The organism is Mesorhizobium sp. WSM1343, from assembly GCF_055901535.1.
Window position 1 is genome coordinate 1,512,829 of record NZ_CM148370.1, and the last position, 56,240, is coordinate 1,569,068.

The 56,240-nt window shown below is 63.5% G+C and carries 50 protein-coding genes and 1 pseudogene (1 of these 51 running past the window's edge); 34 read left to right on the forward strand and 17 right to left on the reverse strand.

The features are described from left to right. From AC0NIL_RS07330 to AC0NIL_RS07345, 4 genes are all read left to right on the forward strand, one after another. Positions 1 to 83, forward strand: the final stretch of a protein-coding gene (locus tag AC0NIL_RS07330) for a GNAT family N-acetyltransferase (protein ID WP_013529296.1). The gene continues 217 nt to the left of window position 1, outside the view; 83 of the gene's 300 nt are visible here — the last part of the coding sequence; its start codon lies beyond the left edge, outside the window; its stop codon occupies positions 81 to 83. A gap of 140 nt (positions 84 to 223) precedes the next feature. After that, positions 224 to 1,282, forward strand: coding sequence for a dipeptidase (locus AC0NIL_RS07335; protein WP_473573000.1), 1,059 nt, complete (start codon positions 224 to 226; stop codon positions 1,280 to 1,282). Between the two features lie 98 nt (positions 1,283 to 1,380). Then, a complete protein-coding gene (locus AC0NIL_RS07340; RefSeq protein WP_473573002.1) occupies positions 1,381 to 2,691 on the forward strand; it encodes a flavin monoamine oxidase family protein in 1,311 nt (436 codons plus the stop codon). Positions 2,692 to 2,902: 211 nt separating this feature from the next. After that, a complete protein-coding gene (locus AC0NIL_RS07345) occupies positions 2,903 to 3,313 on the forward strand; it encodes a hypothetical protein (protein WP_024503021.1) in 411 nt (136 codons plus the stop codon). 113 nt (positions 3,314 to 3,426) lie between these two features. On the opposite strand, the gene AC0NIL_RS07350 is transcribed toward AC0NIL_RS07345, so the two are convergent. Both AC0NIL_RS07350 and AC0NIL_RS07355 read right to left on the reverse strand, forming a co-directional pair. Beyond that, on the reverse strand, positions 3,427 to 5,514 hold the full coding sequence (locus AC0NIL_RS07350) for an ATP-binding protein (protein WP_027163147.1): 2,088 nt from the start codon (positions 5,512 to 5,514) through the stop codon (positions 3,427 to 3,429). A 67-nt stretch (positions 5,515 to 5,581) separates the two neighbouring features. Beyond that, positions 5,582 to 6,355 carry a response regulator gene (locus tag AC0NIL_RS07355; RefSeq protein WP_275954423.1) on the reverse strand — a complete coding sequence of 258 codons (774 nt, stop codon included), beginning with the start codon at positions 6,353 to 6,355 and terminating at the stop codon, positions 5,582 to 5,584. Positions 6,356 to 6,401: 46 nt separating this feature from the next. Here AC0NIL_RS07355 and AC0NIL_RS07360 point away from each other — a divergent pair, with 46 nt between their 5' ends. Beyond that, on the forward strand, positions 6,402 to 7,103 hold the full coding sequence (locus AC0NIL_RS07360) for a response regulator transcription factor (protein ID WP_275954317.1): 702 nt from the start codon (positions 6,402 to 6,404) through the stop codon (positions 7,101 to 7,103). A gap of 72 nt (positions 7,104 to 7,175) precedes the next feature. Here AC0NIL_RS07360 and AC0NIL_RS07365 read toward each other — a convergent pair whose 3' ends face one another. Together AC0NIL_RS07365 and AC0NIL_RS07370 are read right to left on the reverse strand one after the other, a co-directional pair. Continuing rightward, positions 7,176 to 7,343, reverse strand: coding sequence for a hypothetical protein (locus AC0NIL_RS07365; RefSeq protein WP_013529303.1), 168 nt, complete (start codon positions 7,341 to 7,343; stop codon positions 7,176 to 7,178). 37 nt (positions 7,344 to 7,380) lie between these two features. After that, on the reverse strand, positions 7,381 to 7,713 hold the full coding sequence (locus AC0NIL_RS07370) for a hypothetical protein (RefSeq protein ID WP_473573005.1): 333 nt from the start codon (positions 7,711 to 7,713) through the stop codon (positions 7,381 to 7,383). Positions 7,714 to 8,066: 353 nt separating this feature from the next. Here AC0NIL_RS07370 and AC0NIL_RS07375 point away from each other — a divergent pair, with 353 nt between their 5' ends. Beyond that, the gene (locus AC0NIL_RS07375; RefSeq protein WP_013529305.1) at positions 8,067 to 8,522 is read left to right on the forward strand and encodes a L,D-transpeptidase; all 456 of its coding nucleotides are present in this window, start codon (positions 8,067 to 8,069) and stop codon (positions 8,520 to 8,522) included. A gap of 199 nt (positions 8,523 to 8,721) precedes the next feature. On the opposite strand, the gene AC0NIL_RS07380 is transcribed toward AC0NIL_RS07375, so the two are convergent. Both AC0NIL_RS07380 and AC0NIL_RS07385 read right to left on the reverse strand, forming a co-directional pair. Next, complete coding sequence (locus tag AC0NIL_RS07380) at positions 8,722 to 11,805, reverse strand: efflux RND transporter permease subunit (protein ID WP_013529306.1); 3,084 nt, start codon at positions 11,803 to 11,805, stop codon at positions 8,722 to 8,724. Further along, the gene (locus AC0NIL_RS07385) at positions 11,802 to 13,133 is read right to left on the reverse strand and encodes an efflux RND transporter periplasmic adaptor subunit (RefSeq protein ID WP_027163144.1); all 1,332 of its coding nucleotides are present in this window, start codon (positions 13,131 to 13,133) and stop codon (positions 11,802 to 11,804) included. Before AC0NIL_RS07385 ends, AC0NIL_RS07380 begins: the two co-directional genes overlap by 4 nt. A gap of 145 nt (positions 13,134 to 13,278) precedes the next feature. On the opposite strand from AC0NIL_RS07385, the gene AC0NIL_RS07390 reads away from it, so the two are divergent. Both AC0NIL_RS07390 and AC0NIL_RS07395 read left to right on the forward strand, forming a co-directional pair. Further along, complete coding sequence (locus tag AC0NIL_RS07390) at positions 13,279 to 13,812, forward strand: TetR/AcrR family transcriptional regulator (protein WP_024503025.1); 534 nt, start codon at positions 13,279 to 13,281, stop codon at positions 13,810 to 13,812. Between the two features lie 124 nt (positions 13,813 to 13,936). Further along, positions 13,937 to 15,538, forward strand: coding sequence for an inorganic phosphate transporter (locus AC0NIL_RS07395; protein ID WP_473573007.1), 1,602 nt, complete (start codon positions 13,937 to 13,939; stop codon positions 15,536 to 15,538). Between the two features lie 426 nt (positions 15,539 to 15,964). Here the strand turns inward: AC0NIL_RS07395 and AC0NIL_RS07400 are convergent, their stop codons facing one another. Together AC0NIL_RS07400 and AC0NIL_RS07405 are read right to left on the reverse strand one after the other, a co-directional pair. Further along, positions 15,965 to 17,125: a patatin-like phospholipase family protein gene (locus tag AC0NIL_RS07400; RefSeq protein ID WP_024503027.1), complete on the reverse strand. Its 1,161-nt coding sequence runs from the start codon at positions 17,123 to 17,125 to the stop codon at positions 15,965 to 15,967. A 47-nt stretch (positions 17,126 to 17,172) separates the two neighbouring features. Next, the gene (locus tag AC0NIL_RS07405) at positions 17,173 to 17,919 is read right to left on the reverse strand and encodes an acetoacetate decarboxylase (RefSeq protein WP_027163143.1); all 747 of its coding nucleotides are present in this window, start codon (positions 17,917 to 17,919) and stop codon (positions 17,173 to 17,175) included. Between the two features lie 223 nt (positions 17,920 to 18,142). Here AC0NIL_RS07405 and AC0NIL_RS07410 point away from each other — a divergent pair, with 223 nt between their 5' ends. Further along, positions 18,143 to 18,931 carry a 3-hydroxybutyrate dehydrogenase gene (locus tag AC0NIL_RS07410; RefSeq protein ID WP_473573008.1) on the forward strand — a complete coding sequence of 263 codons (789 nt, stop codon included), beginning with the start codon at positions 18,143 to 18,145 and terminating at the stop codon, positions 18,929 to 18,931. Between the two features lie 36 nt (positions 18,932 to 18,967). Here the strand turns inward: AC0NIL_RS07410 and AC0NIL_RS07415 are convergent, their stop codons facing one another. Continuing rightward, the gene (locus AC0NIL_RS07415) at positions 18,968 to 19,867 is read right to left on the reverse strand and encodes a hypothetical protein (protein WP_024503030.1); all 900 of its coding nucleotides are present in this window, start codon (positions 19,865 to 19,867) and stop codon (positions 18,968 to 18,970) included. 365 nt (positions 19,868 to 20,232) lie between these two features. Here AC0NIL_RS07415 and AC0NIL_RS07420 point away from each other — a divergent pair, with 365 nt between their 5' ends. From AC0NIL_RS07420 to AC0NIL_RS07440, 5 genes and pseudogenes are all read left to right on the forward strand, one after another. Then, on the forward strand, positions 20,233 to 21,561 hold the full coding sequence (locus AC0NIL_RS07420) for an NAD(P)H-dependent oxidoreductase (protein WP_473573010.1): 1,329 nt from the start codon (positions 20,233 to 20,235) through the stop codon (positions 21,559 to 21,561). A gap of 2 nt (positions 21,562 to 21,563) precedes the next feature. Further along, a complete protein-coding gene (locus AC0NIL_RS07425) occupies positions 21,564 to 22,592 on the forward strand; it encodes a thiamine pyrophosphate-dependent dehydrogenase E1 component subunit alpha (RefSeq protein WP_063169131.1) in 1,029 nt (342 codons plus the stop codon). Then, positions 22,592 to 23,590 (forward strand): alpha-ketoacid dehydrogenase subunit beta, encoded by a 999-nt coding sequence (locus tag AC0NIL_RS07430; protein ID WP_275954422.1) that lies wholly within the window; start codon positions 22,592 to 22,594, stop codon positions 23,588 to 23,590. The genes AC0NIL_RS07425 and AC0NIL_RS07430 overlap by 1 nt, the downstream gene beginning before the upstream one ends. Before the next feature lie 3 nt (positions 23,591 to 23,593). Continuing rightward, positions 23,594 to 24,987, forward strand: a pseudogene (locus tag AC0NIL_RS07435) (pyruvate dehydrogenase complex dihydrolipoamide acetyltransferase). Between the two features lie 114 nt (positions 24,988 to 25,101). Beyond that, entirely contained in the window at positions 25,102 to 25,470 is a 369-nt protein-coding gene (locus AC0NIL_RS07440) for a hypothetical protein (protein ID WP_013529317.1), read from the forward strand. On the opposite strand, the gene AC0NIL_RS07445 is transcribed toward AC0NIL_RS07440, so the two are convergent. After that, entirely contained in the window at positions 25,467 to 26,438 is a 972-nt protein-coding gene (locus tag AC0NIL_RS07445) for a sugar-binding transcriptional regulator (RefSeq protein ID WP_275954313.1), read from the reverse strand. The genes AC0NIL_RS07440 and AC0NIL_RS07445 overlap by 4 nt on opposite strands. A 258-nt stretch (positions 26,439 to 26,696) precedes the next feature. Here AC0NIL_RS07445 and AC0NIL_RS07450 point away from each other — a divergent pair, with 258 nt between their 5' ends. The 6 genes from AC0NIL_RS07450 (at position 26,697) to AC0NIL_RS07475 (ending at position 33,739) form a co-directional block, all read left to right on the forward strand. Further along, complete coding sequence (locus AC0NIL_RS07450) at positions 26,697 to 27,683, forward strand: ABC transporter substrate-binding protein (RefSeq protein ID WP_024503709.1); 987 nt, start codon at positions 26,697 to 26,699, stop codon at positions 27,681 to 27,683. A gap of 92 nt (positions 27,684 to 27,775) precedes the next feature. Next, positions 27,776 to 29,479, forward strand: coding sequence for an ABC transporter permease (locus AC0NIL_RS07455; protein ID WP_275954312.1), 1,704 nt, complete (start codon positions 27,776 to 27,778; stop codon positions 29,477 to 29,479). Then, positions 29,467 to 30,546: an ABC transporter ATP-binding protein gene (locus tag AC0NIL_RS07460; RefSeq protein WP_275954311.1), complete on the forward strand. Its 1,080-nt coding sequence runs from the start codon at positions 29,467 to 29,469 to the stop codon at positions 30,544 to 30,546. The genes AC0NIL_RS07455 and AC0NIL_RS07460 overlap by 13 nt, the downstream gene beginning before the upstream one ends. Further along, positions 30,546 to 31,712, forward strand: a complete 1,167-nt coding sequence (locus AC0NIL_RS07465; protein ID WP_275954421.1) for an MBL fold metallo-hydrolase — start codon at positions 30,546 to 30,548, stop codon at positions 31,710 to 31,712. Before AC0NIL_RS07460 ends, AC0NIL_RS07465 begins: the two co-directional genes overlap by 1 nt. Continuing rightward, the gene (locus AC0NIL_RS07470; protein ID WP_275954310.1) at positions 31,709 to 32,467 is read left to right on the forward strand and encodes a 5'/3'-nucleotidase SurE; all 759 of its coding nucleotides are present in this window, start codon (positions 31,709 to 31,711) and stop codon (positions 32,465 to 32,467) included. Before AC0NIL_RS07465 ends, AC0NIL_RS07470 begins: the two co-directional genes overlap by 4 nt. Before the next feature lie 108 nt (positions 32,468 to 32,575). Then, positions 32,576 to 33,739, forward strand: a complete 1,164-nt coding sequence (locus AC0NIL_RS07475; protein ID WP_275954309.1) for a DUF930 domain-containing protein — start codon at positions 32,576 to 32,578, stop codon at positions 33,737 to 33,739. Here the strand turns inward: AC0NIL_RS07475 and AC0NIL_RS07480 are convergent. Then, positions 33,736 to 34,410, reverse strand: a complete 675-nt coding sequence (locus tag AC0NIL_RS07480) for an HAD family hydrolase (RefSeq protein WP_275954308.1) — start codon at positions 34,408 to 34,410, stop codon at positions 33,736 to 33,738. The two genes, AC0NIL_RS07475 and AC0NIL_RS07480, sit on opposite strands and share 4 nt — an antisense overlap. A 94-nt stretch (positions 34,411 to 34,504) precedes the next feature. Next, the gene (locus tag AC0NIL_RS07485) at positions 34,505 to 35,146 is read right to left on the reverse strand and encodes a hypothetical protein (protein ID WP_027162939.1); all 642 of its coding nucleotides are present in this window, start codon (positions 35,144 to 35,146) and stop codon (positions 34,505 to 34,507) included. A gap of 196 nt (positions 35,147 to 35,342) precedes the next feature. On the opposite strand from AC0NIL_RS07485, the gene AC0NIL_RS07490 reads away from it, so the two are divergent. From AC0NIL_RS07490 to ptsP, 5 genes are all read left to right on the forward strand, one after another. Then, positions 35,343 to 35,780 carry a transcriptional regulator GutM gene (locus tag AC0NIL_RS07490; RefSeq protein WP_013529327.1) on the forward strand — a complete coding sequence of 146 codons (438 nt, stop codon included), beginning with the start codon at positions 35,343 to 35,345 and terminating at the stop codon, positions 35,778 to 35,780. Positions 35,781 to 35,868: 88 nt separating this feature from the next. Then, on the forward strand, positions 35,869 to 36,630 hold the full coding sequence (srlA, locus tag AC0NIL_RS07495) for a PTS glucitol/sorbitol transporter subunit IIC (RefSeq protein WP_013529328.1): 762 nt from the start codon (positions 35,869 to 35,871) through the stop codon (positions 36,628 to 36,630). A 16-nt stretch (positions 36,631 to 36,646) separates the two neighbouring features. Next, a complete protein-coding gene (gene srlE, locus AC0NIL_RS07500; protein ID WP_024503717.1) occupies positions 36,647 to 37,648 on the forward strand; it encodes a PTS glucitol/sorbitol transporter subunit IIB in 1,002 nt (333 codons plus the stop codon). Between the two features lie 108 nt (positions 37,649 to 37,756). Next, positions 37,757 to 38,137: a PTS glucitol/sorbitol transporter subunit IIA gene (locus AC0NIL_RS07505; protein ID WP_013529330.1), complete on the forward strand. Its 381-nt coding sequence runs from the start codon at positions 37,757 to 37,759 to the stop codon at positions 38,135 to 38,137. 56 nt (positions 38,138 to 38,193) lie between these two features. After that, positions 38,194 to 40,173, forward strand: a complete 1,980-nt coding sequence (gene ptsP / locus AC0NIL_RS07510; protein ID WP_473572670.1) for a phosphoenolpyruvate--protein phosphotransferase — start codon at positions 38,194 to 38,196, stop codon at positions 40,171 to 40,173. Between the two features lie 14 nt (positions 40,174 to 40,187). Here ptsP and AC0NIL_RS07515 read toward each other — a convergent pair whose 3' ends face one another. Next, the gene (locus AC0NIL_RS07515) at positions 40,188 to 40,985 is read right to left on the reverse strand and encodes a hypothetical protein (protein WP_275954304.1); all 798 of its coding nucleotides are present in this window, start codon (positions 40,983 to 40,985) and stop codon (positions 40,188 to 40,190) included. Positions 40,986 to 41,141: 156 nt separating this feature from the next. On the opposite strand from AC0NIL_RS07515, the gene AC0NIL_RS07520 reads away from it, so the two are divergent. After that, entirely contained in the window at positions 41,142 to 42,152 is a 1,011-nt protein-coding gene (locus tag AC0NIL_RS07520; protein ID WP_013529333.1) for a sugar-binding transcriptional regulator, read from the forward strand. Here the strand turns inward: AC0NIL_RS07520 and AC0NIL_RS07525 are convergent. The 3 genes from AC0NIL_RS07525 to AC0NIL_RS07535 are packed head-to-tail and all read right to left on the reverse strand — an operon-like array spanning position 42,139 to position 45,312. Beyond that, the gene (locus tag AC0NIL_RS07525; RefSeq protein WP_275954303.1) at positions 42,139 to 42,990 is read right to left on the reverse strand and encodes a TIGR01459 family HAD-type hydrolase; all 852 of its coding nucleotides are present in this window, start codon (positions 42,988 to 42,990) and stop codon (positions 42,139 to 42,141) included. The two genes, AC0NIL_RS07520 and AC0NIL_RS07525, sit on opposite strands and share 14 nt — an antisense overlap. Then, positions 42,987 to 44,261 (reverse strand): FGGY-family carbohydrate kinase, encoded by a 1,275-nt coding sequence (locus AC0NIL_RS07530; protein ID WP_473572673.1) that lies wholly within the window; start codon positions 44,259 to 44,261, stop codon positions 42,987 to 42,989. The genes AC0NIL_RS07525 and AC0NIL_RS07530 overlap by 4 nt, the downstream gene beginning before the upstream one ends. Before the next feature lie 7 nt (positions 44,262 to 44,268). Then, on the reverse strand, positions 44,269 to 45,312 hold the full coding sequence (locus AC0NIL_RS07535; protein ID WP_275954302.1) for a class II aldolase/adducin family protein: 1,044 nt from the start codon (positions 45,310 to 45,312) through the stop codon (positions 44,269 to 44,271). A 192-nt stretch (positions 45,313 to 45,504) separates the two neighbouring features. Here AC0NIL_RS07535 and AC0NIL_RS07540 point away from each other — a divergent pair, with 192 nt between their 5' ends. The 8 genes from AC0NIL_RS07540 to AC0NIL_RS07575 all read left to right on the forward strand — a co-directional run bounded on the left by AC0NIL_RS07540 (position 45,505) and on the right by AC0NIL_RS07575 (position 53,962). Then, entirely contained in the window at positions 45,505 to 46,281 is a 777-nt protein-coding gene (locus AC0NIL_RS07540; protein ID WP_013529337.1) for a DeoR/GlpR family DNA-binding transcription regulator, read from the forward strand. Continuing rightward, positions 46,278 to 47,657: an acetate and sugar kinases/Hsc70/actin family protein gene (locus tag AC0NIL_RS07545; RefSeq protein ID WP_064993090.1), complete on the forward strand. Its 1,380-nt coding sequence runs from the start codon at positions 46,278 to 46,280 to the stop codon at positions 47,655 to 47,657. The genes AC0NIL_RS07540 and AC0NIL_RS07545 overlap by 4 nt, the downstream gene beginning before the upstream one ends. After that, on the forward strand, positions 47,654 to 49,198 hold the full coding sequence (locus tag AC0NIL_RS07550; protein ID WP_275954301.1) for a sugar ABC transporter ATP-binding protein: 1,545 nt from the start codon (positions 47,654 to 47,656) through the stop codon (positions 49,196 to 49,198). Before AC0NIL_RS07545 ends, AC0NIL_RS07550 begins: the two co-directional genes overlap by 4 nt. Next, positions 49,195 to 50,193, forward strand: a complete 999-nt coding sequence (locus tag AC0NIL_RS07555) for an ABC transporter permease subunit (RefSeq protein ID WP_064993089.1) — start codon at positions 49,195 to 49,197, stop codon at positions 50,191 to 50,193. The genes AC0NIL_RS07550 and AC0NIL_RS07555 overlap by 4 nt, the downstream gene beginning before the upstream one ends. A 76-nt stretch (positions 50,194 to 50,269) precedes the next feature. After that, positions 50,270 to 51,208, forward strand: a complete 939-nt coding sequence (locus tag AC0NIL_RS07560; protein WP_013529341.1) for an ABC transporter substrate-binding protein — start codon at positions 50,270 to 50,272, stop codon at positions 51,206 to 51,208. A gap of 64 nt (positions 51,209 to 51,272) precedes the next feature. Then, positions 51,273 to 52,166, forward strand: coding sequence for a sugar phosphate isomerase/epimerase family protein (locus AC0NIL_RS07565; RefSeq protein ID WP_275954300.1), 894 nt, complete (start codon positions 51,273 to 51,275; stop codon positions 52,164 to 52,166). Positions 52,167 to 52,503: 337 nt separating this feature from the next. After that, positions 52,504 to 52,857, forward strand: a complete 354-nt coding sequence (locus AC0NIL_RS07570; RefSeq protein WP_024503728.1) for a cupin domain-containing protein — start codon at positions 52,504 to 52,506, stop codon at positions 52,855 to 52,857. A gap of 940 nt (positions 52,858 to 53,797) precedes the next feature. Beyond that, positions 53,798 to 53,962, forward strand: coding sequence for a hypothetical protein (locus AC0NIL_RS07575; RefSeq protein ID WP_164745797.1), 165 nt, complete (start codon positions 53,798 to 53,800; stop codon positions 53,960 to 53,962). Positions 53,963 to 54,113: 151 nt separating this feature from the next. Here AC0NIL_RS07575 and AC0NIL_RS07580 read toward each other — a convergent pair whose 3' ends face one another. Continuing rightward, positions 54,114 to 56,042 (reverse strand): hypothetical protein, encoded by a 1,929-nt coding sequence (locus tag AC0NIL_RS07580; RefSeq protein ID WP_473572669.1) that lies wholly within the window; start codon positions 56,040 to 56,042, stop codon positions 54,114 to 54,116. Positions 56,043 to 56,240 lie beyond the last annotated feature (198 nt).

Consider the following 56,240-nt stretch of genomic DNA (forward strand, 5'->3'; position numbering starts at 1 on the left):
GCAAGAAGATCATCCCACTCTGCCCGTTCGCCAACGCCCAGTTCCGCCGCCATCAGGAATGGGCCGACGTGCTGAAGCGGTAGGGATTCGTTGCTTGGAAACGGCGCGGCAAGCGGCTGCCATCCCACCGGGGCGGCTTTGGCATTTGCGCGGGTGGCGCATCCTGCCTAAGTAGATAGGATATATCTTAGCCGCGCCGACAAACGAACCGAATGATCCCCCAATGACCGAAACCGATCTCGTTCCCGTCTTCGACGGCCACAACGATACGTTGCTCAGACTCCATCAGTCGAAAGACACGGACGTCGAAAAACTGTTCATCGAGGGGAAATCGGGCGGCCATATCGACCTGCCACGCGCGAAAGCCTGCGGCTTCGCCGGGGGCATGTTCGCCATCTTTCCGCCGCCTGTCGAGAAATCCAGGCGCGGCGCCGTGCCCCTGGCGCCGGGCGCCGCCGAACCGCTGCCGCCCGAGGTTCCGCGCAATGAGGCGCTGACCTCGACCATCGCGATGGCCTCGATCCTGTTCAGGCTGGAACGGGCCGGAGCGCTCACCGTCTGCCGCAGCGCCGGCGATGTGCGCAACGCCATGGCGCAAGGGTCGATCGCGGCGGTGTTCCACATCGAAGGGGTCGAGGCGATCGATCCCGAGCTCACCATGCTCGACGTGCTGCATGAAGCCGGCCTGCGCTCGCTCGGCATCGTTTGGAGCCGTCCGAACGCCTTTGGCCACGGCGTGCCGTTCCGCTTCCCGTCTTCGCCCGACACCGGCCCTGGCCTGACCGATGCCGGCAAGGCGCTGGTCAAGGCCTGCAACCAGTTGAAGATCATGATCGACCTGTCGCATCTCAACGAGAAGGGCTTTCGCGATGTCGCCGCACTCAGCGATGCGCCGCTGGTGGCGACCCATTCCAACGTGCACGCGATCTGCGGCCATTCGCGTAACTTGACGGACTGGCAGCTCGGCGCGATCCGCGAAACCGGCGGCATGGTCGGGCTGAACTTCGCAACCGGCTTCCTGCGCGAGGACGGTCGCATGAATGCCGACACCAGCCTCGATATCATGGTGCGCCATATCGATTCGCTGCTGCAGGCGCTGGGTGAGGATGGCGTTGGTCTTGGCTCTGATTTCGACGGCGCCATGATCCCGGCCGTCATCAGCGATGTCGCCGGCCTCCCGAAGCTGATCGATGCATTGGCGGCACGCGGTTTCGGCCGCGCGCTGATCGAAAAAATCGCCTATCGCAACTGGCTCAATATGCTCGAGAAAACGATAGGTTAGAGACAGCCTGCGGCATGGTGTGTTCGGCCCGCCGGCATATGTCGACAAGGACATAGTTCCTCGGTGGAAGCCGGATGCGATTGGGTGGATAGCCGGCAATGCTGAAGACCTTCACGGATGAGGGCGGCGAATTCGAGCGAACCGATGTCGTCATCGTCGGTGCGGGTTTCACCGGCCTGTCGGCGGCGCTTGAGATGAAGAAGGCCGGCATCGATTTCATCCTGCTCGAAGCACGCGACCGCGTGGGCGGACGCGTCGAGTCCCGACTGAACGGACTTGGCGAACGCATCGATAGTGGCGGCCAGTTCCTGTGCGAGGACATGCCGGAATTGATGGCCATGGTCGAGGCGCGCGGCAAGACGCTGGTTGAAACCCATGTCGATGGCGACTTCATCACCCAGCCGACGATGTCCGCACAACGAGCAGAGCGGACCTATCATGCCGCGATGGCGATCCGCGAGCGCATGAACGGGATCGATCCGGACGATGCCTCGATTGCCGGACTGACCGTCGCCGACTGGCTTGCCTGCCAGCACGATTCGGCCGATGCAAGGATGGCTTTCCGTTCGATGATCGAAGGTCTCTGGTGCATGGCGCTGGACCAGATTCCTCTCTGGTATTTGATCGGCAATGACCGGCGGGTCACCAACGAGGTGACGGAACTGCAATATTCTGTGCGCGAAACCATGCATTCGCTGGCCGACGATCTGGCCCGCGACCTTGGCGATCGGTTGCGGCTAAGCGAGCCGGTCACGCGCATCGAGCACAGTTCGCAAGGTGTTCTTGTCGTTTCGGCCGGGGATACCGTCGAGGCGCGCACGGTTCTGGTTGCCGTCCCGCCGGCGACGGTGACGGAGCTCGCCTTTGCCCCCGCTTTGCCGGCCGGACTGGGGCGGGCACTCGGCGCCTGGGAAAGCGGCGCGGCTATCAAGATCCTGGTGCGCTATGCCAAACCGTTTTGGCGGGCGCGGGATTTGAGCGGCATGGTGATGTGGCTCGAGCCGCCGGGGCTGTTTGCCTGCGACGCCGGCAAGGATGCGGAGCATGCGGCGCTCGTCGTGTTCGTCGGCGGCTCGCTCGCGCTGCGTTGGCGCGACCTCGGCGAGGCGGAACTGCGTGCGGAGGTGACCGGCCGGCTGGAGGCAGCCCTTGGTCCGGATGCCGGTGACGTCATCGATTTCAGTTTGCGTGACTGGATAGGAGATCGCTGGAGCGGCGGCGCGTACAGCGATCTTATTGTCGATGTTACAGCGACAGACGCCGAGCGAACGATCCTTGCCGCCGCACCGCCGGTGTATCTCGCCTCTTCAGAACTCTCGCCATCGTTTCCGGGGTATGTCGAGGGCGCCATCATTGCCGGGCGCATCGCCGCGCACAAGATCATTGCCGAGCTTCAGGCTCCGGGCTGAGCCTGATCTTTTCGAAAGACTGTTTGGCAAGATCGGTCAAGTTGCGCCTCGAGCCCTCGGCGCCGTCAAAGCCATGCCCGATTTTGCCCGACTTCGCCCGAAATGCTGTTTCGAATTCGTTACAGTGCCAACCCTTCGCCACCCCATCACCGTTACAAAGCGCGGATAAGTTCATTTCACCGCCAAAAGAAACTCAGCGAAGGGGAAGGTAATGCATGCGAAAATCCAGACGATCCGCGGCGAGAGCCGCCTTCAGGCTCCAGAGCGCAATGACCGCCGTCCGAAACTGGCGCTGCGCCAGCGGGCCAGCGACCACCCCATGGCGATGTTCATGGTGCTGGCTGCTTGCGCCTTCGTCGGCATGGCGTTCACGCCGACAATCGGGCCGGCCTTCGCTTCGTTGAATCCGCCGGCCAATCTCATCGACGGCGCGCAGACGACGACCAGGACCGCGCGTCTGCCGGTGCCGGTGACCGACTTCGCCTGCAAGGGCCAGGCCTGGGGTGCCGAGAGCATGGATTGCCTGCGCGCCATCGCCGAACAGTCCGGAACACACAAAAGCCGGGCGATCCGCATGATCGCCAATGCCGCGCCGTTGACCGGCACGCCGAATATTTTCTGATTTCCGTCGAAGCATGGTCCCGAAAACCGTTCCCGTTTTGTGGATCATGCTCTGACCTCCCCGAGCGCCCTCCAGTGCGCTCCTTTTGGCTCCCGCCCCCGGGAGCCTCTTTTTTATCCTTTCAAGGCCGCCTGTTCGGCGATGGCGGAGAGCACGCTGCGCACATCCAGCGTGCTGAACGGCTTTTCCAGAATCTGTGGTCGCTGGTGCGCCGGCAAGGCTTCGATTTCGGCTTTGGCACCGATCAGGTCTCCGGTGACCAGCACGAAACGCCGCGCCAAATCGGGCTTTTCGGCGAGCAGCTCACGATAGATCGATATGCCGCTGACGCCGGGCATGCGCAGGTCCGAAAAAACGATGTCCGGCGGCATATGGCCGCTCAAGGTGGCGGCGGCCGATTCCCAGACCGGCACGATCCGCGACTTGATGCCCATCAGTTCGAGGATGTCGGAGAGTGACCCGGCGACATCCGGCTCGTCGTCGATGATCAAGGCATGGCGCAGGCCGCTCGATCGCGGCTGGTTGTCGCCGGCGGTGGCGAGGCCGGCCACGATGGCCGGCAGCTGGACGACGAAACGCGCGCCTCTCGGGAGCACTTCCTCGAACCAGACATTGCCATTGTGCCGCTCGATGATCGATTTCGAGATCGACAGGCCGATGCCGGTGCCGACGCCGACCGGCTTGGTGGTGAAATAGGATTCGAAGATGCGGCCGCGGATCGCTTCCGGCACGCCGGGCCCATTGTCCTCGACCGAGAAGCAGGGATGATCCCGGTCGCTGCGGAACGTCCGCACCTTGATCAGCCGGTCGCCGGCAATGCCAGCCAAAGCGTGCTGGCTGTTGATGAGGAAATTGGCCGCCACCTGCGTCACATGGTCGGCGTCGGCCATGGCCAGCAGCGGGCCTGCGGCGAAATCGGTGTCGATGATGATGCCGCTTGAGCGCGCGCCATAGGCGGTCACTTCAAGTGCCGCCCGGATCACCTGGTTGAGGTCGGTCTCGGCTTGTGCCGCGGGATGGAGGCGGACCATCGACAGGAAGCTCTTGACGATGCGGCCGCAGCGCTCGGCGGCCGCGCGGACCTTTTCGGCGCGCACCTTGGTTTGCGGATCGGAGGCGAATTCGTGCAGCAGCGTCGATTGCGCCACAACCACGGCCAGCGGGTTGTTGAGCTCGTGCGACACACCGGCCAGCAACGAACCCATGGCCGCCATCTTCTCGTTCTGGTGCAGCTTCTCGCGTTGCCGGCCGATTTCCTCCTCGGCGCGCAATTTGTCGCGCAGGTCGCGGATGGAGCCGAAGATCAGGCGGCGGTCGGCAACCCGCATCTCGGTGGCCGTCAGCTCGATCGGGAACACTTCGCCGGCGGCATTCTGGGTCACCGTCTCGAGCCGCTGGCCGACCATCGGCGCGCCGCGGCCGGACATGTATTCGGCTCCTGAGGCATAGCCCTTGCGGTAGTAGATCGGCACGATCGTATCGAGCAGGTCCTTGCCGAGGATGTCGCTGCGCTGGAAGCCGAACATCTTCTCGGCGGCCGGATTGAATTCGATGATCGAGCCGGTCTCGTCGATGACGACAATGGCGTCGAGCGAGGCCTGCAGCATGGTGCGGCGAATGACCTCGCTGGCGTGGGCGTCGGAGGGCGAGCGCTCTATGGCGTCGCCGATGGCCAGCGCGATGATGTGCAGCGTCGCCTCTTCCTCGTCGGTCCATGCACGCTCGTTGATGCAGTCATTGACCGCCAGCGTGCCCCAGAGATGGCCGTGCGCGAAGACCGAGACCGAGAGGAACGATTTGATGTTCTGCTTCTCGAAATCGGTCCTCAGGAAGCCTTCGAGGTCGCGCGTATGGCCGGCGAAGATCTTGCCTTGCCTCTCGTCCTCGGCAAGCCGCTCCAGCAGCGGGTCGGAATTGACGATCGATTGCATGATGACGGTCGGTGATGCCAGTTCGCCGCCGAAAAGAGGGTCGATCCAGTAGGCGGCGACGGATTGGGCGAAGCCCTGGCCGGGCAGTTCGCGCAAGCGAAACAGGATGCCGCGCTGGCAATCCATGGCCCGGCAGAGCGTTTCCAGTATGCCGTCCATCTCGCGCTGCCAGTCGCCGGCCTCGCGCAGCCGGCGAACGACGCGCACGGCCGCCATCGCCGCGCCCTGCCTGAACCCTTGCATATCGGTGCTTGCTGCTTCAGCGATCATCTTGTGCTGTCATTCCGGAGTCGCGCCAATTCGGCCGGCGAGCAACTACATCCTTCTGGCCCGGTGCTCAGTTGCCGTCGCCGGCCGGCAGCGAGAAGATATAGCCCTCGCCGCGCACCGTGCGCAGGAATTTCGGATTGGCGGGATCGGCCTCGATCTTTTTGCGCAGCCGCATGATGCGAATGTCGACCGCGCGTGACGATTCCGGATCTTCGGTGAAACCGATCGCCTCGGAGATAGCGGCGCGGGTCAGCAGCCGGTTGGCGCGGGTGAGGAAAATCTCCAGCACGTCGAACTCACTCTTGGCCATGTCGATCACCGCGCCATTGGCGCCGGTGACCAGCCTGCCGTCGAGATCGGCCTGGAAGGGGCCGAAGGCAACGGAACGGCGATCCGTCCCGGCCCTCTTGTCCTGGAGCTCCTTCGGCTGGGGGACCCGGCGCAACACGCTGCGCACCCTGGCCAGCACTTCGCGCAATTCGTAAGGCTTGACGATGTAGTCGTCGGCACCGAGTTCCAGCCCGACAATGCGGTCGAGCGCGGTGCCGGCCGCGGTCGCATAGATGATGCCGATCGGCAGTTTCGAACGCAGCCAGCGGCCAAGCGAGAGGCCGTCCTCGCCGGGCATGGCGATGTCGAGAATGGCAAGATGAAACGACTGCGTTTCAACGAGGCTGCGCGCGGCGGCCGCACTTTCAGCGGTGGCCACGTCATATCCGGCGGCGCCAAGGTATTCGGCGACAGCGTCCCTCAGGTCGGGCTCATCCTCGACGATGACAATTCTTGCCCGCACGATGCTTTCGCTCCCACTTTCAGTGGAAAGTAGATTGGGTATAAACATCATGTCCAGCACTCATATCGGGGTTGCCAGGGAACGGTTGGAAAACATGGCCGCACGATCCGTCATTGCGCTCCTTTCGGTAGCCGAAGTGGTCGCGACCGAACTCGCCGACCATCTTGAACGGCGCGGCCATGACGTGCATCAGGCACGCCAGCCCTGGGAAGCCGAATCGCTGCTGTCGGGAAAGGGCATCGACGTCGTCGTCGTCGGCGACAGCCTTAGCCAGGCGGAGGGGCGGGACCTGCTCAGACGTTATGGCGGCCAAGGAGGAGGCGGTGAGGGCGGACCGGATTTCATCCTGATCTGCCGCCCGGCCGATCTTGTCGACAAGGTGCTGGCGCTGGAGCTTGGTGCGGCCGACGTCGTCGAGAGCCCGCTCAATGTCCGTGAACTGGCCGCCCGTGTCGGCGGCCTGCTTTCGCGCCGCGGCAGGGGCACCCAGGAACTGATCGTGCTGGAGAACGCGACCGTCGATCTGAGATCGGCGATGGTCATGCATCGCTCCGGCACGGAGGAACAGCTTTCGCCCGGTCAGGTGGCGCTGCTCAGGCTGTTCCTGGCCAGTCCGCGCAAGGTTTTGACGCGCGACGACATCATCGCCGCGGCGCCTGCCGAAAACGCCGATGCCTTCGATCGCTCGATCGATTCGCGCATCGTGCGGCTGCGCCGCAAACTCGACACCGAAACCATCACCACCATACGCGGCGCCGGCTACCGGTTCGATCCGCCGCGGCAATTCGCGGACTGATTGCCGGGCACTGACGCAGTCTCTGGTTTCGGGCATCGGATTTTCCATCTCCGGCCCCGACGCTCTTGGCGCTCAGCGTACCAGCAGAAGCGATGGACCCACCGGCATGTCACTGCCCATGGTCAGCTCGCCAGCGTGGGCGCGGTCCCTGAGCAGCACGGTGGCAAGGCCGGCAAAGCCGAGCAGGCCCTGGGCGTAAAGCAGTGCGGAAAGCACCGAAGCGGCAAATTTCGTTTTCATCGTACCAATTCCCCAAAATGGTTTGTTGCGGGTCGCTTCAGGATACCCCCGAAGCGCCCGCGCCGCCCACGGAACCCCCCGTCTCGGCGCGGGCCTTCGGTCCGCTCGGCAGCAAGTTGCCGGAGGCGCCGCGCAAACCCGTCAGCCTAAGGCCGACCCGCCAGAGGGCCTTTAGCCGGGCGATGCGCAGGCTGGAAACAATCCAGACCGTGGCGAAAAACAGTGCGGCGTGCAGGGTCGAAATCTCGCCTGAAGTCATCGCGCCGAGGCTTGTCAGCGGGGTGCCGGCAACCGTGCCGACGCCGCCGATGACCGCTGCCGCGATGCTGATCCTGAAAAGCCAGGACAGCGCGTTCGATTTCGTTCCCATGTTCGTTACCGGCTGTTTTCGTTGCGTCAACTTTGCTTGCGGCCCGTATCCGGATCATGCCGCTTGAAACCTCGCTTTGTTGCAGTTTGGTTTCGAGATCTACGGCGGTCCTTTCGAATACTGCTAATTCGCACTTTCGTTTAGCGACGGATACCCATGTTCCTGACCTTGGTCTTGCTAGGGTCTCGCTGGCGGGCCACCGACGGCTCTAATGGGGTTGCCGTTTGTTAACCAGTGGAAACAGATTCGAAACACAAATGAGCATTTTGCGAAATCTCTCCGAAACATGACGTTGGGATAAGCAGCCATCGAATTGGAGCCGGCTGGACCGGCAGAGAGAGGGGATTTTCTTCATGCATACCGCCATTTCCGCCAAGCTCATCAACATCGCCGCCGCCGCTCTGACCGGTGCCGCACTGCTGTTCGGCTCGGGCGCCGCGCATGCCGCCAACAAGATCGTGGCCCGCGTTTCGCTTTCGCAGCAGATCATGGAAGTCTCCGTCGACGGCCGGCCGACCTTCGCCTGGAAAGTCTCCACCGGCGACCGGGCCCATGTGACGCCGACCGGCTCGTTCAAGCCGACCCGCATGCATGAAATGTGGTATTCGAAGAAATACGACAACGCCCCGATGCCGCACTCGGTCTTCTTCAGCGGCGGCTATGCGGTGCACGCGACCTATGCGATCAAGCGCCTCGGCCAGCCGGCTTCGCATGGCTGCGTGCGGCTGCACCCCGACAACGCCGCCGATTTCTACCAGCTCGTCGAAACCTTCGGGGCGACCAACACCAGCATCGTCATCGTCAAGTAGCAGGCTGGAAACGGTGGCGTGGCAGCATGCTGCCGCGCCTCAAAGCTCCCTCCGGAAAACGCTGCGGTATTGCGTACAGTTCAAACCGGCGGTATCGAGCCCAGCCAAAAAGAAAAGAGGCCGGGAATTTCCCGGCCTCTTTTCTTTTGTTTCCATCAATCTGCCCCGCGCATTTCTGGGCGGGACTCCCTCGACCGTCCTAGCTCGGCAGTGCCGGCATCAGCTTGGGGTCCGGCTTCTCCGCCAGATGAGGCAGGTCCTTGCTGGCGATGAAGGTGTAGAACATGGGCACGACGAAGAGCGTGAACATGGTGCCGACCAGGATGCCGGTGAAGATGACCAGGCCCATCGAATAGCGGGCCGCGGCACCAGCGCCGCTGGACGTGATCAGCGGCACAACGCCGAGCGCCATCGCCGCCGTCGTCATCAGGATCGGCCGCAGGCGCACCTTGGCCGAGGCGATGATGGCATCGCGCCGCCGCATGCCATGCTTTTCACGCTGCTGGTTGGCGAACTCGACCAGCAGGATGCCGTGCTTGGTTATCAGACCGATCAGTGTGATCAGGCCGACCTGCGTGTAGATGTTGAGCGTGCCGAGGCCCAGATTGAGCGGCACGATCGCGCCGAAGATCGACAACGGCACCGCCATCATGATGATCAGCGGATCACGGAAGCTTTCAAACTGCGCCGCCAGCACCAGATAGATGACGACAACTGCGGCCGCGAAAGCGATCAGGATGGTGTTGCCCTGTTCCTTTTCCTGTCGCGATTGACCGGAATAATCGATGAAGAACGTGTCGGGCAGGCTCTCCTTGGCGATGTCCTCCAGCGCCTTCAGCCCGTCGCCGGTGGTGACGCCGGGCAGCGGAAGCGCCGAAATCGTCGACGAATTCAGCTGGTTGAACTGCTCGATTGCCGCCGGCGCCGCATTGGTCGAAATCTTGACCACCGCCGATAGCGGCACCATCTCGCCGGTCACGCTGCGCACGAAGTATTCGCCGAGCTTGTCGGGGTCGTCGCGGAACTCCTGCGGCACCTGCGGGATGATGTCGTAGCTGTTGGAATCGCGGTCGAACTGCGCCACTTCGGCGCCGCCGACCAGCAAGGTCAGCGTGCGGCCGATATCGGCGATCGGCAGGTTCAGCGCGGCGGCGCGGTCGCGGTCGATGGTCACCGTCACCTCCGGTGCGTCATAGGCCATCGAATTCTGCACGACGATGAAGCGGCCGGAGGCCTGCGCCTTGTTCTTGATCTGCTCGGCCACCTCGTACACTTCCGAGGAAGCGCCGGTCGATCGCACCACCATGGAAATGGGCAGGCCGCCGCCGGAGCCCGGCAGCGTCGGCGGTGCGAAGACGAAGGCCTCGACACCGGCCACTTTGGCGATACGGGCCGTAATGTCAGCCTGCAGTTCCTTCGAATTGCGCTTGCGTTCCGCCCAGTCCTTGAAGGCATAGCCGACGAAGGCGCTGTTTGTCGTGCCGCCGAAGGCGACGGCCGAGAACTGCGCCCGTGTTTCGGGAATATCCTTCACCAGGCCGAGGATCTGGTTGACGTATGTCTCGGTGTAATCGGACGTCGCATAACGCGGCGCCGTCACAATCGAGAGCAGAAAGCCCTGGTCCTCTTCCGGCGCAAGTTCGCTCGAGGTCTTGGTGAACATGAAGCCGGTGACGCCGACAAGCGCAAGCACGATGATCAGCGTCAATGGGCGATAGTTCAGCGATCCGGTGACGGCGCGTTCATAGACATGCTCGACGCGCGCGAAGGTGCCGTCGACAATGCGCTGGAAACGGCCCGGCGTGCCGGACTTCAAGAGGCGTGCCGACATCATCGGGGTGATGGTGATGGCGATGACACCCGACAGCACCACCGAGCCGGCGAGCGTGACCGCGAATTCACGGAACAGCGCGCCGGTCAGGCCGCCGGTAAATGCCAGCGGTGCGAACACGGCGGCCAGCGTCATGGTCATGGCAACGATGGCTGATGCGATTTCGCGCATACCGCTGAACGCAGCCTGCATCGGCGACATGTGATCTTCTTCCATGTGACGGTGGATGTTCTCCACCACCACGATGGCGTCGTCGACGACCAGGCCGATCGCCAGCACCATGGCCAGCAGCGACAGAAGGTTGATCGAGTAGCCAACCGCGAACAAAAGGAAGCAGACGCCGATCAGCGACAACGGGATGGTGATGATCGGCATCATCACCGACCGGAAGGAGCCAAGGAACAGAAGGATGACGACGACGACGATGGCAACCGCCTCGCCGATGGTCTTGAACACCTCTTCAATCGAGGCGCTGATCTGCCCGGTCGCGTCGTAGACGACCTCGATCGTCATGCCTTTCGGCAGTGTCTCCTGAATCTGCGGCACCAGCTTGGTGAGCGCAGCCGCCGTGGTCAGCGGATTGGCCGCCGGCGTCGGGAAGATGGCGAGGAAGGTGCCTGGCTTACCGTTGAACGAGACCCTGGTGTCGGTGTTCTCGGCGGCGAGTTCGACGCGAGCCACGTCGCGCAACCGCACCACATTGCCGTCGGTCGAGCGCAGCGGCAGCTCGGCGAATGCCTCCGGCGTCTGCAATGTCGAGCGCACCGTGATCGAGGAGACGACATACTCGTTCTGGGTGTTGCCGGGCGCCGACAGGAAGTTGGAATTGTTGATCGCCGTCAGCAGTTCGGAGGCGGTCACGCCGCGCGCCGCAAGTTTGACCGGATCGATCCAGACGCGCATCGAGTATTCCTGGGCGCCGAAGATCTGCACGTCGGCGACGCCTTCGACCGTCGACATGCGCGGTCTGATGACGCGCTCGATATACTCCGTCAGCTGCTCCTTCGTCATGTTCGGATTCTGCATCGAGATGTACATCATCGCGAACTGCTGGCCGGTGCCCTTGACGATGACAGGGTCCTTCGACGCGTCCGGCAAAGTGCCGCGCACGCCCTGGACCTTGGACAGAACTTCGGTCAGCGCGACGTCGGGGTTCGAGCCGAGCTTCATCTGCACCGTCACGGTGCTGGAGGACGGGCGGCTGGACGAGGTGACGTAGTCGATGTTTTCGGTCGAGGCGACGGCGCGGGCGATCGGGGCGGAAATGAAGCCCTGGATCAGATCGGCGCTGGCGCCTGGATAGGCCGTGGTGATCGTGATGGCCGTTTCATCGACCTTCGGATACTGCCGGATCGACAGGTTGAAGATGCCCTGGAAACCCAGGAGCAGGATCATGCAAGCAAGGACCGTCGAAAGAACAGGCCGGCGAATGAAGAGATCTGAAAAGCTCATTGCTGGCCGGCCTGCTTGTTCGCCGATTTGGTCGGGTCGATGGTGTTGTCCACAACGACGGACATGCCGTTGAAGAGGCGGTTCTGACCGGCGGTGACGACCTCGTCGCCGGCCTTCAGCCCCTCGACGATCTCGACCATGCCTTGATTGCGGCGGCCGGGCTTGACGAACACCTGCGACAGCACGAGCGCGGGCTTGTCACCTTCCGCCGCCGGCTTGGCCCCATCGGCAGCCTTATCAGTTGGCTTTGCCGCATCGGCGGCAGGCTTGGCTGCATCAGCCGCCGGCTTCATGGCATCGGCCGGCTGGGTGTCCGCAGGCTTGGCGTCAGCCGATTTGTCGGCTGCCGGCGCAGCGGGTTTTTCCTCCGGCTTGGCAGCTGGCGCTGTCTCGGCGGGCTTGGCTGGCTGCACCACGAAGATGTAGTCGCCATAGAGACTTGTCGTCAGCGCCGTCTGCGGCAGGGTCAGCACGTTCTGCTCTTCGGGCAGCTCGACACGCACCTGCACGAACTGGCCGGGGGTCAGCTTGCCATCGGGATTGGCGACTTCCGCCCGGATGTTCACCAGCCGGCTGGACGAGTCGATCTTCGGGTCTATGCCACGAATGGCGCCTGCGAATGGCCTGTCCTCGCCGCCAAAGCCCAATCGAATCGTCTGGCCGATCTTGAGCAAGGCGAGTTGCTGTTCGGGAACCGTGAAATCGACCCGCATCGTGTCGAGGTCCTGCAATGTCACCACGGCGGTGCCGGGCGCCAGATACTGGCCGACATCGATCTTCGGGATACCCACCGTGCCGCCGAAAGGCGCCGTCAGCTGCTTCTGGTCGAGCACGGCCTGCAGCTTGGTGACTTGGGATGCCGAGGCCGAGGCCGCCGCACGCGCCGTGTCCAGCGTCGAGTCGGAGCCAACGCCACGCCTGGTCAGTTCGATGGCGCGGGCAAGTGAGGTCTGGTCTAGCGCGGCTTGCGCCTTCTGTGCATCGAGGTCGGCGCGCTCGACGGCGTCATCGAGTTGCAGCAGAACCGCATTGTCCGCCACCTTCTGGTTGGCATGGAAAAGGATGTCCTTGACGATACCGGTAGTCTCGACCGTCAGGTCGACACCGCGCACCGCCTTGACCGTGCCGATCGCCTCGACGCCTGGCGTCCAGGCCGAAGGCTTGGCGATGGTCGTCGAAACGGTTGCCGCCGGCGGCTTCATCGATGCGAAGTACTGCTTGATGCCGTTGTCGCGCAGGAAGTTGAAGCCGACGATGCCGCCGACCACGACGACGAGCAGGGCCAGAACCAGAACAATGATAAAGATACGGAGTATGCGCTTGAACAAGGAAGTCCCCTCAGTCGAAATCCGGCGCGAAGCGCGGATATCGGGACACATACCGACTGCGGGTCCCGATTTCAAATGATGGCGGTCTTCCTGTACCGTCTGGACGGTCTTGTCAATTGGGCCTAAGCTTGCGATGGGAGGCACCATGAGAGCCCAAAGACCGAATTCGCGCGAGAAGATTCTCGCCGCGGCGGCTGATGTTGCCCGGGAATCCGGACCAGGCAGCCTGTCGCTGGATGCCGTCGCCAGCCGTGCCGGCGTGTCGAAGGGAGGGCTCCTCTACAATTTCCCGACCAAGGCCAAATTGATGCAAGGTTTGGTCGAAGGCTATCTGCGCGAGTTCGAGCACGCGCTGGAAGCCGCCAGCACAAATGACAAGGACGAAAATCCCCTGGCCGTCTACATCAGGCTGTCGGCCAATGATTGCGAGGAAAAGCAGCCGTCGGCGTCCTGGATCTTCTCGGCCATCGCCGAGGATCCCGATTTTATGATGCCGATAAAGACCTTCAAGCGGCAGCTTTTCGAGCGGCTGAAGGGCGAGACGCCGGATCTCAAATCGCTGTTGATCTGCTATCTCGCCATCGAGGGATTGCGCAGCATGAACCTCTTCGATTCGGATGTCCTGTCGAAAGACGAGCGCCAGTTGTTGGTATCGTCCCTGCTCGAGATTGCCAAATAGGCGCCGCCCACCCGCTTTTCGGCGGGCCTGTTCGTGAACGCGGCGTTCGCCGGCGTCACACAGGGTTCATCGTGCGGACATAGCGTCTTCCCAGTTCTTTGCTGCAATGCATCTGGAGTGGGACATGGTGGACATAGTTTCTAGCGAGGCGGGCATTCCGAGACCGGATCATCCGCTGGATCAATCGGGCAGCGCGAAGTGGTTCCTGCCGGCCTTCGGCGTGCTGGTGCTCGTCGGCATCGCCTATGTCGGCTACGCGCTCAGCCAGGATCTTGCGGTGGCCAAGACCGTGCCGTGGATCCTGCTTGGCATCGCCTTGCTGATCGCGCTCGGCTTCGAGTTCGTCAACGGCTTCCATGACACCGCCAATGCGGTGGCGACGGTCATCTACACGCGCTCGATGCCGGCCGAATTCGCCGTCATGTGGTCGGGCGCCTTCAATTTCCTCGGGGTTCTCACCTCCAGCGGCGCGGTCGCCTTCGGCATCCTGTCGCTGCTGCCGGTCGAGTTGATCCTGCAGGTCGGCTCGTCCTCGGGCTTCGCCATGGTGTTCGCGCTGCTTGTGGCGGCGATCCTGTGGAATCTCGGCACCTGGTTCCTCGGACTGCCGGCGTCGAGCTCGCACACGATGGTCGGTTCGATCATCGGCGTCGGCCTTGCCAACCAGTTCATGGCGCCCGCCGGCAGCGCCACCAGCGGCGTCGACTGGTCGCAGGCGACCAATGTCGGCGTCACCCTGCTGGTGTCGCCGATCATCGGCTTCTTCGCCGCGGCGATCCTGCTCTATGTAATGAAGCTGCTGGTGCGCAATCCGGCGCTCTACGAGGCGCCGAAGGGCAACACGCCGCCGCCATGGTGGATCCGTGGCCTGCTCATCTTCACCTGCACCGGCGTCAGCTTTGCGCACGGCTCCAATGACGGACAGAAGGGCATGGGCCTGATCATGCTGATCCTGATCGGCGTCGTGCCGACGGCGTATGCGCTGAACCGCACCCCCGACATCAACTATCTCGAAGCCTACAAGTCTGCTTCGGTCAGCGTCGAAACGGCGCTGGGCAAATATGCCAAGCCCGGCGTCACCGTCGCCGATGCCAAGGCCGCCGTCCAGGATGCCGTGCGCACCAGGACATGGAGCGACCAGACGACGGTTGCGCTGCAGACCTACATCCACAACACGACGGCTGGCCTGCAGCCCTATGCCTCGGTCGAGACGGTGCCGACCGATCTGGTCAGCAACGCCCGCAACGACATCTATTTGATCGGCGAAGCGCTCAAGCTGATCGACAAGAAGCAGCTGCTGCCGATGGAGGCGGCCGATCTGAAAGCGGTCACCGACTATCACAAGGCCGTCGACAACGCGACGAAGTTCATCCCGATCTGGGTGAAGGTCGCCGTCGCGCTGGCGCTCGGCCTCGGCACCATGGTCGGCTGGAAACGCATCGTCGTCACGGTCGGCGAGAAGATCGGCAAGAGCCATCTGACCTACGGCCAGGGTGCGGCGGCCGAACTCGTGGCGATGGTGACCATCGGCATGGCCGATCGGCTGGGACTGCCGGTGTCGACGACTCATGTCCTGTCGTCGGGCGTTGCCGGAACGATGGCGGCGAACGGTTCGGGGCTGCAATGGGCGACGATGCGCAATCTGCTGCTTGCCTGGGTGCTGACGCTGCCGTGCTCGATCACGCTGGCCTTCGTGCTGTTCATCATCTTCCGCCAGGTGTTCTGAGCCGAGCGTAAGCTTCCGAACAAAAGGCAGCGCCGGGTGACCGGCGCTGCCTTTTTTCTTTAAGTGAGCACTGCGTTCAAGGGGTGAAGACGTATTCGTTTCTGTTGACGTGGAACATGCCTAGGAAATTGCCGAAACGCCTTTCGCTTCGTCATCCTGTGGCGGAGCAGGGAGCGAAGCGACGCGGCGCAGACCATAGGATCCATGCCGCGACTCCTGAGCGTTGCCGCGGTGCAGAATTCTGCTCCGCTGCACTCCGTGGCAAAGGTCACGGCATGGATCCCAGGGTCTCCGCGACGGAGCTTCGCTCCTGCTTCGCCCAAGGATGACGAAGTTTGGAGGCGTCGGCCAATCTCGAGCGTTGGCGATGGCCGTTCAAACGAATCCTGGCCAACAACGCTGAACCGTTGGGCATAACCGGCCTGGCTACGTCGGGTCTTCGCGATGCAGGTCATGGATGGCCACACCGTCGACATTGGTCGGCATCGTCAGCCACTCACGATGGCGCAAGGTGCGCTGCGTGTCCTCCAACCCTGTCTCCCAATGCTCGCGCATCGAGGTGCCTGAGAACTCATAGTCCTTGGCGTGACCCTCATAGCCCTTGTGCTGATAGATCAGGTGCACGATGTTGACGGTGCCGGCGTCCGAATAGTCCTCGATCAGCGCTTCCTCGGCCGGCGTCCGCAACTCCTTCGGCACCCGTTTCAGTGCATCGAGCAGGCGCATCTTGAGACCGTGGATGCGTTTGAAATTGTCAGTGTTTTGCCGTGTGCGGCTCGAATACATGATGTCCTTGTGGCGCGACAGCACGTCCGGCATGCTGCGCGGCAGGACGCCTCGCGCGCTGAACAGGTCGACCTGGAAAACCAGCGAGGAACGGTCCTCTTCCTGGTCGAGCAGATATTGCAGCGGCGTGTTGGAGACGATGCCCCCGTCCCAGTAATATTCGCCTTCGATGCGGATCGACGGGAACGCCGGCGGCAGCGCGCCGCTGGCCATGATGTGCTCCGGTTCGATGCGGACCTTGTCGGTGTCGAAATAGACGAAGTTGCCGGTCCGGACGTTGACCGCGCCGACGCTCAACCGCTTCTTGCCGTCGTTGAGGATGTCGAAGTCGATCAGGCTTTGCAGCGTCTCCTTCAGCTCGGCCGTGTCGTAGAAGCTGGTGGCGCCCTCGGCGCCGGGCTGCTCCATCCAGGGGTTAGGATTGCGCGGCTTGAAGAAGCCCGGCTGCCCCATGACCATGGTCATCCACGAACTGGTGCGATTGCGGATATCACGGTAGATGTCGCCTTCCGGCGTATAGGCCCAGATCTTGCGACCCGAAATCGTCTGCCAGAATTGCTCGAGGCGCTGCAGCCGGCGGCTCGATTCATTGCCGGCGATGATCGCCGCATTGATGGCGCCGATCGACACGCCGGAAAGCCAGCTCGGCTCGCAGCCGGCCTCTGCCAATGCCTGGTACACCCCAGCCTGGTAGGCGCCGAGCGCGCCGCCTCCCTGAAACACCAGCGCGACGCGGTCATACTGCGCCGAGATCTCCGCGATGGTGGCAGTGGCCTCCTTGTTGCGATTGCGTTCGAGCACGGCTTTGGTCTCCGACTTCTGTTTGGGCTCTGAAAGGCTTGTGCAGCTCAGGTGCGGTCGGCGAGATAATCGTGAACCACTTCGCCCAGCCCAAGGGTCAGATCGGCGGTGAAGTGGACGGCGGATACGATGTCGAGCACCGGCAGCCGCGCCACGTCGGCCATGACATGCGGCCGCAAATCGAGCGCGGCGGGCGCGGTCCAGGCTTCCTTCAGCGTGATGTCGGTGAGGTGGTAGCGGACCAGTTCGCAGATGCGCGGCGTGCCGTCGACATGCGGGACGATCTTGATCAGGAAATTGGGCGCGGCCAGCGAAGCGAGGACAGAGCCGTGATCGGCTTCCTTGTGCTTGTAGCCCATCGTGCCGGTGGCGCACAGAACGCTGCCATAGTGCAGCGTGCCGACGATGACCTCGCCTTCATGCACGATCTTGGGGTTGGCGAGCTTCTTGGGAAAACCCCACAGTTCGCGGCCGCCGGCGATCGGCGCGTCGTCGTCGAGATACATCGAATGGACGTAGGCGCCGTGCTGGCCCTTGTAGCGCACCGGGATGACCTGGCCGGTCTCGGTGTAGTCGCCGAAACCGGTCGAGTCAGGCATGCGGATGAATTCGTATTTGACCAGCGGCTCGTCGATCTCCAGCGGCTCCGGCACGACAGCCTCTAGCGCCTCGCGCGTCGTGCGGTAGGTGATGATGACGTATTCGCGGTTGAAGAAACGGTACGGCCCGGGCGGAAAGGAGGGGTTGGTCAGCGGCATCGCATAGGCGCGCTTCACGACATCGGCGATCTGCAAGGCTGTAGCCCCATTTTGGTTCAGGAATGACTGCGCGAATGCGCTCCGGATTATGTTGCACGGCACCATGACAGTGCCGTGTCAGCCGCCTGACAGCCGCCCAAGGGGCCTGTCGACGGCCGTCTCAACCCTGTAATCGCACCGACATATGGCTATGGCACTGTCATGGTGCGGCGCACAAAGGCGGCCCCGTTCGTTCCCTCCCACCTCTTGCGAGATCATCATGGGTTTCCTGTCTTCGAAGAACGCCCTCGTCACCGGCTCGACCAGCGGCATCGGCCTGGCCATCGCCCGCGCCTTTGCCGCCGAAGGCGCCAATGTCACCATCAACGGCCTTGGCGATGCGGCTGCCATCGAGCAGGAGCGCACCGGCATCGAGAGGGATTTCGGCGTCAAGTGCCGCTATTCCGGTGCCAACATGATGGATGGCGCGGCGGTCAGCGCCATGGTGCGTGAGGCCGAGGCTGCCTTCGGCAGTCTCGATATCCTGGTCAACAATGCCGGCATCCAGCATGTCGCGCCGATCGAGGAGTTTCCCGATGACAAGTGGGAAGCCATCATCCGCATCAATCTGCTCGCCGCGTTCTACGCCATCAAGGCGGCACTGCCGGGCATGAAGGCGCGCAAATGGGGCCGTATCATCAACACCGCCTCGGCGCATGCGCTGGTCGCCTCGCCGTTCAAGTCGGCCTATGTGTCGGCCAAGCACGGCATTGCGGGCCTCACCAAGACGGTAGCGCTGGAAGCAGCGCTCGACGGCGTCACCGTCAATGCGATCGCGCCGGGCTATGTCTGGACGCCGCTGGTCGAAAGGCAGATTCCCGACACGATGAAGGCGCGCGGCATGACCGAGGAACAGGTCAAGCACGATGTGCTGCTCGCCGCCCAGCCGACCAAGGAATTCGTCACCGTTGACGAGCTCGCCGCGCTGACGCTGTTCCTGTGTTCGGACGCGGCCAGGCAGGTCACCGGCACCACCTTGCCGATGGACGGCGGCTGGACGGCACAGTAGCCGGCTATAGGCTGAGAGAGGCTATAATGAGCTTGGTCAAAGTTCTTTGACGAGGCGGTTCTGATCGCCGTGCAGATAGGTGTCCCAAACATAGTTGGAGATCAGCCGCCGGTATTGCTGGGTGTTAATCGACTTCCGGTAACCAGCGCCGCCGATATGCAAAAAGGCGCTGCCCAACATCTGATGACCGGAGTCGGCCTCGCCGAGGTTCAGATGAGCCGTAGTGGCCGGCACATCCACGACATCGTTTTCGCCGAGCAGGCGATAGAGCCCAGCCCAATTGCCTCCGCCGGTGTCCATCCCGTGGATGAAGCGGGGGTGAAAGTCCATGTTCACGTTCTCCAGGGCGCTAAAGCGAAAGAAGCAGAACCCTGCCCACAAGAACCACGCTTGGTGATCCGAAGTTGACCGGCGCTTTGAGCCATAGACGACTTTTCCTTCCATCGCCGCGGGAATGTCCACGGGGATGATCGGAAAGCAGTCGTGATCCAGAAAGCCGAACAGCTCCGGCTGCATCGGCCGGATGATATTGTGGAAGATCCAGTTCATGGATGTTCCGTGCGACCGGTTAGGATGACGCTCCCAGTTTCGGGGCAAGCTGAAGTAGGCGACGCCTCGCGCTCGACAGATTTCCTCGATACGGGTGCGAGCCGATTGCTTTGAAGAGTTGTCGACAACGACCAGCGTCATTCCGGACGAATACAGCTCCCAGGAGCGCGCCATCGCGTCGATGACCCAAGGGGTATTGAAGGCAATGACAAAACAAAATCTCCGGCCACCGGTTCGCCGCACTTCGTCGGCGAATTTCAGGCCTTCCGCAACACCGCGTCCACGGAAGTTGCGTTCAATCAAGGCGTTTCGCAATGCCTTGGCTGCTCTGACAGTCCGGTTCTGGTTCAGCAGATCGATAAGGACCCTTCTCGGGTTCCAGCTCATACAATTCCCCCAGGCTCTAAATGAGCTGTGGCTTTATTAGGCTGAAGCCTGCTTTCTCACAAGTCAGGTGTGGAGGCGGCGCGTGCTCGAGCTCCGTAGGGCTCTCCACACTGGAGATGGCCGCCGTGATGGCGATCGTTACGGCGATGGACCGGTCTTCTCGTTCCGTGCGTCAGGAAACTCGTCGCCGCGCCTGCCTGTCGACATGCACTCCGATATGCAGCCGCCATTGCCTGGGGTCACCGCGCCTCCGCGAAGGCGTGCCAAAAGGACATCGATTTTGGACATTAGTCTTGACAGAAATACAGATGTTCAATACGCGTCAGGCAATCGAACAAGCCTGCATTGTGGGAGGAACGAGCGGTATGGCTTCCAATGTTTCGTTGACGGGTCTTGCCCGCGATCTCGAGGAACGCGCAAAGTCGGGCAAGCCTATCCGCATCGGCCTGATCGGCTCGGGCGAGATGGGAACCGACATCGTCACTCGTGTCGCCCATATGTCGGGCATCGAGATCGGCGCCATTTCCGAACTGAACCTGCCGGCTGCCAGCAAGGCCGTCGATATCGCTTTCCAGGAAACCGGGCATGCGCGCGAAGTGTCGAATGCTTCGGCTATGACGTCGGCGATTGAAGCCGGCAAGGTCGCGGTCACCAACGACGCCGACCTTGTCATCAACAATGATCTGATCGACGTCGTCATCGATGCCACCGGGGTTCCCGCCGTTGGCGCCGAGATCGGGCTGCGCGCCATGGAGCATGGCAAGCATCTGGTGATGATGAATGTCGAGGCCGACGTCACCATCGGCGCCTATCTGAAAAGCGAGGCCGACCGGCTCGGCGTCACCTATTCACTGGGCGCCGGCGATGAGCCGTCCTCCTGCATGGAGCTGATCGAGTTCGTCTCGGCCATGGGTCACCCGATCGTTGCCGCCGGCAAGGGCAAGAACAATCCGCTCAACATCGACGCTATTCCCCCGGACTATGAGGAGGAAGCCAAGCGCCGGCACATGAATGTGCGCATGCTGGTCGAATTCGTCGACGGCTCCAAGACCATGGTCGAGATGGCGGCAATCGCCAATGCCACCGGCCTGGTTCCAGACAAGGCCGGCATGCATGGCCCGGCGGCGACGCTTGGCGAACTGTCCAAGGTGCTGGTGCCGCAGAAGGATGGCGGCGTTCTGTCGAAGGTCGGCGTCGTCGACTATTCGATCGGCAAGGGTGTCGCGCCCGGCGTCTTCGTCGTTGCCGACATGTCGCATCCGCGCATCTCCGAGCGCATGGAAGATCTGAAGATGGGCAAAGGCCCGTATTTCACTTTCCATCGTCCCTATCACCTGACCTCGCTCGAGGTGCCGCTGACCTGCGCGCGCGTCGTGCTCTACGGCAAGGCCGACATGGTGCCGCTGGCCAAGCCGGTGGCCGAAGTCGCCGCCGTGGCCAAGAAGGACATGAAGCCCGGCGAGAAGCTCGATGCGATCGGCGAATATTGCTACCGCGCCTGGATCATGACGACGCCTGAGGCGCGCGCCGCCAAGGCCGTTCCCTGCGGCCTGCTGCAGGGCGGCTCGGTCACCGCGCCGATCAAGAAGGGCGAACTCATAACCTATGCGAATGCAGCGCCCGCGGCGGGCTCCAAGATCGCCGAACTGCGCGCTCGCCAGGACAAGCTCGTCTATGGGACCGGGGGAGCGTGATCATGGCCACAGCCAGCAAAGCCGTCACTGACAGTCGCGCCAATCTGCCCTTCGTCTACCGCCAGTACAGCGCCGAGCAGCTCAAGCAGGTGCTCCACAAGATGTACCTGATCCGCCGCTTCGAAGAGGGCGCGGAGGAGTGCTACACGCGCGGCCTCATCCATGGCACCATGCATTTGTCGATCGGCCAGGAAGCCAGCGCCATGGGCATCTGCATGCCGCTTGCCGAGGATGACCAGATCACCTCGACGCATCGCGGTCACGGCCACTGCATTGCCAAGGGCGCCGAGGTCAAGCGCATGTTCGCCGAGTTCTTCGGCAAGACCACAGGCTACTGCAAGGGCCGTGGCGGCTCGATGCACATCGCCGATGTCGGCAAGGGCAATCTCGGCGCCAATGGCATCGTCGGTGGTGGTATCCCGATCGCCGTGGGGGCGGCATTGTCCTCCAAGATGATGAAGACCGGCAAGGTCGTGGTCTCGTTCTTCGGCGATGGCGCCAACAATGAAGGCGCTTTCCACGAGGCGCTCAACATGGCGGCGGTCTGGAAGCTGCCTGTCATTTTCGTCTGCGAGAACAATGGCTACGGCATGTCGACATCGACAGCCCGCTCGACCGCGGTCAAGAACATCGCCGAGCGCGCCGCCGCCTATTCGATGCCCGGCGTCATCGTCAACGGCAACATCTTCTCCGAGGTCGCCGAGGCGTCTCATCAGGCTGTTGCCCGAGCCCGCGCCGGCGAGGGGCCTACGCTGATCGAGTCGAAGACCTATCGCCATCGCGGCCATTCCAAGAGCGACCGCAACCGCTATCGCACCAAGGAAGAGATCGAGGACTGGATGTCGAACCGCGATCCGATCACCCTGTTCGAAAGCGAGCTCAGGGAATTCGGCTTCATCGACGACAAGGGCATCGAGGCCATTCGCGATGCCGTGGCGCAAGAGATCGCCGAGGGCATCGAGTTCGCCAAGGCGAGCCCATCGCCCGATATCAGCGAGACGGGAAATTACGTGTATACGGAGCAGGCGTGATGGACGCGATGGTGCGTGAACTGAGCTACGCCCAGGCGATCCAGGAGGCCATGGCGATCGCCATGGACATGGACGAACGCGTTTTCCTGATGGGCGAGGATATCGGCGTCTATGGCGGCGCCTTCCAGGTCACCGGCGACCTGGTCGAACGTTACGGCGCTGACCGCGTCATCGACACGCCGATTTCGGAACTGGGCGGCGCGGGCGTTGCGGTGGGGGCTGCGCTCACCGGCATGCGGCCGATCTTCGAGTTCCAGTTTTCCGATTTCGCCACGCTTGCCATGGAGCAGATTGTCAACCAGGCGGCCAAGATGCGCTTCATGCTGGGCGGCGAGGTTTCGGTTCCCGTGGTGATGCGCTTTCCCGCCGGTTCCGGCACCGGTGCGGCGGCTCAGCACAGCCAGAGCCTCGAAGCCTGGCTCGGCCATGTGCCGGGTCTGAAAGTCATCCAGCCGGCGACCCCCTATGATGCCAAGGGCATGCTTTTGGCGGCGGTCGCCGATCCCGATCCGGTCATGATCTTCGAGCACAAGCTGCTCTACAAGATGAAGGGACCGGTGCCCGAAGGCTATTATACCGTGCCGATCGGCAAGGCAGATATCCGCCGCGAGGGCCGGGATCTCACCATCGTCGCCACCTCGATCATGGTGCAGAAGGCGCTCGACGCGGCGGCCGTGCTGGAGAGCGAAGGCATCGACGTCGAAGTCGTCGATCTCCGGACCATCCGGCCGATGGACAAGCAGACCGTCATCAACAGCGTCAAGAAGACGTCGCGGCTGCTATGCGTCTACGAAGCGGTCAAGACGCTGGGCATCGGCGCCGAGGTCAGCGCCATGATCGCCGAGAGCGAAGCGTTCGACTATCTCGACGCGCCGATCGTGCGGCTGGGCGGCGCCGAAACGCCGATCCCCTACAATCCGGAACTCGAGAAGGCGACGGTGCCGCAAATTCCGGACATCATCACCGCCGCGCGCGACCTCGTGAAAGGGGTCCGCTAGCCCATGCCGACCGAAGTCATTCTTCCCAAGGTCGACATGGACATGGCGACCGGACAGATCTCGCGCTGGTTTGCCGAGGAGGGCGCGCACGTCAAGAAGGGCGATGTGCTGTTCGAGATCGAGACCGACAAGGCGGCGATGGAAATCGATGCGCCGGCCAGCGGCGTGCTGCGCGATGTCACCGGCAAAGAGGGTGTCGATATTGCGGTCGGCGCTGCCGTGGCGTGGATCTATGCCGACGGTGAGGCCTATGGGGCTGATGCTGCTGCGGCCAAGCAGGACAAGGCGCCAATCTCCCCACCCGCGGGGGAGATGTCGACGAAGTCGACAGAGGGGGCGCTGTCGCGCCAACATCTCATTCTGTCACGCACCCCTCTGCCCTGCCCTCTTTGCCGCCACTTGGCATCTCCCCCACAAGGGCGGAGATCGGCCAGTCGCCATCGGCCGGCCGTGCAACACCGCTTGCCCGGCGCCTGGCCCGTGAGGCCGGCCTGAACCTCTCGACCATATCTGGCACCGGTCCGCATGGCCGGGTGGTGAAGGCGGATGTCGACGCGGCCATTGCCGGTGGCGGCGCCCAGACGGCGCCTGCCGCCAAGGCTCCGGCTGGCGTGCCCGCTGCTGCTCCTGCCGCGCCGGTAAAGGCGATGTCGGACGATCAGGTGCTGAAATTGTTCGAACAGGGCTCCTACGACCTCGTCCCGCATGACAACATGCGCAAGACCATTGCGCGCCGCCTGGTCGAGGCCAAGACCACCATTCCGCATTTCTACCTGACGCTCGACTGCGAGCTCGATGCGCTGCTGGCGCTGCGCACGCAGATCAATGCGGCAGCCCCGGTGAAGAAGACCGACAAGGGTGATGCTCCGGCCTACAAGCTGTCGGTCAACGATATGGTGATCAAGGCGATGGCGATGGCGCTGAAGGCAGTGCCCGATGCCAATGCCTCGTGGACTGAAAGCGCCATGGTCAAGCACAAGCACGCCGATGTCGGCGTCGCGGTGTCGATCCCCGGCGGCCTGATCACGCCGATCATTCGGCATGCCGACGAAAAAACGCTGTCCACCATCTCCAACGAGATGAAGGATCTGGCCAGTCGCGCGCGCAGCCGCAAGCTGAAGCCGGAAGAGTATCAGGGTGGCACCACGGCGGTGTCCAATCTCGGCATGTTCGGCATCAAGGACTTTGCCGCCGTCATCAACCCGCCGCACGCGACCATCCTGGCAGTCGGCGCCGGCGAGGAGCGGGCAGTGGTCAAGAATGGCGAGATCAGAATAGCCACCGTGATGTCGGTGACGCTGTCGACCGACCACCGCGCCGTGGACGGTGCGCTGGGTGCCGAACTGCTGGTCGCCTTCAAGAACCTCCTTGAAAATCCGATGGGCCTGCTGGTCTGATCCACCAAGCAGAAGCCGGCGCCGACTGATGCGCCGGCTTGCGACAGAAACGACTTGTCAGGCGCTGACCCTTGACCCATGTTCTATCTGGATTGCGATCCAGGGAGGCCAAATATGCCTGCATTCGACCCATCTGACGTCAAAACCCTGTTCGGCAAGGTCATGGGTGCGTCGCCATCCGACATCAAGCTGGTGGCGCAGCGCCTGCACGACCACGCCTTCGAGCCTCGCATGTCGGCGGAGGAGACCAGGCAGCTCGTCGCCAGCCTCGGCTATGACAGTCTGGACGCGTTCTGCGCCGACATCGGTCTGCCCACGCATATCGCCGAGCGGTGGAGCCGTTTTGGTGTTTCCGGCGAGATGAAGCAGGTGTTCACACTGTTGGCGGCGCAGCGCAAGCGGGTGGCCGAGGCGATCGCCGAATTCGAATCCATGACCCATGTCGGCGTCGAGGATTTTTTGCGCGAGCGCGGGCTCATCTAACCGCCTTTGGCAAGCAGCGCCGCGGCGGTATCGCTGTCAGTGATCAGCACATTGGTGTCGACGGCTTTCAGTGCGGCGAGGATCGCCGCGACCTTGCGCTTGCCGCCCGCGGCGAGAACCACATTCGGCACCTGGCCGACCACATCGAGATCGATGGCCATGACACGCCCGTTGACCTCGTGGTCCACCAAACGGCCATTGGCATCGACGAAATAGCACAGCATGTTGGCGACCGCGCCCTTCGCTTTCAACGGAGCGATCAGCGATGACGGAACGATGCCATGCCGGAAGATGGTGGCGTCGGGCGACATGTCGCCGACGGTGAGCAGGGCGATGTCGGCGGCGGCCGCGCGTTGGCGCACATCCTGCAGGGTCGGCTGTGCCCAGAGGAGATCGCGCAGCGAGGGATTGTCGACCGTGACCGGCGCGGTGATCTGGTAGCTGTCGACCTCGAAGACATCGGCGACCTTGGCAGCAACTATCGATGGATTGATCCATTGCGAGTGCGGCAGGCTGCCGACGAGCGCCACCACACAGGCATGCTTTAACTGCCGGCGGGCAAGGAAGCCGAGGCTGGCATGCAGGGTCGCGCCGCCACCGATGGCCAGTGTCATGCCGTCCTGCATCTGCTCGCCGAGATAGGCCGCGACGGCATGGCCGATGGCTTTCTCCAGATGGTCATGCGCCGAAGGCGTCGGGATGACGACGGCGGCATTCAGACCCCAGCGCTTTTCCAGTCCCCGCTCGAGCGCCACCTGCCCGGCGGTCGGCGCGTTGATCATGGTGACGACAATGCCCTCGGCGGTGCAGGAGGCCAGCGTACGCATGACCTTCACCCTGGAGACATCGAGCTTTTCGGCAATCTGTTCCTGGGTGAAACCTTCGACATAGTAGAGCCATGCCGTCTTGACGGTAAGGTCCGACGATACCATCGGCAGGCGAGCCTGTCTGGGTTTTTCTGTGGTCATCGGTTCCTGTCCCTCATGAGCCGTGGCCTGACCGGTGCTCATCAAGGAAATACCGGCCGGATGTCAACTGATGCCGGATCTGCGGCGTGTCGATTGTCGCACATTTCTGTTCATTTGTAATTGACATCGTACATATGAACATATTTTGTGGGTTTCACGCGCTGTGTCATCCACCAGTCATATGCGCCGTGCAGGGAGGAAGAGACGGGGAGCCGGCCAGAGCCGGACCGGTCATGCACAGAAAGACAGGAGGTCTCATTGAAGACGCACTTCATCAAGCTGCTGGCCAGCCAGCTGGCGCTCGCAGCAACTTTGTTTGCCGGCGTGGCAAACGCCGAAACACTGACGCTCTACACGTCCCAGCCGGAAGCCGACGCGGCCAAGACCGTGGATGCCTTCAAGAAGGCGCAGCCGGGTATCGATGTGAATATCTATCGCTCCGGAACGAGCGACATCCTGACCAAGATGGCGGCCGAGTTTGCCGCCGGCAGCCCGCAGCCCGACGTGCTTCTGATCGCCGATGCGGTCTCGATGGAGCTGTTGAAGAAGGACGACCGGCTACTGCCCTATCCCGAGGCAAAGCTCGATGGCATCGAAGCGGATGCCTATGACGCCGACAAGACCTATTTCGGCAGCAAGCTGATCACCACCGGCATCGTTTACAACACCGCTGCGACCGAGAAGCCGCAGCATTGGGCCGATCTTGCCAAGCCCGCCTATGCCGATGGCCTGGTCATGCCGAGCCCGCTCTATTCGGGTGCCGCCGCCTACCTGCTTTCGGGCTTCGTCGGCGACGCCAATTATGGCTGGGATTTCTTCCAGAAGCTGAAGACCAACAACACCGTCAGCGTGCGCGGCAATGGTGCGGTGCTGAAGTCGGTGGCATCGGGCGAAAAGCCCTATGGCATCCTGGTCGACTTCATGGCGATGAACGCCAAGAAGAAGGGTTCCCCGGTCGAGTTCGTGTTCCCCTCGGAAGGTGTGCCGGCAGTGACCGAACCGGTCGCCATCATGAAGACCGCCAGGAATGTCGACGGCGCCAAGAAGTTCGTCGACTTCATTCTTTCCGATGACGGCCAGAAGCTTGCGCTTTCGATGGGCTATCTGCCGGCGCGCGCCTCGGTCGGCCGCCCCGAATGGCTGCCGGAAGGCGTCAAGGTCAAGGTGATGCCGTTCGACACCAAGGCAATCGTCGCCAAAACCGACGCCGACAAGGCGAAGTTCTCGGAACTGTTCGGCGGCTGAGCCGGCAATCCAGTCAGGGGTGCCGTCCCAGCGGTATCCCTGACGGGCAAAACCCCGATCGCATCGGCTGATCGACCCCAGGAAACGCAATCATGTCAACACGGATCAGGGAAAGCCGGGGCCAGGAAATGGTCCTGACGGCGGCGGTAGCCATCGTCATCATCCTGCTTTCCCTGCTGCCGATGCTGCGCCTGATCAAGGAGATCGTGGCGCCCGGCGGCACGCTGTCGACCGTCGCGATAAAGGCGGGGCTCGCCAGTCCGGCGACCTGGATCGCCACCTGGCACACACTGGTCGTCGGTATCGGCGGCACCCTGCTTGCGGTGCTGTCTGGAACGCTGGTGGCCGTCCTCGTCACCCTGACCGATATCCGCGCTCGCAGCGCCATGGTGCTCTGTTACGTCATGCCCTTGATGATCGCGCCGCAGGTGACGGCGCTGGCCTGGCTGCAATTGTTCGGCCCGGCAAGCCCGTTCCTCAAGCTGTTCGGGGCGGCACCGCCGCTCGGTACCAGGAACCCGCTCTATTCGACATCGGGCATCATCCTGCTGCTCGGCGTGCAGTATGGCCCGCTGGTTTTCCTGTTGGTGCGCGCCGGGCTGCGCAAGCTGCCGCGCGAGCTGGTCGAAGCCGCGCGGGCGGGCGGCGCCGGCTGGTTCACCGTGCTGGTCACCATCGTGCTGCCCTTGATGACGCCGTCGATCATGGCGGCCGCTGCTCTTGCCTTCGTCTCATGCGTCGGCAATTTCGGCATTCCGGCCTTTCTCGGCATTCCCGCCAACTATCTCGTGCTGCCGACGCTGATCTATCAGAAGCTGGCCGGCGGCGGCCCCGCCGTGCTCGGCGAAACCGCATTCCTATCGGTGCTGATCGGCATTATCGCCATGGCGGGCATCCTTACCCAGGAGATCATGAGCCGCCGCCGCGACTATCGCATCAGCTCCACGTCGCTTCCGGCCGAGCCCTATGAGCTCGGCCGCTGGCGGCCCGCCGTGCACGCCGGCATGTGGCTGCTGATCATCGTGGTGCTGGTCCTGCCGCTGTTCGGGCTGGTTCTGACATCGCTGGTGCCGGGCTACGGCATTGCGCTCACCGCCAAGACGGCGACGCTCGACAATTATCGCTTCGTGCTGTTCGAGCATGATGCCGCCAGTAGGGCTTTCTTCAACAGCTTCTGGCTGTCGATCGCGGCCGCCTTCTTCGCGGTTCTGGTCGCCGTGCCGATCGGCTATCTGATCGCCTGGGGCAAGCAGCGCTGGGTGCGGCTGCTCAATCTGTCGGTCGAACTGCCCTATGCCTTGCCCGGCGTGGTGCTGGCGATCGCCTCGCTGCTCATGTTCCTGCGGCCGATCCCGCTGACCGGCATCCAGCTCTACAACACCGTCTGGATCATCCTCTACGCCTATCTCGCCCGCTTCCTGGTGCTGGCGCTGCGGCCAACCATCAGCGGCTATCACCAGATCGACCGGGCGCTGGAGGAGGCGGCGCAAGTGGCCGGCGCCGGGCTGTTCACGCGCATGCGCACGATCATCTTTCCGCTGGTGGCACCGGCGGCGATCGCCGGCGGGCTACTGATCTTCATGACGGCGCTCAGCGAACTCACCGTCTCGGCGCTGCTGTGGTCGTCCGGGTCGGAGACGATCGGTGTCGTGATGTTTTCCTTCGAGCAGGGCGGCGATTCCAACTATGCGGCGGCGATGTCCGTCATCACTGTGGCGGTCACTTTCCTGTTGATGCTGGTGACCAATCTGCTTGCCCCCTACCTTCCGACCGGAGTGCTGCCATGGCGCGATTGAGCCTGGACAATGTGACCAAGAGCTTCGCCAATTTCGATGCCGTCAAGGACGTATCGATCGATGTCGGCGACGGCGAGTTCCTGGCAGTGCTCGGGCCGTCCGGCTGCGGCAAGACCACGCTGCTGCGGCTCGTTGCCGGATTCGAGAAGGTGACGTCAGGCGAGATCCGTATCGGCAGCGAGGTCGTGTCGGGCAAGGGCGGCAGCGTCGCGCCGGAAAAGCGGCGCGTCGGCATCGTCTTCCAGAACTACGCGCTGTGGCCGCACATGACGGTCGCCGAAAACATCGGCTATTCGCTGAAGGTGGCGAAGCTCGACAAGGCCGTCGCGCGCCGGAAGGTTGAAGACGCACTCGCCCTGGTCAATCTGCAAGGGCTGGGCGAGCGTCGGCCGGCCAATCTGTCCGGCGGCCAACGCCAGCGCGTGGCATTGGCGCGCTGCCTTGTCGCCGCGCCCTCGTTGGTTCTGTTCGACGAGCCGCTGGCCAATCTCGACGTGCATCTGAGGGCTTCGATGGAGGACGAGTTCGCGTCCTTCCACAAGCGCACGGGCACGACGATCGTCTACATCACCCATGACCAGGCCGAGGCGATGGCGCTGGCCGATCGGATCGCGGTGATGGATGGCGGGCGTCTTGCCCAGCTGGCGACGCCACGCGAACTCTATCATGAGCCGGCAAATGAAATGGTGGCTTCCTTCATTTCGCAGGGCATTTTGCTGCCTGCGGATGTGTTGAGCGCGGAAGAAAGAGGGCACTGCAAGGTCCGCGTTCTCGGCGCTGAATTGATTGTCCGCTGCCGGCCAGGCGAGCGGCCGCGAACCGGGGCGAAGGTCTGCTGCCGGTCGGCCGATCTCGACGTGTCGCCGGATGGTCCCGGCTTCGATGGTCTGGTCAAGCGGGTGATCTATCAGGGCGGCTCGGCGCGCATCGAATTCACGCCTTCGACCAATCCGGACCTCACCTTGCATTTCGAACAGCCCGATCCGGTCGCGCTGGAGAGCGGAGCGAAGGCGCGTCTGCGGATACGCTCCGGCTGGCTGATCCCGGCGGCGGGGGCGGCATCGTGATGATGCTCGACCTGCTCGGCGGCTTTGGCGAAAAGGGCCGCACCAGCCTTGCTGTCAGCAGCGGCAAGGATCGCATCCTGCTCGACGTCGGCATCAAGGTCGGCGCCTCGGGGGCGGACTACTATCCGGCGCTGAACGGCTCGGTCGCCGACATCGATGCGCTGTTCGTCTCGCATGCGCATGAGGATCATGTCGGCGCGCTGAGCTGGCTGCTGTCGCGCGGTTATGCCGGTCCGATCTTCATGACCGCCGAGACCCGAGACGAGGCGCCTGCCACGCTCGCCGGCTATGCTGAGCCCGAGGATTTCAGGCGGTTTCCTTTTCCCGAAGATCGCATCGAATTGTTCGAACCCGGCGACACGTTGAACAGCGGCAATCTTACGATCCGGACGGGACGCTCCGGACATGTCGTGGGCGGCGTGTGGTTTGCCGTCGACGATGGCGAGAGCCGCGTCGCCTATTCCGCCGATGTGGTGCCGGACAGCAATGTCTTCGTCATGGACACCATCCCGCACTGCGACCTGCTTGTCCTTGATGCTTCCTATGGCGCCGATCCGGTGCCGGGGGCGGCGCGGGCGCTCGAAATCTCGCAATGGGTTGCGAGGCATTCGGACGGGTGTCTTTTGCCGACGCCGCTCTCTGGTCGCTCGCTCGAGCTGATCGCGGCCTTGCCAGGGCCGTTCGCCATCCATGCCGGCATGCGCTCGTCCCTGGAAGCGCAGATCGGCGCCACGGCAGCCCTGTTGCCGGGCGTTTCAACGTTGCTGCGCCGCCGCCTGCAAGACGCAGCCGACTGGACCGATGCCGATCCCCTGCCGTCCATGCCGCTGCTGGCGGATGACGGCATGGGTGAAGCCGGCCCATCGTCGCGCCTCTTGCCGCGTGCCGACCATTCCGGTTTTCCGGTGCTGCTTACCGGGCATCTGCCGTCAGGTTCGCCGGGCGATCTGTTGCACAAGGCCGGCCGGGCGGACTGGGTACGCATGCCGACCCATCCGACGCTGTCGGGCAATGTCGATATCTGGGAGAAGGCCGGCCGTCCCGCGGCACTCGGCCATTCCTGCACGCCGGACCTTCTCGGCGACCTGCAAACCCACATCCCCTCGCTGCGCACGCAATGCCGCACCGGCCAGCGCATAGTGGTGTCGGAGGCAAGAAAACGATGAGAATTCTGATCTGCAACGACGACGGCATCGAAGCGCCGGGGCTTGCCCGTCTGGTCAATGCGGCAAGCGCGTTGTGCGACGATGTCTGGGTGGTCGCGCCCGACGGCAAGCGCACCGCCGCCGGCTCGTCATTGACGATTGCCAGGCCGTTGACCATGCGGCGCGTCAAACCGAACTGGTACGCCTGTTCCGGCACCCCGGCCGATTGCGTGGTAAGCGCCATGACCTGGTTGTTCGCCAATTCCGAGAAACCGGGCCTTGTGCTGTCGGGCGTCAACGATGGCCGCAACGTTGCCGAGGACCTTGCCTATTCCGGCACGCTCGGCATTGCGCGGGAGGCGACTTTCTGGGGCGTTCCGGCCATTGGCTTCTCACGCGTGAAAAATCCTGATTTCACCGATGGCGACGACCAATGGCTTGGCGCGCTGATCGTGTCCCTATGGCAATCGCGCGCCGACTGGGCCGCTGAGGGTCATTGGCTGAGCATCAACCTGCCGACCTCGCTGCCGGCCGAAATCCGCCAGCCGCGCATCGGTCGCGACAAGATCGCCCGCAAGGCCGAGATCGTGGAGAGCGACGGCGACCGCACGGTCATCACCGTGCCGCGCGGGCGGGCTCACGACAGCCAGTCGGGCGACGAGAACGACGCGATCGATGCCGGCTTCATCAGCATCAACCGGCTGAACTGGCTTGGCGAGACGCGGCTGGACGAACGGTTTCTGGACGGGATCCCGCGCCAGCGGCAAACTGGCTGACCTGAGGTCTGCGCGTCGTCATCCGATCACCAACCTGTCAGCGGTTAAATCAAGCCAATCCACTACCTATGCTTGAAGCCGCCGCTATTTCATTCCACATCGGTGCGGATGAAGGGCGAAACAGGAGAACGGCGGCGGCATTTGCTGTGGGCTTTGCCCGCATCGCTGATCCTGCATGCGCTCATCGCAGCGTTTCTGATCTATGGCCTGCCGAGACCCGAGCAGCAGCCGGTTCAGCAGGAACAGCCCGTCAATGTCGCGATCGTGCCGCCGCCCGAGAAGCCCAAGCCGAAACCTGCTCCAAAGCCGCCGGAACCGACACCTGAAAAGAAGGCTGAAAAGCCGCCTGAACAAAAGCCGCCGCCGCCGAAACCGCCAGACGACCAGGTTCTGAAGCGCGTTTTCCAGTACGGCCAGAAAGATACCGGGCCGGAGAAATCGCTCGACGGAAGCAGCGCTAAACCCAACACGCCGTCGCCGGCCAAGGATGAGGCTGCAAAGCCGCCTGTCGCGCCGACACCCGCGCCGACGGAGCCCGCCCCGGCTGCAACGCCACAGCAGAAGGCAGACCCCAGCAAGCCTGACGAGAAGCCGGCCACCGTTGCGCCGGACGAAAAGCCCGCGCAAGGCGAGGAAAAGCAGGCGACCGAGGACACCGACAAACAGCAGCCGGACAAACAAGAACTCGCACCGCAACCTGACGAAAAGCAAGCCGTCGTGACGCCAAAGCCATTGACGGCTGAGACCGGTGACAAGCCGGCGCCTCCAGCTTCGACTGGAAAGGCAAAGTCCAAACCTGCCAAGACAATGACGTTCAAACCCGCAAGAGCTTTCAAAGCGCCGATCGGGAATGCTGGAAGGTCAAATCCCACCAACGACGACGTTGCAGGATCACCAATCTATTCCGGCCTTCCGGGCGTCAGAAAGCTTTACTCGCAAGGGGCAACCGGCAATGCGTTCGCTACAAGCTCTATGGAGAATGTGCCGCGCGGTCAGCGGGTGGCCACCCTTTGCGGCAACGTTCTGAGCCGGGAACTGCAAAGTGCCGACTATACGGTCAAATGGGTGCCAACCATTACGCTGGACAAAGGCAATGTTCTCAATCCTCCGCAGGCCGCCTTCAGCACCAGAAACGCTTGGTACAACCTAAATTTCCGATGCGAAGTCGACGCCGATGCGACGAGGGTCCTGTCCTTCAACTTCCGTGTGGGCTCACTCGTGCCGCCTGGCGAATGGGCCAGCCGTGGATTCACAAAGTATCGTCTAAACTAGGCCGGCACACCAAATCTAGCCAATTGCCGGCTAACTTCTTGCCAGTCGGCGCAGACGAAATCGGCACCGGCAGCCGTCAGCCGCGCGGCGTGCTCGGCATAGGTATGGCCGCCACCGGTGTAGCCGATCGCCGTCATGCCGGCGGCGATCGCGCCCTGGATGCCGAAGGGCGAGTCCTCGATGACGATGCAGTCACCGGGATTGGCGCCGATCTTGTCCGCCGCGAAGAGGAAGATGTCCGGCGCGGGCTTGCCGTTCTTGACCATCGAGGAACTGTAGATCGCATCGCCGAAGAAACGCGCCAGCCCGGTCACCGCAAGGCTGTGGTTTATGCGCTCGACGGAGGAGGACGAGGCGACACAGCGGTCGCCTGCAAGCGCCTCCAGAAAGGCAGTGATTCCCGGTGTCGGCTTCAATTCCTGCGAGAACAGCACCTTGGTCTCGGCCCAGATGTCGCCGTCCGCCGCCGCCGGAAACTGGTGGCCGGTCAAATCTTTGATCCTGGCGATGATATCGGACTGCTTCATGCCGATGCATTGGGCGATGATGCTGGTGTTGACGCCGGGCATGCCGTGCTTTTCGTAGACGCGCTCATAGGCGCGGGCGGCCAGAGGCTCGCTGTCGACAAGAACGCCGTCGCAATCGAAAATAATAGGCCTTGGTCGCGCCACGCGTTTCCCTCTCGAGTCAATTTTCGCACATCGCTATCGGCAAAAAGTCAAATGTTCAATAGCACGTGCGGTTTTGGGGACGCGAAGAGCGGGCTCAAAGCTGGCGCAACGCATCGCTCGCACGGGAAGACCCGAGCGCCCGCTGCATGGCTTGCCGGGACTGCGCGCGATCCGGGGTGATCCAGTTCGGTTCGGCGCCGAGAAAGCGGTCGAGGAAAGCCACCGCATAGGCCGGCATCTCGGTCACATTCTCGCGATAGGACCACCAGGTGCGCAAATCGTCGGCGCATTTGTCGATGCCGGGTGCCGTGCCGAATTCCTGCTCGTGGATCGCCGAAATCACCGAGACGCAGTAGTTGGTGTAGAGGAAACCCTCCGGCCAGAAGCGGACGATTTCCAGCGTGCCGGCGTTCGTTTCCGTCTCGATCAGCTGCGTGAGGCCGGAGATTTCCCTGGCCGGCGCCTGTTTTATCAGCTCACGCAGCACGAGGCCGGCGGCAAAGACGATGAAGTCGGCGCGGTCGATCGCGGCGAAGCGCTTCTGCGCCTCCATGATCTCGACCCAGTCGAGAAAGGCCCTGGTGAGCTTGGCCTCGTCGATCTCGAAGCGCACGCCGAACGTGTCCGAGACCACCTTGGCGCTGCCGCGAAAGGTGGCGCGGAACCAGCGCAACTGCCGCAGCCGATGGCGAAGATCGGGCATCAAGGCCAGTTCGTCCCTGAAGGGCAGGTCCATGTTTCCTCGTATCCTGTTTCCCGGTCAGCCTAGCACAAGCGCGCCGCCGCCGAAATCTGTCAGCGGCCCTGTGGAGGACCGCTTCAGAGGCCAATATCATACATATTGACATTCTCGGAAACAAATGTTCTCACTTTGCTGTTGTCACGCGCCAGTCCAAGGTGCGATTCAACTGAGGCTTCGGGAGGAGAACCGAATGGCGATTTGGCAGTGGGGACTGCTTCTGCTGGTTATCGTGTGGGCGCTGCAGTCGCTCGGCGTCTGGCTGCAGATGCGGCACTATTCGGATGTCTTCAGGGGCGTCACCGACCAGTACAAGGACGGCTTCGTCGGAGCCGGCAATTTTCGCGGCCGGTTGGCCAAGGGCACCATCGCGCTCGTGGTGGTGACGCCCGATTTGGTCGTGCGCCGCCTGATGGTGATGAGCGGCCGTTCCGTCTTCACCAAGTTCAAGAGACATGAAGAATTCGAGGGTGTTCCCCTCGATCGACTCCGGTCCAACCCTGCAATCATGGGGGAGGGGGAACCCGGTGTGGCCGAGGCCGTGAAACGGGCGATCGAGCAGATCGACAAGACACGGTCGGAGCCGGGGAAGAAGCCGGGCCTGTCCGGTTTGAACGTAGCAAGGGCTTAGAGCCGGATGATTTCGGGCTCTAAATCAAAGGGATAGAGGACGCCGCGCACCGACTGGGATCAACCGGCGGGTGGCATAAGGAGGAGAAATGTCTGTATTTTCGTTGTTGGCGCAGCATGCCGACATGGCCGTGCACAATCTGCATGTCGCAGGTGCCATGGTTTCGGATGCCGCATTGCATGGCAAGCTCGCTGTCGAGCATGCCTCCGACCATCTCGTTGTCCTCGCACAAGCGGACAGCGGACCGATTACCGTCGATCAGTTCAAGGAAAAGCTGAAGGACGTCCAGCAGGAAGAGCAGCTCGGCTGGCTGACCGCCATCGGCAAGTATTTCATCGGCATCTTCCAGAAGGGCGGCGAGGTCTTCGCCGGCTTCGTCACCGGCATCATTCCGACGCTGGTGGTGCTGATGACGGCCTTCTATGCCGTCACCGAACTGGTCGGTGAAGAGCGCGTGCATGGCCTGGCGCGCGGCGCCGGCCGGATCGCGCTGACGCGCTACACGCTTTTGCCGCTGCTGGCGGTGTTCTTCCTCACCAATCCGATGGCCTATACGTTCGGATCGTTCCTGGAAGAAAAGCACAAGCCAGCCTTCTATGACGCGGCCGTGTCCTATGTGCACCCGCCGCTCGGCCTGTTCCCGCACATCAATCCCGGCGAGTATTTCGTCTGGGGCGGCATTCTCGTCGCGCTGCTGGAGCTGGAAAAGAAGGGCGTCGTCGTCGCCGGCTACCACGTCAAGGTGGCGATCTGGTACGCCATCGTCGGCCTCGTCGTCATCCTGCTCAAGGGCATGCTGACCGAACGCATCACCGCGATCATGGCACGCCGCCAGGGCGTCGAGCTGTAAGGGCGGGGAGGACATCATGGCCAAGACATATAAAGCCGTAAAGATCTCCCAGGGCAAAACCGGCTGGGGTGGCCCGCTCATCATCGAGCCGACCGAACAGCGCAGCAAGGTGGTTTCCGTCACCGGTGGTGGCATTCACCCGGTGGCGCAGCTCATCGCCGACATGACCGGCGCCGAGGCCGTCGACGGCTTCAGGGCACCGCCGATCGAAAGCGAGATGGCGGTTGTCGTCGTCGATTGCGGCGGCACCGCACGATGCGGCGTCTATCCGCGCAAACGTATCCCGACCGTCAATCTGACGCCGGTCGGTCAATCCGGGCCGCTGGCCCAGTTCATCACCGAGGACATCTACGTTTCGGGCGTGAAGCCGGCCAACATCACAATGGCGGACGGATCCGAAACGATCACGACTGCAGGGGGAGCAGCAGCGATGAGTTCAAGCAACAATGCGACCGCGGCACCACAGCCGCTGCCGAGCGAAGGTGGGCTGATCGGCCTCATCAGCACGATCGGCCGCGTCATGGGACGTATCGTCGGCATCTTCTTCAATGCCGGCCGCCGCACCATCGACCAGGTCATCCGCAACGTGCTGCCGTTCATGGCCTTCGTGACCATGCTCATCGGTCTGATCCTGTATACCGGGATCGGCGATGTGCTGGCGCAGCCGATGGGTCCGTTGGCCAACAACATCGTCGGCCTGCTGATCATCTCGGCGATCTGCGGCCTGCCGTTCCTGTCGCCCATCCTCGGGCCAGGCGCTGTCATCGCGCAGGTCATCGGCGTTGCCATCATCGGCCCGCAGATCGCCAACGGCACGATTTCGCCGGCAATGGCACTGCCGGCGCTGTTTGCCTACAATACCCAGGTGGGCTGCGACTTCGTCCCCGTCGGCCTGGCGCTCGGCGAGGCCAAGCCTAAGACGATCGAAATCGGCGTTCCGGCGGTGCTCATCAGCCGCCAGATCATGGGTCCGGTCTCGGTGCTGATCGCCTGGGTCGTCAGCCTGATCGTGTTCTAAGGCAATTCCGGGAAAAGCGCTCAATGCTTTCCCTTGGAAATTGCGTCAAAACAAAGAGATAGAGCGGTTCACCGCTCTAGGGAAAGTTGAAAAAATGAGGTTCGCCATATGACGGTTCTTTTGAGAACACGGGTCACTGCCATCGGCCCCGAAGTGGCGGACCTTGCCGAAGGGGGCGTGGTCATCCTGTTTGCGGATGGCTCGCCGCCGGAGCTTGCCGAGGTTTCGGTGCTCCACAAGGCGGAGCAGGGACCCAGTGACGGAGCGCCCGCCAAGGGCGCTTCGATCACCCTCGGCCCGGTTGCCGCTGTGATCACAGCGGTCGGCTCCAGCGCGTGGAGCAAGGTGCTGGAAATGGGTCATGTCGTCATTTCGTTCAACGGCGCTACCGAGGCCGAGAGGCCGGGCGAGATCTGTGCGTCGCAAGTCGACCCGCAAGCGCTCGTGGCCGCCCTGAAGACCGGCGCGATCATCACCATCGCCGCCTGACAGCATTCGCGCCGCGGCCTATGTTGGGAGCGGCGCCCAAAACCAGAGTATTTGCCATGGAACGCTCGACCATCGTCAGAGTGCATGAAGGCTTGCACGCCCGTCCCGCGACGCGGTTCGTGAAGCTCGCCAAGGGCTTCGAATCCGACGTCGAACTGATCAAGGACGGCAAGGCGGTCAGCGCCAAGAGTTCGGTCAAGCTGATGCTGCTGGCGGTCAAGGAGAACCAGGAAGTCACGGTGCGGGCGAATGGCGCCGATGCCATCGAGGCGCTCGAGGCGCTGATCGGCTATCTCGAGAATCCGCGGGCCGGCCTCGATGATGAAGCGGAAGCACAGAGCCCAGCCAACGATGCCGGGCAGGAAGCGGCACCCGCGCCGGGATCCCTGCTGGCGGCACCTGGCGGGGCAAACCGCTTGCGTGGCGTGGCCGCCAGCGAAGGTTTCGCCATCGGCCCGGCCTTTGCGCATTTCCCACCCGATATCGCTGGACAGGGCCGGATGTTGCGGGCCGAGGAGATAGAAGGCGAGATCGACCGGTTCCGCACGGCTGTCGGCGCGGTCCAGGCCCGCATGGATCATGCGTTGGCGCAGGACAGCCTGTCGGCTGGAGACCGCGGCATCGTCGCCGCGCTGCGCGATATCGCCGCCGACGACAGCCTGACTGGTGAGGCCGAGGGCCTGATCAAGGGCGGCAACGACGCGGTTTCCGCCGTCATCACCGCCGCCTCCACCATTGCCGCCGAATTCAGCGCCGTCGACGATCACTATCTCAACGCGCGGGCAGATGATGTCCACGCCGTTGGGCGGCAGATTTGCCTGGTGTTGCTGGGCCAAGACGATCTCAGCCTCGAAAACATCCCCGAAGGCGCTATCCTGATCGCCGACGACATCGGCGCCTGGGATCTGGCACGCGCGCCGCTGAAGCGTATCGGCGGCGTGGTGTGCGGCCATGGCGGCGCCACCTCGCACATCGCCATCATCGCGCGCTCGCACGGCATTCCGGCCGTGCTCGGCCTCGGCGACCAGGTCAATGCCTTGCGTACCGCGCGAGACGTCGCGCTCGACGGCAATGCCGGCCATGTGATCATCGACCCCGACGAGGCGACCCGTGCCGATTTCGCCGGCCGCGTCGAAGCGGCGGCAAAGGAGCGCGCCGGGCTGACCGTCTTCAAGACGGTGACGCCGAAGCTCGCGGACGGCAGGATCATCGAGGTGGCGGCCAATATCGGCTCACTCGAGGAAATCGAAGCGGCGCAAGAGGCTGGTGCCATGGGCATCGGCCTGTTCCGCACCGAGCTTTTGTTCATGCGCCATATGCATCTGCCCTCGGAAGACATGCAGGCCGAGACCTATGCGGCGCTGGCCAAGGCTTTTGCGCCTTATCCGGTCATTGTGCGCACGCTCGACATCGGCGGTGACAAGCCGATTGCCGGCATCGAATTTCCCGACGAGGAGAACCCCTTCCTCGGCTGGCGCGGCATCCGCATGTGTCTCGACCGGCCCGACATCTTCAAGCGCCAACTGCGGGCGCTGCTGCGCGCAGCCGTGCACGGCAACATCAAGGTGATGCTGCCGATGGTGTCCGACATCTCGGAGGTCAGGCAGACGCGCGTGCTGGTTGACGAATGCACGGCCGAGCTGAAAGCCGAAGGCGTGCCGCACGCATCATTCGGTCTCGGCGTCATGATCGAAACCCCGGCCGCCGTGCTGATTGCCCCGGCGCTGGCCAAGGAGGTCGCTTTCTTCTCGATCGGTACCAACGATCTGACCCAGTACATCATGGCCGCCGACCGGCTCAATCCGACCGTCGCCAAGCTCAATGACGTCACCAATCCGGCCGTCATGTCGGCGATCGAAATGACGGCAAAAGCCGGCGTCGCCGCCGGTATCATGGTCGGCATGTGCGGTGAGGCAGCCGGCCGTCCGGATCTGATTGCGACTTTCGTGAAGATGGGGCTGACCGAACTCTCGATGAGCCCGGCTTCGATCCAGCGCGCCAAGAAAGCGATTATGGCCATGGCCGCCGAAGGCTAGCCCAGGCCGGCTGACTACGGCAGATGGGCAAGCAAGGTGGCGAAGACCGGTGTCAATTCACTGATCGGGTTTGCCTTGGCGCAAGCCTGAACGATGCGATCGTGGCGAATATCCGCCGCCAGGATCGCGATCTCCAGCATGTCCGGCTCCGGCGCGCCGTCGCTGCCGGTGGTCGCCAGGCCGCAGGCCAAAGCGAGCGGCGCCAGGCAGCTTATGTCGAGCGCCCGGCCGCCCGCCGGCGTTCCCGGCACGGTCTCGGCAAAGCGAACGGGACGCTGATTGAGGCACTCGACCAGCAGCGCCGAGCAGGTGGCCGCGATTGCCTGCAGTCCGGCACCCGGCGCGGCCAATGCGGCCAGGAGATCGCCATGCCGCTTGCGCATCGTGGCATGGACGGCCGCGAAATCGGCTTCGTGGATGCGGGCATTGTCGATGTTCAGGCCGGCAAGCACCGCTTTGGTCAGATAATACATATCGCGCCGGAACAGGCGCTCGGCGTCCAGTTGGCGATCCTCGTTGCCGACCGGGAAATAGGTGCCGAGGCCCTTCACCGTGGTGCCGTCCACCTTGATCGGGCGCTCATGCGGGACGAAAGCTTCGGCGATCGACAGTGCTTCGTCGACGGCACTCGCGGCATGGCTGAGCAGGCCTTCGATGCCCTTGCCTGGAAACGGCGGCAGATGGCTGGTTGCTTCGCGCAGGATGCTGGCATGGCCGCTGCCGTCATGGCGGCTCTGGCGGATGATTTCGCGGACTTCCCGCAGCCGGTCCTTCAGATTGACGCGGACATCTTCGGAGATTTGTCGGAGCATCGCGGATCGCCTTGAAATTTGCTGCGGATAGCCGACCGGGGCAGCCGCCACTCTCTACATTGTTCCTATCGATAGGTAGATCAATAGGCGATACTAGACCAGCATGCAGAATCGGCGGCGGCGCCCTCGTCCGTCGCCGCAGGGGGAGAGACAGACTTGGGCAGACGACGACAGGGCGAAAGCGAAGACGGTCGAGGCGAGGCAACCGAGCAGGTCGCCAGCGAAAGCCGGACGGATCGCCTCAGGATTCGCGCCGCCTGGATGTATTTCGTCGAACAGATGACGCAGAACGAGATCGCCGACGTGCTCGGCGTCGGTCGCGTCACCATCGTGCGCATGCTGGCGGATGCCCGGGCGCGCAACGAAGTGAAGATCACCATCGAGAGCGAATTGTCGGAAATCGTGCGGCTTGAGCGCGCATTGGAGAAGACGTTCGGGCTGCAGCAGGCGCTGGTGGCGCCGCTTTCGGCAGCCGATGCCGATCCGATACCAGCGATCAGCGCCAAGACCGGCAGCTTCCTGTCGGACACGATGAAGTCCGGCATGCGGGTCGGCGTCGGCTGGGGGCAGACGCTGTTCTCGAGCCTGCCTTTCATCAGCGCCAAGTCGCTCACCGACTTCAAGGTGATTTCGCTGCTTGGCGGTGTCGGCGTCGTGCGCCGGGTCAACCCAGCCGAGTTCGCCTGGCGCTTCGCTCAGATATTCCAGGGCGACGGCTATCTGATGCCGACACCAGCCGTGGTCGACAGCGTCGAGACCAAGATCGCCCTGATCGAGCGCTGCGGCCTGCAGGAGATTTTCGAAATGGCCGACGTGCTCGATGCCGTTCTGCTGAGCGTCGGCGGGATCGCCTCGGCCACCACCTTCTCTCGTGGTGGCTTCCTCAAGGAGGCGGATCGGGAGGCCCTGCTTGCGCGTGGCGCCGTGGGTGACCTCCTGTTCCATTTCTTCGACCGCAACGGCGATCTGGTCGACCATCCCGTCAACAGCCACGTGATGTCGGTGGATGTCGACCGTCTGCGCAAGGCGCCGATCCGCATCCTCACCTCCGGTGGCGAGGAGAAGACCGAAGCGCTGCTCGGCGCCATGACCCTCATCGCCCCAACCATCCTGATCACCGACGAGGAGAGCGCGCGGCGCATGCTGGAAGCGGTCAGCGGAAGCTGAAGCTGTCCATGATGTAGTCCGGCCAAGCCTGCTGTTCGTCGAAAACAGCGGCGAGATCCGGTGTGTCCGCCAGTATTCCGCTCAGCACCAGCGCGGTGGCGATGCCGGTGCTGTTTCCCCCCGATATGTCGTGTTCGACGCTGTCGCCGACGCAGACCACGGTGCCACGGTCCGGCTCGCCGGCCAGCGCCAGCGCGGCGTCGAAAATCGCGGTGTCGGGCTTGCCGATGCGGGTAACGCTGCCGCCCAGGCTTTCGTAGAGATCGGCCAACCGGCCGGCGCCGAAACGAGGGCCAACGGCCGTCAGCATGATGATGTCGGGATTGGTGCAGAAACACGGCACCCGCCGCTCCGCCGCCGGCGCGAACAGCCTGCGATAATGGTCAAAGTCAAAGCGGTCACCCTCGCTGGCCGCGATCAGCACCAGCTCGGCCTCATCGCCGGACCCGGTCAGCGCAAATGGCAGGCCTTCGATCGCGGAGCGGTCATTGTCGCGGCTGATCAGCAGGCATTTTGTCCCCGGGCGCAGCTTTCCCGACGCCGCCATCTCCCCAAAGGATCGCCACGCCACCTCGCCGGAAGAAACGAAATGATCCCAGCTTCCCGGTTCGAAGCCGAGTTTCATGAGCCGGCTTTCATTGGGTTGAGCCCGCCTGCCGGAGTTCGAAACCAGCACCACGGTCTTGCCGGCGCGTTTCAGCGCCGATAGCGCTGCCACCGCGCCTGGATAGGGCCGCGTGCCGTCGTGCAGCACGCCGAACTGGTCGAGCAGGAACACATTATAGCGCTCCGCCAGCGGCCCGAGGCCGTCGAGACGTTCGATCGTTTTCGCGCTCATAGGAGTCCTGCCCGGCTTGCACCCATCAGCGCCAGCCGCGCCGTGCCGGCGGCGGCCTCGTCGGAAAGCGCGGGCAGGAAATCGACGCCGAGCCTGCGACGCCGGATTGCCGTCCAGGCCGGGTTCGCTGCCCCGCCTCCGACGCTCCTGACCGATATCAGCGTGGGCGCGCCGAGTTCGGCAAGCCTGTCATAGCCGAGCGCTTCGATCGCGGCGATGCCTTCGAACATCGCTTTCAGATAATCGGCGTCGTCCGCCGGCCGCGGCGCAAGGCGAGGCGGCAGCGCCGGATCGGCGATCGGAAACCGTTCGCCCGTGGCGGGAAGCGGATAGTAATCGAGGCCGGTGCCCGTCTCCGGGTCGATTGTCGCGCTGAGTTCAATGATACGGGCGAGCGGAAAGTGCTGGGCCAGCACCTTGCCGCCTGAGTTCGAGGCACCGCCCGCCAGCCAGGCGTTGCCGAGCCGATGGCTGTAGATGCCGAAGCGCGGCGCCGAAATCGGCCGGTCGGACAGGATCTTGATGGTCAGCGAGGATCCCAGCGCAGTGACCCCGTCGCCGATCGCGGCAGCACCGGTCGCCAGGAACGAGGCGCAGCCATCCGTGGTGCCGGCGACGACGGCCACATCGCGCGGCAAGCCGAACAGTTCCCCGGCTTCCGCGGTGAGGGCGCCCGTGACCTCGCCCGGCACGACCACGCGCGGCAGCAACTCCATGCGCATTCCGGTCGCCGCGATCCATTCCGGCCAGCGGCGGGCCTCGACATCATAACCTGTCTTCAGGGCATTGTTCTCGTCGCTGACGTCGAAGCGGCCGGAGAAGTTTCCGGCAATCCAGTCGGCCTGATGCAGCACTGCCGCAATGCCCGGTAGATGCTGGAAGCGCAGGGCCTTGGCGAGGCCGGATGTCGCTCCGTGCGCTGCACTTGCAGCCGGCGCGGTGCGGGCGATCGCGGCCAGGAGGCCGTCGTCATCGACCTTGTCGTTGTACATCAGCGGTTCGGCCAGCGGCAGCCCGGCGGCGTCGACCGGCAGCAGCGTGCCGGAGGTGCCGTCGACGGCGATGGCGCGGACCGCCGTGCGGTCGATGCCGGAAAGCAGCTCCGTCAGCGCCGCCTTGACCGCTTGCCACCACGCCGTGGGGGCTCGGCCATCGCCGCCAAACCTGTCGAGTGGAACGGCCGAATGCCCGGCTATGGAAAAATCAGGGCGCATGGCGACGGCGCGCGCACCTGATGTGCCAATGTCGATGCCGATGACAAGTGGCATCATGTCCATGCTAGCCGCCACCCGCGTTGAGCTTCTGGCGATATTGCTCGGCGTCCCAGTTGACCAGCTCGTCATTCTCGGAGGCGGTGAGATAGTTCAGCCGCGCGGCGATGTCGACACGCGCCGTCACGTCGGCGAGGCAGCGTTGCATGGCATCGGCGCCGGCACTGGCGTCGCCGCGCATCAGCACGCCTGCGCCGGGAAACAGGATCGCCGCAGGCGACGTGCCCAGTCGTGCAACGACATCGGCCACGGCCTCGCCTGACTTCGCCACGACGGAGCCCTGGCCGAGGAAAATGACGTGGTCCGGATAGAGGCTGCCGGCCTGCGCCATGCGGCGGCTCTCAGGGTCGAGCGCAACCGCATGCGCTTCGACATCGGCCGGCAATCTGTAGCCGCTGTCGCCGGCGAGCGCGGCCAAGGCGTCGAGGTCGGGTGCGGCGGTCGCGCGCGCCGGCCGGGCCAGCAATGACCTGATACGGCGCAGCAGAAGCTCCGCCCCGGCGACGGTTTCGGCAGCGACGACCAGCCCGTGATTGCCAAGGATCAGCACGTCGACACCAGGCCGCAGTTTTTCGGCAATGCCGCGTGCAAGCGGCAGGCCGGGCCGGAAATAGGGCACATAGGCCCATTCGATGCCATCGAGCCGCTTGGCGACCTCGGCCTCGCCATCGGCCTGCACGGCAAGCGAGATGGTGTCGACGCAATGGACATGCAGAACGACGCGCTGCGGCATCAAAGCGTGCACCGTGGTCTCAATCGATGGCCGCAGGCCGCGCGGGTTGAGCGCTGCAATGGTGAAACCCTGCGGCTGGTCGGCGGCGCGATCGCGCTGTTCGACGGCTTTCAGCAGCGGCGCCATCGCCACCGGCACCATGATGTCATCGACGAGCGCGTCTTTCAGCCAGGTGCCGGAGGCCTTGATCCACAGCGTGTCGCCGGCTTTCAGCGAGGTGTTGCCGCCTGCCGCCTGGGTGAGATGCGGGCTCCGCCCGATGCTGGCCGAAAGCGCCCGCAAGGCCGCCAGTTCCTGCGCGTCAGCTTGGGTCGCCATGGCGCTTTTCCTCCAACGGCTCGGCCGTGTCCTGCGCGAAATCCCGTTGCCGGGATCGAATTGGCGCTGATATCGCAGAAACGAGTGATCTACGTCAATAGTGATCTACTGTCATCAAACACGCTTGCAATCCGACTAATGTTGAGTAAGTTACGCCAATTGCCATGGAAAATGGCATCCGGGAGGAAAGAATTGAGCGACTCCGGCCGTCAGCGTCAGATCGTCGAACTGTTGCGGGATCGTCCGTTCGCTTCGGTGCGCGAGTTGCAGGAGCGGCTTGGCGTTTCAGCCGCGACGGTCAGGCGCGATATCGACAGGATCGACGAGGCCGGCGAAGCGCGGAAGGTCTATGGCGGCATCTCGGCGCTCGACGGCGCTTCCCAGGCCGGTGTTGCCTACGCCAGGCCTTACGACGAGAACCGCGACCTTGCGGTCGAGGCCAAGCGGCAGATCGCCGCTCTCGCGGCGACCATGGTGCGCGACGGCGACGCCGTCATCGTGCATGGCGGCTCGACCTGCTTCCATCTGGGCGTCAAGCTGGCCGAGCGCAACATCCGCCTCTACACCAACTCGATGCCGCTGGCGGCCTATCTCAGCGACCACGGCCATTGCAGCCTGACGGTTGCGGGCGGTGATCTGCATCGCGAACCCGGCATCATCCATTCGCTCAGCCAGGCCGTGCCCTTCTATGCCTCCAAATTCTTTCTCGGCGCGCAAGGCCTTGGCCAGGAAGGCGTGATGGAATCGCACCCGCTGCTGGTACGCTCGATCGTCGATCTCAGCCTTTGCGCCGACCAGATCGTGGTGCTGGCCGACAGCCGCAAACTGTCGATCCACGCGCGCAATGTCGCGCTGCCGCTTTCCCGCATCGGCACGCTGGTCACCGACGACGGTCTCTCCGACGCCGATGCGCGCATGCTGGAAGACGCCGGCGTCATGGTGCGGATAGCCTCGGGAGCCATCCAGTGAAGGTGGCTGTCCTCGATTTCGGCAAGACCAATTCGAAGCTGTTCGTCTTCGGCCAGGACGGGCGGATCATCGACGAGCGCCGGACACAGCCGAAATGGATGCGCCAAGGCGGCTTCAGCGTGCTCGACGAGGCGGCGCTCCACCATTGGGCGCTCAGCGCCGTTGCCGATACGGTCGACGGTCATGGAGTGGAAGGGGTCATGGTGTCGGGCCATGGCTGCACCTTTGCCTTGGTCGACGAAGCGGCGCTGACGCATCCGATCCTCGACTACGAGCAAGAGCCGCCGGCCGAGATTGCCGCGCGGATCGATCGCCGCATTCCGGACTTTTCGGAGACCTTTTCGCCGCGGCTGCCGCTCGGCTTCAACTACGGCCGCCACATGCTGTGGCTGCAGGAGGTCGATCCCGACGCGTTCGCTACGTCGAAATCGATCCTCGGCTATCCGCAATACTGGAGCTGGCGCCTTGGCGGGCGGGCGGTCTCGGAAGTGTCCTATCTCGGCTGCCATTCGCATCTGTGGGCGCCGCGGAGCCAGGACTTTTCCTCGCTGGTCGACGCGCAGGGCTGGCGTGACCGGATGCCTGGCTTCGAGCGCGCCGGCACCGTTATCGGCGAGCACCGCCTCGGCGCTGCGGCGCGACCGATCGCCATCCACAACGGCGTCCATGATTCGAATGCGGCGCTCTATGCCTATCGCCGGCAGGAGCTTGGCCCGGTCACCGTCGTTTCGACCGGCACCTGGGTCGTCGTGCTCAATCCGGACTGCCCGCTCGACACGCTCGACCGGGATCGCGACATGCTGGTCAACGTCGATGTCGATGGCGGCCCGGTGCCGACCATTCGCTTCATGGGCGGGCGCGAATTCGCAACCATCAGCGGCGGCTGGCAAGGCGAGATCGCCCGTCCGGTGGTGCAGCGGGTGATCGATGCCGGCATCATGGCGCTGCCGAGCTTCGCGCCAGGTGGGCCGATGCCCAGTCAGTCCGGCCGGCTGGTGGGGCGCACGCCCGATGCCGAGGAACGCGCGGCGGCGGCGCTGCTCTACGTCGCGCTGATGGTCGATCTGTCGCTCGACCTCATCCATTCGAACAACACGGTGATCGTCGATGGCGGGCTGAACACAGGCGGTGTGTTGGCCGGACTGCTGGCGCAGTTGCGTCCCGGCCAGGCTTTCCTGCAGGGCGCCACGCTGGAGGGCAGCGCCACGGGTGCAGCGGCGCTCGCCTTCGAGAGCGTCGGGCGCGAATTCGCCGCCGAAGTTCCAGAGCCGGTGCACGCGTCGCGTTTCACCGGGTTGGCAGGCTATCGCAGCAACTGGCGTGACGCCACGATGGACCAGGGCGTCGCCGGTGCGGCAGTGGGAGGTGCGCGATGAGTGCGATTGCCCAGGCCGAGACGGCGCGCCAGCCGGTGCTGGAGATGCGGCACATCTCCAAGACGTTCGGCGCGATCCGTGCCTTGCACGATGTCTCGCTCAGCGCCCATGCCGGGGAGCTGCACGCCTTGATGGGCGAGAACGGCGCCGGCAAGTCGACATTGATGAAAGTGCTTTCAGGCGCCTATCGGCCGGATGCCGGCGGCGAGATCCTGATCGACGGCATGCCGGCTGCGACCGGCGATCCGATCAAGGCGCGCGCCAGCGGCGTCGCGGTGATCTATCAGGAGCTGTCGCTGGCGCCCAATCTGACGGTGGCGCAGAACATCTTCCTCGGCAACGAGCCGCGACGCTTCGGCATCGTCGATCGCGACCAGTGCACCCGGCGCGCCAGCGAGATCATCAAGCGGCTCGGCGTTTCCTTTTCGGCCCGCGACATGGTCTCCAGCCTGTCGCTCGGCGAGCGCCAGCTGGTCGAGATCGCCCGCGCGCTATCGACCAATGCGCGCATCATCGTCATGGACGAGCCGACCACGTCGCTGACCTCGCGCGAGACCGACCGGCTGTTCGAGGTCATCGCGACGCTGAAATCGCAAGGCATCGCCATCATCTACATCAGCCACCGCATGGAAGAGGTCTACCAGCTTGCCGACCGCGTCAGCGTGCTGCGCGACAGCGGTTATGTCGGCACGCTCGAGCGTGCCGACCTCAGTGCCTCGCGCCTCGTCTCGATGATGGTCGGCCGCGATTTGTCGGCTTTCTACAAGAAGGATCATCGGCCGCCGGACGAAAAGCGCGCGGTGGCGCTCTCGGTGCGCGCCATGTCCGACGGCCGTCTCCTGAAAAACTGTTCGTTCGACCTGCACAAGGGCGAGGTGCTGGCGCTGGCGGGTCTGGTCGGTTCCGGCCGCACAGAGCTGGCGCGGCTGATCTTCGGCGCCGACAGGCACATTTCAGGCACGCTGGAACTCGACGGCAAACCTGTAACCATCGGCTCGCCGCGCGAGGCGCTCGATGCCGGCATCGCCTATCTGACCGAGGACCGCAAGGAACTCGGCCTGTTCCTCGACATGTCGATCTCCGACAATATCAGCATGGGCGTGCTGGCGCGGGATTCGCGCGCCGGCGGCTTGCGCGACTTCGCGGCCGCCGAAAGGCGTGCTTCCAAGGCCGTTGCCGATCTCTCCATCCGCACCAGTTCGGTGCAGGCCAATGCCGGCTCGCTGTCGGGCGGCAACCAGCAGAAGGTGCTGCTCGCCCGCCTGCTCGAGACCGAGCCGAAGGTCGTCATCCTCGACGAGCCGACCCGCGGCGTCGATGTCGGAGCGAAATCGGAAATCTACCGGCTGATCGACAATCTCGCCAAGCAGGGCATCGCCATCCTGATGATCTCCAGCGAACTGCCCGAGGTGATCGGTGTCGCCGATCGCGTGCTGGTGATGCGCGACGGAAAGATATCGGGCGAGGTGACGGCATCGCAAGGCGAACCGCTAAGCCAGGAGGAAATCATGGAACTTGCAACGGGAGCGGCTCAGCAATGACCGACAAGGCGACCGAGATCAGCGCAGGCGGCCAGGCCACCGGCACGAGCCGACGGTTGCGCACGGCTTTCGCTGCCCTTGGCATGCTGCCGGTGCTGATCCTGCTGGCGGCCGGCTTCCAGTTCCTGAACCCGCGCTTCCTGACCGAGACCAACCTGTTGATCGTCACCCAGCAGTCGTCGATCAACATCGTGCTGGCGGCCGGCATGACCTTCGTCATCCTCACCGGCGGCATCGACCTGTCTGTCGGCGCCATCCTCGCCGCATCGGCGATGGTGGCGGTGATCGTATCGCTGGTGTCGGACTGGGGTTTGCTCGGCGTGCCGGCGGCCATTCTGGTCGGCCTCGGCTTCGGCCTCATCAACGGGCTGCTCATCGCCTACATCAAGCTGCCGCCCTTCATCGTCACGCTGGGTTCGCTGACCGCGGTGCGCGGTGTCGCCCGCCTGCTCGGCCAGGACACGACGGTGTTCAATTCGGACCTGCCGTTCGATTTCATCGGCAACGGTTCGCTGTTCGGCATCCCGTGGCTGGTCATCATCGCACTGTCGGTGGTGGTGCTGTCCTGGCTGGTGCTCAAGCGCACCGTGCTCGGCACCTGGATCTACGCCGTCGGCGGCAATGCCGAAGCGGCGCGGCTGACCGGTATCAAGGTGCCGCTGGTGCTGCTCTTCGTCTATGGCGTTTCCGGCCTGCTGGCCGGCCTCGGCGGCGCCATGTCGGCGGCCCGGCTCTACGCCGCCAACGGCTTGCAGCTGGGCCAGTCCTACGAACTCGACGCCATTGCCGCGGTCATTCTCGGCGGCACCAGCTTCGTCGGCGGCGTCGGCTCGATCTGGGGAACGCTGATCGGCGGCCTGATCATCGCGGTGCTCTCCAACGGGCTCATCTTGGCCGGTGTCTCGGACATCTGGCAGTACATCATCAAGGGATTGGTCATCATCGTGGCGGTCGCCCTCGACCGCTACAGGCTCCAGGCAGGAGCAAGAACGTGATTGACCTTAGTCGCCGGCGTCAACGACCGGTTTGTGTAACGCACCGTGAGAGGCGCGGGGCAATCGGAGGAAAGCAATGAAAACCATCGCCAAACTGCTCTGCGGCGTCGCACTCGCGTCGCTCGCCATCGCGCCTGCTTCGGCCAAGGACCTCAACAAGGTCGGTATCTCGGTCGGCCTACTCGGCAATCCCTTCTTCGTCGCCACCATCAAGGGCATCGAGGACGCGGCCAAGAAGATCAACCCGAAAGTCGAGGTGACCTCGGTATCGGCCGACTATGACCTCAACAAGCAGGTCTCGCAGGTCGATTCGTTCATCGCCGCCGGTGTCGACGTGATCATGCTCAATGCCGTCGACGCCAAGGCGATCGCGCCGGCGGTGAAGAAGGCACAGGCCGCGGGCATCGTCGTTGCCGCCTTCGACGTTTCGGCTCCGGGCGCCGACGTCACCGTGATGACCAACAACGTCAAGGCCGGCGAAGAGGCCTGCCAGTACCTGGTCGACCACACCGGCGGCAAGGGCGACTACGTCATTCTCAATGGACCGGCATCGTCGTCGATCCTGGAGCGGGTGAAGGGCTGCAAGAACGTGCTTTCGCAGCATCCCGACATCAAGATCCTCTCCGACGACCAGAATGCCGAAGGCTCGCGCGACGGCGGCCTGAAGGTGTTCCAGTCGCTGCTCACCCGCTTCGACAAGATCGATGCGGTGTTTGCCATCAATGACCCGACGGCGATCGGCGCCCAGCTCGCGGCCAAGCAGCTCAACCGTTCGGAGTTCATCTTCACCGCCGTCGACGGCGCGCCCGATATCGAGAAGGAACTCTCTTCCGGCACCTCGATGATCAAGGCCTCGGCCTCGCAGGATCCCTATGTAATGGCCGGCCAGTCACTGACGATGGCGGCCGAACTGCTGGCCGGCAAGAAGCCGGCGGAGCCGACCGTTCTGCTCGACCCGAAGCTGATCACGGCCGAGAACCTGAAGGACTACAAGGGCTGGACCGCAGCCCGCTAAATTCTTCCCAAGGCCGGTGCGGCCGGGATGACCCGGCCGCACCTTGTCAGCACCGGAGACGATGATGTCGCGTATTGGAATCCATTCTTTCGTCTGGTCGGCGAGCTCGGCTCAGGCCGATCTGGAGCGCACGCTGGCCAACACCAGGGAGGCCGGCTTCGACCTCATCGAATTCTCCTATCTCGACCCCGCCAATGTCGACATCGGCGGGCTCGCCAGGCGCATCGCCGATCTTGGCCTCGGCGTGGCGATCAGCATCGGATTGCCTGGTGACGGCGATATTTCGAGCGCCGACAGGGCGATTGCCGCGCGCGGCGTCGAAATCCTCAACGACACCATCGCGCTGACGCGCGACCTCGGCGGCCGGAAGGTCGCCGGCATTCTCTCGACCAGCCACGGATTGCAGGTCGAGGCGCCGACGCGCGATCAATGGCAGCGCAGTGCCGGCACGCTGGCCAAGGTTGCCGAGACAGCCAAGGCGGCCGGCGTCACGCTCAACCTCGAGATCGTCAACCGCTTCGAAAGCAATCTGCTCAACACCGCCGCGCAAGGACTGGCCTTCATCGAGGACACCGGCTCGGACAACATCTTCCTGCATCTCGACACGTTCCACATGAACATCGAGGAGGCCGATGTCGGGCTGGCCATCCGTCAAGCCGCGGACAAGATCGGCTATGTCCATATCGGCGAAAGCCATCGCGGCTTCCTCGGCACCGGCAATATCGATTTCGCCGCGATCTTCGATGCGCTGACGGCGATCGGCTACAGCGACGATCTCAGCTTCGAATCCTTCTCTTCGGAAATCGTCGATGAGCACCTGTCGAAGAAGACCGCCATCTGGCGCAATCTGTGGACGGACAACATGGCGCTGGCCAAGCACGCGCGCGCCTTCATCGGGCTCGGGCTGGAGACGGCAAGGCGCAAGGCGGAACTGGTTTCGGCGCATCACAAACCCTGACCCGCCTGTCAAGGGCCGAAGGACGCGGCGTGCGCCGCATGCAGGGCTCTGACTTCAAAATCAACAAACGGCCTCGTGGCAGCCAGTGCTGGCAGCTTTTGCGCCGCCAGCTTTTCGCGATAGGAATTTTTTCTTGACTCGGTGACCTCAGCTATGGTACATTTTTGCCTATGGTGCTGATTTGCGCCAGTGACCCGCCGCACAGGCGGGTTTTTGTTTGATGCACCGTCAGCCAAGGTGCCGGCCGTATGGCGGCGGCATTGCTCGCGGCAGGTGCATCGGTTATCTGACCGGCCAGGCAAACAGCGCCACGCAATCCCCAAACGGAGTTCGGCACATGACACGCGAGACAATCCTCAAATTCGGCACCGTCGAACACGCGGACGCAGGCGATCTGGCTGGCTGGATCGTCGTCGAGGGCAGGCCGACCATGCAAACCGCCGTCCAGCACACGACCGAGGACGGCAAGGTGTTGTCGGGCACCTGGCGGGCGACGCCCGGCACCTATCACGCCACCTATACCGACTATGAGTTCGTGCACATGATCGCCGGCCGCATCATCATCACGCCGGACGGCGGCACGCCGGTCGAGGTCGGCCCCGGCGACGCCTTCGTGGTGGAAGCGGATTTCAAGGGAACCTGGAAGATCATCGAGCCGGTGACGAAGCATTTTGTCGTGCGGGTCGGCTGAAGCGGGGTGATCCGTCTGGCCCGCCATCGCGGCGAGTGCTCAAGCGAACGCTTTTTCGTGCCTCCGGGGGCCTTTTGGAGGCCATCCCAACCGACATCGCGTGGGGTGTCGCCGATGGGCTCGGAGGAGGTGCGCTGACCTGGGCGCGGTAAGCGTATTCGCTGATCTCTGCATTCGCCGGGGCCTCGGCCAGGCCACTCCTCGGACTCCGGTCATTGGGTCATGAAGGCGTCTGTGGCGTCATCCAGACGGTCGGCCTCGACATGAATGATACGGCACTCGCCAGCCAAGCGATCTCTCATCGGTGCTTACCGGCCAGGTATCCTTGATACACCGGATTGATCCCCTAGTTCTTTCGGGGGCGCGGCAATCGCGAGGTTGCCTCGGGGGCAGCGGCGGTTCGCGCCGTTCTGACTGCACGCCGCGGAAAGACGGTTGGACCGACGCATCCATGGAGGTCGTCGTGCGTCAATCGCGTGGATTCACCTGTGCGTATTTCGTCTTAGCTTGCTCGATCGCGGCAGTTTGCGCAGGAGCTGCAACCGGTGGTCAGCAAGGCGGAGGGCATGGCAACGGCGGCCATGGTTCTGGTGACCATGGGGGCGGTGGAGGTCATGACGCCGGCGGCAACGAGGGCGGCTCGCACAAAGGGACTGGCGACGACCCCGGCGGCTCCAGTTCGTCGGCGGACGACGGCGAGACCAGCACAAGCGGCACTACGACAGCCCCGGGGACTGTAGGTTCGGCCACCGCCACTGCTGTTGCGTCCGCAAGGGGCGGACAGTCGCTCGACCTCCCGGCCGCTCTCCAGCCTCCCGGCGACAGCAAAACTCAATCAACAGTCAGCCGAACCGAGGCGCTGCCGGGCGTCCCGGATAAAGTCGTTCGGGCCTGCCATGATGCCATCGAGTCGGCCGCCGCTCCGTTGGGGGCGACCAGCGTGCGCGTCACCAGCGCGGGCTTCGTACATCAGTTGAGTCGGGCGACGATCTCGGCCCCCATCGAGGTCAGCATCGACTATGCGCGGCAAGGCAGCGTGGAAACGCGGCAGGCGGCGATCCAATGCGAATTGGACGCGACAGGCAGCGTGATCGGTCTGACATAGCGCATCGCGCAGAACACTCTCGCTGATGAAGCAGGGTGAATTCGAGAGGCCATTCATCTTTGGCCGAAATGGCAGCAGGCCTCGGATGTGTTACGAAGGGGTGCGGGGCATCAAAAATGGCCTTCCACGGAAGGGACCGCGCAGTCGGAAATCACTGCGGTGTCACGTGTCTTGGCAAGAGCGAATAAGGAAGTGTGATCGAACGCACCCGGGTCATCCGCGAAGGGTTGCGAACCTTGCCAATCTTCTTGCTGACGGCCTTCACCTGGCTGGCTGCCGCGCGGCCAGAACGCGGCTTCAGGGGCGGTTCGATCTGCGCGCTGCGGCGCTCGGTCCTGAGCCTGTCGTTGTCCCCGCGCGCCGCAGCCAAGTCGCGGGCAAGAGAAACACTGGCCTGGCGTTGCTCGTCCAGAGCCTCCTGAAGCTTAGCGACACGCACCAAAAGAGCTTGGGCGGCGGCTTCGCGCTCGATGCGTGCTCTGTCGAGATCCTCACGATTCATGACGGCTGTAGTACGTTCCCGTGCCAGAGCCTGTGCCGTCTCGGTTGCGGCCTGCTCGGCACGCTCTTTCGCTGAGACTGCCTTGGCTCGCTCCAGTTCAGCCGCCTGGCGCTCGATGCGAGCTTCTTTCAGCTCCTCAACGGCCGCTGCTGCTGCAGCGCGTTCTCGTGCGAGCGTTCGCTCCGTGTCAGCTGCGGTCCGCTCCACTTGTTGTCTCGCTGTGACCGCGTCGGTCTGTTCCTGCTCAGCCGCAGCCGTACGCTTCATGAGTGCGGCATTGGCCAGTTTCGCTTCGGCGAGATCGCCACGAAGCAGCTCCGTCTTCCGGCGCTCGTCGTCGAGTATGCCGCTCGCCTGCACTAGTGAAGCCTTGGCCGTGGCGCGATCCTTGGCGGCCTCGGTCTCAAGCTGTTCAATTTGGACGCGCGCTTGCGATAAATCGCGCGCCTGCCTTTGGGCTTGCTCCTGCTCGAGATGAGCAGCGGGCATCTCCTTAAGGACATAGCTGGCGCCCTCGCTCAGCATCGTGCCGGCCTCTCCCGCAATGCGCCGCAACGCGTCAAGGGTGCGGGCTGCCGCGAGTTCATTGCGCAACCGCTCCTCGCGCGCGTCATCGGCAGCTGCCATGCTTGCCCTCAGCGTGTGGATCTGCTTGCTCGCCTCGAGGAGCGCTGCCTGCAGAGCGGCGCTCCTGGCACGCTCGCCTTCCGCCGCCCGGTGCTCCTGGTCGGCCAATTGTCTTGCAGCGGCAGCCTGAGCACGATCCGTCCCGGTTTGCGCCTGGTTAGCCGTGAGATCCGGGCCAAGCAATTCGGCACTCGCCTGAAATCCCAACGGGCGCGAAAGGTCTCGATGGGCCTGGTCTTGGGTTTGCGAGATGGCGGAAGCGCTTTCGACCCAGATTTGTCTCGTCATCGCATAGCCAATCGGCGCAGCCAGACAAATGGCGGCGAGACCCAAGCGCGATACAAGAACGATCGGCCTGCGAACGACAGGGTTTGAGGCAGGCGCCATGGCCGGGTCGGGATCTCTCAACTGAGCTGTGAAATTCAAACCGCGATCCGCATCATAGGCCAACGGAGCAATTTTTGGCGGTGAAGCCTTATGGCGCAATCGGTTCCATGCCGACCCGCAAATCCGCTTCCCACGTTCCGCGATCGCGCTGATGGATGCTGCAAGCCGGCCAGACTGCACTCTGTTCGGTGCAGGAGCACCGGTCTCGACCACTGACGAGCACCCGCTGGGTTCGGATGTCGCGGCGAAATGTTCGATTCGCACTCCGAACCGAGAGTAGTTGGTATTTTGAGCCCGAACATCCAGGCCGACCGCATGCAAGGGGTTGGCAGCCTTGGAAGAAGCAGGCCCGGCGACAAGTCCGGCCGGGCTTTCCCATTCCCAAGAAGCCTCGTCGGCGAAACCGGATCTGCCTTCGTCAAACGCTGCAAGGCGGCGCCGTCGCACCGCGGCAAGGATACGCCGGAGCACAAGATAGACGCCCACCGATGCAAGCGTCACCACTGCGCTCAGAATGGCCAGATTTACGTCGTTTGCATACATTTCGGCAAGATAATTTGGCATTGCCGTGCCCGTGCGTTCTGGGTGTATTGCCAAGTTCATAAGCGATGTCTGGTCATTCGCCTTGGTATGCCAAGGCCTTACCGCTCTCGGAGCGTCGCTTTCTTCGGGATCCTTCTGGTCCTTGCGAATTGTTGCGGATGGCGGGGCGCCGGTCGCGTGCCGACAGATCGCCGCAGTTGATATTCCGTAGCAGGCAAT

Excerpts from the sequence above, each read along its gene's own strand:
- srlA (WP_013529328.1), top strand. The coding sequence starts at position 35,869 with ATGTCTGTATTTTCGTTGTTGGCGCAGCATGCCGACATGGCCGTGCAC.
- AC0NIL_RS07350 (WP_027163147.1), bottom strand. The coding sequence starts at position 5,514 with ATGATCGCTGAAGCAGCAAGCACCGATATGCAAGGGTTCAGGCAGGGC.
- AC0NIL_RS07485 (WP_027162939.1), bottom strand. The coding sequence starts at position 35,146 with ATGGACCTGCCCTTCAGGGACGAACTGGCCTTGATGCCCGATCTTCGC.
- AC0NIL_RS07410 (WP_473573008.1), top strand. The coding sequence starts at position 18,143 with ATGGGTTTCCTGTCTTCGAAGAACGCCCTCGTCACCGGCTCGACCAGC.
- AC0NIL_RS07505 (WP_013529330.1), top strand. The coding sequence starts at position 37,757 with ATGACGGTTCTTTTGAGAACACGGGTCACTGCCATCGGCCCCGAAGTG.
- AC0NIL_RS07475 (WP_275954309.1), top strand. The coding sequence starts at position 32,576 with ATGAAGGGCGAAACAGGAGAACGGCGGCGGCATTTGCTGTGGGCTTTG.
- AC0NIL_RS07430 (WP_275954422.1), top strand. The coding sequence starts at position 22,592 with ATGGACGCGATGGTGCGTGAACTGAGCTACGCCCAGGCGATCCAGGAG.
- AC0NIL_RS07555 (WP_064993089.1), top strand. The coding sequence starts at position 49,195 with ATGACCGACAAGGCGACCGAGATCAGCGCAGGCGGCCAGGCCACCGGC.
- AC0NIL_RS07355 (WP_275954423.1), bottom strand. The coding sequence starts at position 6,355 with ATGTTTATACCCAATCTACTTTCCACTGAAAGTGGGAGCGAAAGCATC.
- AC0NIL_RS07415 (WP_024503030.1), bottom strand. The coding sequence starts at position 19,867 with ATGAGCTGGAACCCGAGAAGGGTCCTTATCGATCTGCTGAACCAGAAC.
- AC0NIL_RS07390 (WP_024503025.1), top strand. The coding sequence starts at position 13,279 with ATGAGAGCCCAAAGACCGAATTCGCGCGAGAAGATTCTCGCCGCGGCG.
- AC0NIL_RS07365 (WP_013529303.1), bottom strand. The coding sequence starts at position 7,343 with ATGAAAACGAAATTTGCCGCTTCGGTGCTTTCCGCACTGCTTTACGCC.
- AC0NIL_RS07420 (WP_473573010.1), top strand. The coding sequence starts at position 20,233 with ATGGCTTCCAATGTTTCGTTGACGGGTCTTGCCCGCGATCTCGAGGAA.
- AC0NIL_RS07445 (WP_275954313.1), bottom strand. The coding sequence starts at position 26,438 with ATGACCACAGAAAAACCCAGACAGGCTCGCCTGCCGATGGTATCGTCG.
- AC0NIL_RS07530 (WP_473572673.1), bottom strand. The coding sequence starts at position 44,261 with ATGATGCCACTTGTCATCGGCATCGACATTGGCACATCAGGTGCGCGC.
- AC0NIL_RS07570 (WP_024503728.1), top strand. The coding sequence starts at position 52,504 with ATGACACGCGAGACAATCCTCAAATTCGGCACCGTCGAACACGCGGAC.
- AC0NIL_RS07395 (WP_473573007.1), top strand. The coding sequence starts at position 13,937 with ATGGTGGACATAGTTTCTAGCGAGGCGGGCATTCCGAGACCGGATCAT.
- AC0NIL_RS07375 (WP_013529305.1), top strand. The coding sequence starts at position 8,067 with ATGCATACCGCCATTTCCGCCAAGCTCATCAACATCGCCGCCGCCGCT.
- AC0NIL_RS07525 (WP_275954303.1), bottom strand. The coding sequence starts at position 42,990 with ATGAGCGCGAAAACGATCGAACGTCTCGACGGCCTCGGGCCGCTGGCG.
- srlE (WP_024503717.1), top strand. The coding sequence starts at position 36,647 with ATGGCCAAGACATATAAAGCCGTAAAGATCTCCCAGGGCAAAACCGGC.
- AC0NIL_RS07465 (WP_275954421.1), top strand. The coding sequence starts at position 30,546 with ATGATGCTCGACCTGCTCGGCGGCTTTGGCGAAAAGGGCCGCACCAGC.
- AC0NIL_RS07360 (WP_275954317.1), top strand. The coding sequence starts at position 6,402 with ATGGCCGCACGATCCGTCATTGCGCTCCTTTCGGTAGCCGAAGTGGTC.
- AC0NIL_RS07340 (WP_473573002.1), top strand. The coding sequence starts at position 1,381 with ATGCTGAAGACCTTCACGGATGAGGGCGGCGAATTCGAGCGAACCGAT.
- AC0NIL_RS07470 (WP_275954310.1), top strand. The coding sequence starts at position 31,709 with ATGAGAATTCTGATCTGCAACGACGACGGCATCGAAGCGCCGGGGCTT.
- AC0NIL_RS07490 (WP_013529327.1), top strand. The coding sequence starts at position 35,343 with ATGGCGATTTGGCAGTGGGGACTGCTTCTGCTGGTTATCGTGTGGGCG.
- AC0NIL_RS07335 (WP_473573000.1), top strand. The coding sequence starts at position 224 with ATGACCGAAACCGATCTCGTTCCCGTCTTCGACGGCCACAACGATACG.
- AC0NIL_RS07580 (WP_473572669.1), bottom strand. The coding sequence starts at position 56,042 with ATGCCAAATTATCTTGCCGAAATGTATGCAAACGACGTAAATCTGGCC.
- AC0NIL_RS07370 (WP_473573005.1), bottom strand. The coding sequence starts at position 7,713 with ATGGGAACGAAATCGAACGCGCTGTCCTGGCTTTTCAGGATCAGCATC.
- AC0NIL_RS07515 (WP_275954304.1), bottom strand. The coding sequence starts at position 40,985 with ATGCTCCGACAAATCTCCGAAGATGTCCGCGTCAATCTGAAGGACCGG.
- AC0NIL_RS07535 (WP_275954302.1), bottom strand. The coding sequence starts at position 45,312 with ATGGCGACCCAAGCTGACGCGCAGGAACTGGCGGCCTTGCGGGCGCTT.
- AC0NIL_RS07460 (WP_275954311.1), top strand. The coding sequence starts at position 29,467 with ATGGCGCGATTGAGCCTGGACAATGTGACCAAGAGCTTCGCCAATTTC.
- AC0NIL_RS07565 (WP_275954300.1), top strand. The coding sequence starts at position 51,273 with ATGTCGCGTATTGGAATCCATTCTTTCGTCTGGTCGGCGAGCTCGGCT.
- AC0NIL_RS07560 (WP_013529341.1), top strand. The coding sequence starts at position 50,270 with ATGAAAACCATCGCCAAACTGCTCTGCGGCGTCGCACTCGCGTCGCTC.
- AC0NIL_RS07455 (WP_275954312.1), top strand. The coding sequence starts at position 27,776 with ATGTCAACACGGATCAGGGAAAGCCGGGGCCAGGAAATGGTCCTGACG.
- AC0NIL_RS07345 (WP_024503021.1), top strand. The coding sequence starts at position 2,903 with ATGCATGCGAAAATCCAGACGATCCGCGGCGAGAGCCGCCTTCAGGCT.
- AC0NIL_RS07550 (WP_275954301.1), top strand. The coding sequence starts at position 47,654 with ATGAGTGCGATTGCCCAGGCCGAGACGGCGCGCCAGCCGGTGCTGGAG.
- ptsP (WP_473572670.1), top strand. The coding sequence starts at position 38,194 with ATGGAACGCTCGACCATCGTCAGAGTGCATGAAGGCTTGCACGCCCGT.
- AC0NIL_RS07440 (WP_013529317.1), top strand. The coding sequence starts at position 25,102 with ATGCCTGCATTCGACCCATCTGACGTCAAAACCCTGTTCGGCAAGGTC.
- AC0NIL_RS07425 (WP_063169131.1), top strand. The coding sequence starts at position 21,564 with ATGGCCACAGCCAGCAAAGCCGTCACTGACAGTCGCGCCAATCTGCCC.
- AC0NIL_RS07380 (WP_013529306.1), bottom strand. The coding sequence starts at position 11,805 with ATGAGCTTTTCAGATCTCTTCATTCGCCGGCCTGTTCTTTCGACGGTC.